Below are 56,433 nucleotides of genomic sequence, written 5' to 3' on the forward strand. Positions count from 1 at the left end.
AATTCTCGCTGCTTCAATTCTAAGTCTCCTGTCAGTCTTGTCTAACAGAAGCCCTCCATTTTTGAAGGGGAAGTCCAGTCACCAAAAAATTCAAGGTGAAGGCTGACGGCGATTTAACGATCTCGCTCACCGTAGAAAACCGGGACGGAGCGAAGTTTGGCAGCCCGCAGGAGCTACTCAACCGCTTCCTCGGCGACCTTACCTTCGACCCGCTCTCTTTCTCCCGTATGCGAGCTCAGGATCAGGTCAAGGCGCTCCGGTCTCTGGTCAAGGACTACGACTTCGATGCCGCTGACAAGGAATCCAAGGAGCTTTTCACCGAGCGCACGGACGTCAACCGTTCGATCCGCGACCTGAAGGCTCGTATCGAGTCCATCGTCATCCCTGAGTGCGGGGTCTCTGAAAAGGTCAGCGTTGAAGACCTCGTGCAGGATCTTCAGAAGGCCATGGACCACAACGCCGCCGTGACCGCCGCCGAAAGCAAGGCGCAGGCCATCAACGGCGACATCGAGCGCACCCGCAACTCCATCGCCAACAAGAAACAGGCGATCAACGACCTCCAGCATGCGCTTAATCAAGAAGAGCTGCGGATCGAGGAGCTTAACGACGAGCTTGATGGCATCGAGATCGCAGACCGCATCGATACCAATCCGATCCGCGAGAAGATTTCGGAAGCGGATGAGATCAATGGCGCTCTGACCCAAATCAAGGCCCGCGAAGAGCTCGTCGACCAGATGAAGGCTCTCCAGCAGAAGAGCGACGAGCTCACCAAGGGCATCGATGCTATCAACCAGGCATCCGCAAACGCCGTCGTCGCAGCGAACCTGCCCATTGCCGGCCTTCAGCTCACGGACGAGGCTGTCATCCTTAACGGCCAGCCGTTTGAGCAGGCAAGCGACGCCGAGCAGCTCCGCGCATCTATCGCGGTGGCGGCTGCGATGAATCCGACGCTCAGGGTTATCCGTGTACGTGACGGCTCACTGCTCGACGCGGACTCGATGGCCTTGCTGACCGAGTTTGCACAGGAAAACGACACGCAGGTGTGGATCGAGACGGTTTCGTCCGGCCGCGAGACGGCTGTGGTGATCGAAGACGGGCACGTCGCCTCTGGTTTGGAGGCTGCAGAATGAAGATCATCGCGCAAACAGACAGGGCGTATCTCGTTGAAATGACAGATGACGAGATCGTAAGGGCAGCCGGTTTCTCCTCCACATACAACGATGAGTGGGCCAAGCAGAACGGCGGTAGGCGAGATCCAGTCATAGGGTCGGAGCTCAATGTCAATGCAGCCTACATGTTTCATTCCCGGATCTCAGGGGCGCAAGAGAAGTGCGTCCAGTCCGCCGGGTTCCTTCGCGGCTTGGCTGACATGATCGAACGGTCACTGCCTGACGTCATCACCCAACCTGAAGTATCGAACAGAGAGGAGTCAGCGTCATGACCGACCTCAACTTCATCCCTAATGCCGACGGCACATACACCTTGCCTCCAGGCATTTACTTCGACCTGCCAGAAGACGTGTACCACGCTGATACTTCGCTCGGCTCGACGTCCATCAAGGATTTGGCATCCAAGCCATGCAAGTGGCAGTACGACCGGCTCCGTCCTCGTCGCGAAGTCGAGCAGGAATACCTGATCTGGGGCAGCGCATGGCACTGCCGCGTTCTGGAAGGCAAGGAAGAGTTCGATAAGCGGTATGCAAAGCCGCCGCGACCGCATGACTACCCGGAAGCGTTGAACACGACCGACCAGATCAAGGACTTCCTTCGCATGCACGGCCAAAAGCTCACCGGCACCAAGCCTGAGCTGACTGCAAGGGCGCGCGAGCTTGATGAATGCCCGCCATTCTTCGACGAGATCCTTGCACGCTGGCAGGCCGAGCATCCGAACCATGTCGAGCTGACTGACCGGCAGGTGGTCGAGATCGAGGACGCCGTTGCGAACATGGAGCGTGATCCGATCCTCACTTCCGTCATGACGGCTGGCTCTCTGGTCGATGGTGCCGCTGAAATGTCCATCTTCTGGGTGGATGAGCGAGGAATCCGCCGCAAGTGCCGCCTCGACTACTCGCTTGCCCCTGCTGGTGAGCGCGTCAAGTCTCTGATCGTCGACCTGAAATCGTTCAACTCGTTCAAGGGCGGCTCGGACGAAGAGGCGGCAGTGCTCAAGGTTCACGAGATGGCCTACGACGTGCAGGTCGCCGCGTATCTGGAAGGATATGTGGCCGCACGCAAGCTTCTCGAGCAGGGAATGATCTTCGGAACGCCTCCGCGAGGGGAATACCTGCATTCGTTCCTGCACTCGCAGGGGATCGATTGGGTATGGGTGATGATGCGCCGTGACAACGGCATGGTGCCGGTCACGCTGTCCGTCGACACCGAGGACAAGATGTTTGTCCACGCGAAGAACATCGTCGGGGACGCTCTCGATACCTACCGCTTCTATCTCGACCGCTACGGGCCGGACCAGCTGTGGACTCCGCCGCCGAAGGTTCCGCTGCGCCTGAACCACTCCGTCATGCCTACCTACAACCGAGGAATACAATATGAGCAACCTAATCACCGTTGATTCAGTCGGCGGATTTCTTGACCAGATCCGGGGGGACATCGAGCCCCTCGTTATCGACAGCGGCAAGAGCTTCGACCGCCTCAAGTCGGTGTTTCTGATTGCCGTGCAGCAGAACCAGGACATCCTGAAGTGTTCGACGACGAGCATTAAGCGGGAGATCCTGAAGTGCGCTGCAGACGGTCTTGTCCCGGACAACAAGGAAGCCGCGATGATCCCCTACAAGGGGGAGCTTCAGTACCAGCCCATGGTGATGGGCATCATCAAGCGGGTGAAAGAGCTCGGCGGCGTCTTCTCCATCGTCTGTAAGCTGGTCCACGAGAATGACGAGTTCGTGCTCAACGAGGCCGACCCTGACTCCTTGCTCCACAAGTCAAACCCATTCGCCACGGCTAAGGACCGCGGCGCTGTAACTGGCGGCTATGCCGTTTTTCGTGATGACCAGAAGCGGGTGATGCACCTTGAAACTATGTCCATCGAAGACTTCGTGAAAGTGCGCAATGCTTCGAAGGCGCCAGACTCTCCAGCGTGGAAGAACTGGACGAACGAGATGTACCGCAAGGCAGTGCTTCGTCGCGGCTCCAAGTATGTCCCGATCAACAACGACAAGATCCGTGCGCTCCTCGAACGCCAGGACGAAATGTTCGACCAGTTCAATACTGCGCGTCAGACCGAGCGGGTGAATCCATTCACTGGCGAAGTCATCGAGCACGATCAGACCAAGGCCGTCACTGACCAAAGCCAGACTGGCTTCAAGATGGACGCAGGGGCAGCTCAGGAGCGCGAGAAGGAACCGGCAAAGCAATCGCAGCCAAAGTCGGAGCAAAGCGCTGAGTGGGCCAGCCAGACCGGACAAGGCAGCAAGCCGAAGCAGGATGCCAAGAAGGAGGAACCGTCTGGCCCTCCGTCCGCACCTGACGACATCATGATCCAGCGTGAGGACCACGACATCATCCTCGAAGGTTGCGAAAAGCTGCTCGGTATCGCGCTCGACATGGGTATCGACGCCCGCGATCGCCGAGGTGTGCTGAAGCAGGCGGCTCAACATTGGGCATCTGCAACGCCGGACTACGCGAAGCCACTCATGAAGGCATGCATCGACATGACCGATTGGGCAATCAAGCGAGATGCCGACAAGCTGGCTTGGTCAGCCGAGCACGCGATGTTCGTCCACAAGGTGAAGAGTCTTCTCGGCGTCGAGAAGCTGAACGTCGGGAGTTACCCGTGATCGCATAAATCGTGGCGCCGACCTCTCGGCGTCACCCACCTTTCAAGCATGAAAAACGTAGTGAAATTGAGGAATATGCCATGAAGACTTTCGGCGATGAGGCTCGTGACCTCTCATATGAAATCTCCGAACGGGAGCTTGATCTCAGATTACTGACCGAGTTCCAGGCGAAGGGCGGAGGGTTCCGCCTCTCTGTCACCTGCGACCACCCTGATGATTACGTCAGGAACGTCATCCAGAGAATGGGACATGACGAGTTCCTGCTCAAGACGGTCATGAATTACATGGTCAAGCAAGCCACGCTGGACTTGAACAATGCCGTGCTGAAGCTTCGCGCTCACACCATCTCTCACAATTCGACGCAGGTAAGCGAGGCTCGGCCATGAAGATCCGCTGCATCGATTTTGAAACCACAGGGAAGGTTGAAGAGCGGGAGAGGGGGAAACCGGTTGGCGTTTGCGAGTTCGGATTCACCGACGTTGACGGCAGCACTGGCGCTGTAAGCAAGCCGGTCTCCTCTCTCATCAACTGCGGCATCGCCATGCCACCTGAAGCGCGCGCCATCCACCATATTTCAGACGAGGATGTTTCTGAATCACCAACGCCGGACTTCGCGTTCAAGTCTTTGATGGACGGCATGGAACCGGGCGACGTTTTCTGCGCACACAACGCAGCGTTTGAACAGGCGCTCTTCACCGGCAGCACGTTCCCCTGGATCTGCACCATGCAGTCAGCAAAGCATCTGTGGGAAGACGCGCCGGGCTACAGCAACCAGACGCTGCGCTACTGGCTAGGAGTGGATGCCGATTTCGAATGGCCTCATCTGGCAATGCCGCCACACCGGGCCGGGCCCGACGCCTACGTTACGGCTCACATCCTGTCACGGATGGTCAAGGACAAGCATCCATCGGTCCTCATCCAGCTCACCAACACGCCGGTTCTCCTGAAGACCGTGAGCTTTACCAAGGATCATTACGGCAAACTCTGGTCCGACATGGACCGAGGATTCCTCGAGTGGTGCGTCGACCCTCGCAGGGACAACCTCAGCCCCGAGATACGGCACACCGCACGTCACTGGCTCAACAAATTGACGATGTCCGGCACTCCATTCGCATAGGCACATTCCGATGACTTACCAAGTTCTCGCCGTCTACCTGCACGGCACACATGCTGAAACCCAATATTACGTGGCAAAGGATTCCGTCACGGTGCAACAGATCCTGCGGGGCGACGATAGTGGTGTCGTCTGCCTCGTCCTTCAGCCCGAGAAGGCAGGGTTGATTGCTCACTTGCTGAACACTTCCGATGAGCAGCCCAAAGGTTCGTAAGCGGATTCCAGACCGGGTGAAGCTCGAGGCCGCGCTGCGAAGGTTCGGCCTCACGATCAAAGAAGTCGAGTTCGATCACAGCCCGGCTCTGGCGCTCAGACCAATCAATCCTCTGACCGGCGACACGATCCCGCCGGCCAACGACCCGGACCACATCGACATGCTTCTCACCCAGGAGCACCGGGTCAAGACATTCGGGCGAGGGGGAGAGAAGCGGATTACCACCGCCGATGGAGACATCGGAAAGATCGCGAAGGTCCGCAGGCTCACCAAGCAGCAAGAGGCGTACCGCCAGCGCCTTATCGCGAAGGCCACCGGACAGGAACAGCCCCCACGCAAGAGCAAATGGCAAAGCCGTCCACTTGGGAAACGCAAAACAATTCAGAGGGATACATCCGAATGACGATGTTTCGCATTCACACCCGGTCATCTGGAACGTTCGACGTCGAAGCCAAAGACCCGAACCACGCCCGGAAGATCTTCCTGGCTGAGAACGAGAAGATGATCATCACCAAGATCAAAGTCGTGAAGGGATAATGAAATGAGACTGCCCGACTTTCTGCGCCGCTCCGACGATGCTTCCTTCGCAGAGGCAGAGCGCACTATAGCCAGCACACTCCTGACCGACCTCGACGTGCGGACACGCTTAGAACGAGAGCGTGACAATGCTGCGACCCGCCTGGACACGCTTCAGGCGGAGCGTCTGAGGATAGCCGAGCGGATTTCGTCCGCGACCACGGACCTCCGCGAGCTGGATCGCATCATCGCTGGCATGGAAGCGCACCTGCGCACCTTAGATGTACCTTCCATCGTTGAGTACGACCCTGATCAGATGGTCGCCGCGACCGCAATCTGTGCCGAGGAGGTGCGACAGTGATGTACGTTCTCGTCATTTGCGCTGGCATTTCAGCGATGGGCTGCGGGGTTTACGAGCGATCGGAACCGATGACTCAGACCGATTGTTACGGCGCTCTCGAAGCTCTGCGCTTTGATGTCGACGCCTCCGGGGATACCCGCCGCTCGGCTTACGCCCTTTGCAAGCCTGTCAATCCATCACCGGCACCGAAGGGAGAGGGCGAATGAGATCATTCACGACCTACGGCGTCACCCGCACTTTCGGCGGCACAACTTACCGCGTGGAGGGACTCTCGTCCCATGAGGAGGCCCTGATGCGCGTTCACAAGCGCGCTTTCGAGGATGGCAATTGGTCGCCTCCAAAGCTCCGGGAGAAGTGGTGGCAGTTCTGGCGACCGCGTGAGCACGACATAATCGAAGCGCACTTCGCTGCGCTGGAGGCATTGAACGGGGAGGGCGAATGATCATGAGAAGCCGTGTCCCACATTACGTGGCTCGCCGACTCCGCCAGCTCGTCAGTATCATTGAGGATGGCACCAGCCACAAAGCGGACGACCTCGCGGTCATCCTCGATACGTCACCTCGCACGATCTATCGGGACATTTCCCTTCTTCGTCGTCACGGCTGGAATATCCCCGGAGAAGCTGGCGTCGGTTACATCTTCAAAGGGAAGGGGTCTTTCGACGTCCTGTCCGCTGCGGGAGGCGTGTGACAATGGCCCAACTAGTCCCCGTCCCCACACGATAAATCTAAAGGAATCCAAGACATGAGCTCAAACAACGATGCCAGCCATACGGCCCTCGAGGTCTACGTCGTCGGAGACCGCACGATGGAGAAAGTGTTCAGACCTGCCGGGTTAACGAACGTCTCCGATCTGCAGGCAGTATTCGATGCGGTTGAGAAAGCTTTGACAGAGCCGGATCTACCGTTTCGCCACGACGATATCAAGCGCGGGCTGATCCTCTTCCGCACAAGCAACAACGCACACGGCTATACGAACTTCGTATCGTTGACGGCCAAGGTCGACGCTCTCCCGCAGATTGCAAAGGACGAACTGGCGGACCTGATGCGGAGTATTGCCAGTGGGTTGTCACCTGCGTCGGAGGGGGTGAAATGAGCAAGCTATTCAAGGTAAAAGACCCCGGACATTTTGGTGATTGTGTCGTCGGCAAATTCAAGACCATTGATGAAGCCATAAAGTGCGCCGAGGAAGTTCTCGCGGAGTACAGACAGGGTAGCCGCAACGATGGCGAATGGTCCACGGACACCGAAGAAATCAGAGTTGTCCAAGGTGAAACAGTCGTTGCTCGCGCCGTAGAATGCAATGTTATCGAGCGCCCAGACGATGTTGATGAAGACGGCTATTCGCCTTCCGAAGGCCTATGGTTCAACAGCGTAGATCGGTACTGCGATTATAAGATCGAGCGCGTTGCCACCCACCCATCAGGAGGCGACCGTCATGGCGAGTGAACTAGAGCGCAAGGAAGCCTTCCTCAAAGTTTGGTTTGATGCACCTGAAAACATTCATTGGGCGCATGGAATGTCGAATGGTGTGGAAAAGGACATAAGCGATACCTTTGACCGAGCTATTGCCGCTTGGAATACCCGCCCCGCGCCTGCCGCTACAGATACGGGACTGGTGACGGTGGCCGAGAACTTGGCGCGGACCATTTGGGGCTATTTCAAAGGTGGTCCCGAGGCAATCGCTTGGTTTGACAACAACAAATCTCTGGACGGTCCCACGTGGCTTATCGAGCAATGCCGCTCGCAGGCTGGGGATCTATTGGCGGCGGAACGGGCGAAAACGGAGCGATGGCACAAGAAAGCTATGGATGCTGGCGTCATTGTGCATTCTGACGGCACAACCTCTCATCCGATGCGTAAAGAGCTTGACAGCCTGAAAGCCGACAACGCGGCGCAGGCAGCGCGGATTAAGGAGTTGGAGGCAGCTCTTGACCATTCCGAAGGCGATTATTGGCGGTTCTTGCATAATCAGTGTCTGGAATTGGGCCAAGCGCATAAAGCCCTCGAAGCCAAGCTCGCGGCGGCTGAGCAAACGGCACGAGCAGCCCACGAGACGCTGATCGAGATCAATCCATCGAACTACAACCATGATGACGTTTGCCAACTGAATGACGCGAGCGTGGAAGCAATCTTCCTGCTGGCCGATATCCTTGGCGAAACGCATGGGAAAACAAAGGAATGGTGGGACGAACGCCGCGCCGTGCTGGGAGGGAAGCCATGACGGTCTGGTCACCTCAGCAGAATGAAGCACTGTCAACCGCCGGTGCTTGGCTGCGCATTCGGCATCAGCCAACGTTCTACCTTGCTGGTTTCGCCGGAGCCGGGAAGTCCACGCTCGCAATGCACCTCGCCAGTTATGCCAAGGGCGATGTTGCCTTTGCTGCTTTCACTGGCAAGGCGGCTCGGGTCATGCGCTCGAAAGGATGTCGTGGCGCCAAGACGATTCACGCATTGATCTATAACACAGAGGTCAACGAATCCACCGGCGAGGTTCGCGTCACCCTGAAAGATCCTGGCGCCCTCGATAAATACGGCCTCATCGTTATCGACGAGTGCTCGATGGTGAATGAGGAAATGGGCAAGGATCTTCTGTCGTTCGGCAGGCCGGTCCTCGTGCTAGGCGATCCTGCTCAGCTACCGCCTGTCTCGGGCGGCGGTTACTTCACCGCTCGCAAGCCGGACTACATGCTGACAGAGGTTCACCGACAGGCAGCTGAAAGCCCGATCCTCCGGCTTGCAACGGAAATCCGGGAAGGTCGGTACAAGGGAGACGAGATCAACGCCGACGGCTTGATTGTTACCAGCCGGAAGAACCTCGATGGTCAGCTCGTCACTGAAGCCGACGTAGTCATCGTCGGGCGCAATGATACCCGGCAGCAATACAACCGACGCCTGCGCGAGATTGCCGGGAAGACAGATCCGTTCCCGCTTACCGGCGAACCCCTGATCTGCCTGCGCAATGATCGGTTCGCCAAGATATTCAACGGCGACATCCTGACCGTCGGCAAAAAGAAGGTCGGCAAGAAGTCCGTCCAGCTCTGGATGGATGACCCTGAAGGCGAACGCCCAACCACGAAGGTTAGCGTGCGGAAGGAGTTCTTCGAGGACGACGTGGCTGCTGCCAAGCTTCCGTTCAAAGAGGTTCGAGGCACGCAGCAGTTCACCTTCGGCTATGCCATCACTTGTCACAAGAGCCAGGGCAGCCAGTGGGACAAGGTTTGCGTTTTCGACCAGAGCCATGCCTTCCGCGAGGATAGAGATCGCTGGTTATATACAGCCGCCACAAGGGCGTCAGTGCACCTGACGCTCGTTGTATGAAAGGATTTGGAAATGACAGTTTTATCAGCGCAATCAATTCGTAAGCGAAATATCTTCGAGCCGTTTCACGAGCGCACTGTGATGAACGGAATGACTTTCGGACTCGGCCCGGCAGGGTATGACGTCAGGATCGCTGAGGAGATCGTGCTTTACAATGGCAGGTCAGTTCTCGCCAGCACTGTCGAGCACTTCACCATGCCATTCGACTGCTTGGCTTACGTGAAGGACAAAAGCACATGGGCGCGGCGGTTCGTCCTCGTGCAGAACACAGTCATTGAGCCTGGCTGGCGTGGGTTTCTGACTCTTGAGATCACCTGCGACGGGGATCAGATGGTCACAATACCCGCCGGGTCACCCATCGCGCAGGTCGTTTTCCATAAACTGGATGAACCAACAGAAAGCCCATACGCAGGGAAATATCAGGACCAAGCAGCAGGGCCACAGCCGGCAAGACTTGAAGGGCTCTGACCCTTCGCTCCCCTCCAAGTATGGAACCCACGGAAATGAAAACATCAAATCCAGCAACAGCGAATGAAAATCATGGCGGCTCTTCGGGCCGCCGCATCCGTCCGAGTGAGCACGCTCTTCGCATTGCCCTGCGCACAGCCAAGGCTGAAGGCATGGTTGTGGATAAGCTGTGCGTGACGGGTGGGTATATCGAAATCCATTTCGGAGGCGTTGAGGTCGAGTCGTCCGTTGGAAATCATGGAGACCTCGATAAATGGTAGAGGCTGCTATGAAAGTAGAGTTCCCCGGTCTTCTGAAGGAAGCCATGGCGTCCGGGCATATCCGGTATCGCGTCCGCCCGAAAGGCGACAAGACAAAGCGCATACGAATATTCTGCGAGCCGGGTGACGACGACTTTCAACGGCAGTATCTGATCGCTCGCTCAGGGGACCAGCCCAAGCCACTGCAGAAAGCTTCCGAAGTCGCGAAGCCGAAGTCAATTGGATGGCTGGTCTCCAGCTATATGGAATATCTCGAAGCGAGGGTGGTCGCTGGAACTTCCAGCGGCAAGACCCTGAAAAAGAAACGCAATCTTCTCAACCGTCTGCTGACGAATCCTGATCGCGTGATGCTAATTCCGCAGGAAAAGTTATTCGAGATGCAGGACAAGATGGGATCGACGCCAGCCCAGGCCGACGCTTTCATTGAAGCCGTCGGTGTCATGTATGATTGGGCGAAGAAGCGGAAGCTCGTAAGCAGCAACCCGGCAAGGGGCATCGATAAGGTGTACGTCAAGGGAGACGGGGCTACTCCGTGGAAGGCGGCAGACGTGAAGGCATTCTTCGCCAAGCACAAGCCGGGCAGCAAGGCGCACGTTGCCATGTCGGTCCTACTGTGGACCGGTTGTCGCGTCGAGGATCTCACCGTTCTCGGCCGGAAGAACGAATGCGTCATCGAGGGCGTGGAGGCTGTGCGTTGGCAGCCGAGCAAGAAGGGATCTTCCGAAGTGACCGTCCCGCTTCTGCCTGCCCTGAAGACGGCCACCCGCGCGCCTACGGTTCAAGGCGGCACCTATGTTCTTGGTCGTGGCGGCAAGCCCTTTGCAAGCGGTGACAGTATGTCGGCGATGTTTAAGCGGTGGTGCAAGGATGCCGACCTGCCGACGCTGTCAGCTCACGGCGTTCGCAAGGGACTCGCTGAACTGTTGGCCGAGCAGGGCTGCAGCCAATATGAGATCATGGCTATCCTCGGCCATTCCGAAGCAAAAACATCCGAGGTTTATACCCGGAGAGTCGAGCGTTGGAAGCTGGCTCTTGGCGCCATGGAACGAGTAGATGTGTCCCACGCATGGTCTTGATGTGGGACACCTCAAAAACTAAGGTGTTGATTTCTTGGGAGAAAACCACTGCATAAGAGTGGTAAATGGTGCGGTCGAGAAGACTCGAACTTCCACGGGTTGCCCCACAGCGACCTCAACGCTGCGCGTCTACCAATTCCGCCACGACCGCCCGTGGTAGGAGCCGAACTGCGTCGGCGAGTGGGCATTTAGCAAATCACTTTGGGGTGCACAAGCCCCATCTGCCCCTTCCGGCAATCTTTTTGAAAAAGAATGTGAAAAAGCTGGTCCTCGATTATCGCTGATGTAGTTGAAACCCCGATTTTCCGGGCTTTTTCAAAGACTTCTACAAAACCAAAAAAATTCTGAAAAACGTCATTAAACGAGAGCCTTGCAGCGGAAGAAAGGGCCGCGACGGGCATTGAAGAACGAATCCGGCGAATCCAATTCATTCGGATTCGCCGGAATCGTAAAAAAAATCAGCCCGCAATGCCCTGAAGGCGTTTAATATCCTCAAGGCGCTTCAACGTTTCTGTGTATCCGGCATCGATTGCCTCGGATGCGCGATGGAAATCGGCGAGCCCGATCTGTCCCACAATCGGCATCAGCGTAACATCCGGCGGATCGCCAGCCATGCGGGCACGTGAGATACGATCCTGAATGATGTTGAACGCTTCCATCATCACGCCAGTAATGCCGAGACGGGCTTCCTTCTCTCCATGAATGGCGTCCGCAAGCCCTTCCTGGCGCGTTTGCGCATGTTTGATGACCGCGGCGCGACCGTATTGGTCGTAATGCAGATTAACTGCCAAAACGAGGCGTTGCTCATAAGCACGGCACACGGATACGGGCACGGGATTGACAAGTGCGCCGTCGACCAGAACACGTTCCTGCCAGCGCACAGGTTCGAAAACACCGGGCAGGGCATAGGAGGCGCGCATGGCATCGATAAGCGGGCCGGATGACAGCCAGATTTCATGACCGGTGCGCAGTTCCGTGCAGATGGCGACGAAGGGGCGATCCAGTTCCTCGATGCGCAGTCCGTCCAGATGCTCGCGCAAGCGGCCGTCGAGCTTCATGCCACCGAACAGTCCGCTGCCGCGAAACGTAATGTCGAGAAGGTTGAACATGCGTCGCCGGGTGAGACTGCGGGCGAACTCTTCCAGTTCATCGAGCTTTCCGGCCAGATAACAGCCGCCCACGAGCGCGCCGATAGATGTCCCGGCAATCATCTCGATATCGATATTGGCTTCGTCCAGTGCACGCAGAACGCCGATATGTGCCCAACCGCGCGCAGCTCCACCACCCAGTGCCAAAGCTATCCGGCGCGGCTCACGCTTGATTTCAGGCTTTTCGATGATTTCTTCTGTCGGCGGCGCGAGGTCGTTATTCGCAGCCTTCCGCCTCTGCCCCCATGCAAGCATCACGATGGAAACCTCTTCGTCTCGACTTGGAGCATTTCCTGCAAAAGGGCCCAGCAAAAGGCGAAGCGGTTTGCGTCAGGAAATGCGTAGAACAAATAGCTAAAGCGATTCCGACAGTTCCGTTTGACAGGAACCGCTTCAGATTAGCGAAACATAGTATCCAAAGAATAAATGCTGCAAATTGATGGCGCGACTCTTATTCGCGCCATCACATCCTTTTGACCGCAGTTAATGCTCGTGATCGCAGGCCGTTTCCATCGTTAATGATGTTTTTCCGTCGTCCGACAATACCTGCCGATAAAAACAGGAGCGGCGACCAGTATGACAAGTCGGCCCATCGCCTGCGACACGCACTTTCAGCCAAAGCGCATCCTGATCGCAATCCGTGCGCAACTCGACCACGCTTTGCAGATTGCCCGACGTCTCGCCCTTCTTCCAGAGCGTGGCCCGCGAACGGGACCAGTAATGCGCAATCCCTGTTTCCAGGGTGAGGCGCAGCGCTTCCTCGTTCATATGGGCGACCATCAGCAATTCGCCGTCACGCGCATCGGTTACGACGGCGGTGATGAGACCTGATGCATCGAAGCGCGGCAGGAATGCCGCGCCTTCTTCTACGGCCTTCTTGTCGGAAGGCTGGGCGGGAAAAAAGCTCATTGTCTTGATCGCTTGCCGCTTATCTGCGGGTCAGGGTCATGAAGCGAACCTGTTCCTCCGCATTCACCTGCATTTCGCCGGTAAAGGTGGTGGTGATGGTCGTCGAACCCTGCTTGCGGATACCGCGCATGGCCATGCACATATGTTCTGCCTCGATCATGACGGCAACGCCACGCGGCTTCAGAATGCGCTGGATGCTGTCGGCGATTTGCGCGGTGATGCTTTCCTGCGTCTGCAGGCGACGCGCAAAAATATCCACGACGCGCGCAATCTTGGAAAGGCCCACCACTTTGTGATCAGGCAGATAGGCAACATGCGCCTTACCAATGATCGGCACCATATGGTGCTCGCAATGCGAATGGAACGAAATGTCCTTTACGAGGACAAGATCGTTATAGCCGCCGACTTCCTCGAACACCGTGCCGAGAACCTCTTCCGGGCTTTCCGTATAGCCTGCGAACAGTTCCTTATAGGCCTTGGCAACGCGCTTCGGCGTTTCCAAAAGACCTTCACGCTCCGGGTCGTCTCCGGCCCAAAGCAAAAGCGTGCGTACAGCGGCTTCTGCATCGGCTTGCGTCGGCTTGCCATGCAAAAGGGCTACGTTTGCCTGCTTGTTGGTTGGCAGGCCGGATTCGTCATCTTCTTTGAGGATGCGAGCGTCCATCAGTATTCTCCAGTAGTCTCCTTCAAGGAGGAGACGAGTTAAACGGACAATACAACGATGCGCTTTGCGAGCGGGCGATGTATTGATCCGGCGCTTAAGGTCACCGGACAGGTTTTCGTGCGACTGCCCCCGGGTCTGTGCTAATGTTACCCATAGCGCAGACGCTACCTGCCTATTATATAGACATTAAATTGCAACTTCAAACCGCAGTCGGACGACAAATTTATGTTTTTCTCCGGCAGAGCGGAAGGTTCGCCGCCATGATTGATGATATTTATAACAAACGCATTCTGGAATTCGCCGGAAACATGGAGCGTCTGGGGCGACTTCCAGAGCCCGACGCAGTTGCCAAGGTGCACTCCAAGCTGTGCGGATCGACCGTTACCGTCTATCTGAAAATGACCGATGGCATTGTGACTGATTTCGCGCATGAGGTGAAAGCCTGCGCACTCGGACAGGCATCCTCCTCCGTGATGGCGCGCAATATCATCGGCGCTTCCGCAGAAGAGCTGAAAGCCGTTCGCGATGAAATGTACAAGATGCTGAAGGAAGAAGGCCCGGCACCGGAAGGGCGTTTCACCGACCTGAAATATTTCGAGCCCGTCCGCGAATACAGGGCCCGCCATGCCTCCACATTGCTTACTTTCGACGCGGTGGTCGATTGCATCCGGCAGATAGACGAAAAGGCCAAAGCTGCCTGATGTGTGCCTGTGGTGAGAACCATAAAGGCGACGGCGCACCGAAACGCTATAGCCGCAATTTCACCGATCCCTGGCGCAAGACACCGGGCAGGCTGATCGGTACGACATTCGTGCGATTCTATCAGGTGACATTGTCATCCCTTATCGGCAATTCCTGCCGCCATCTGCCGACCTGTTCCGAATATACTTATGAAGCGATTGCCCGCCACGGACTGTGGAGCGGTGGCTGGATGGGACTTTTTCGCGTCATGCGTTGCGGACCGTTCGGTACCCACGGTTTCGATCCGGTGCCTCGGACACTTTCCAGCGATCTCAAATGGTATCTGCCCTGGCGGTATTGGCGCTGCTCGGCATCTTAGAGCGCAATGCGCTTTATCGAAAACCGATTCCGGGTTTTCCGAGATATGCGCGGCTGTGAATTCTGACAGTTTTTTGTTAGCTGATTATAATTCATTAAGGATATCAACGTTTCATTGAGAATTGGAATTTAAGGCAGTGCTGTGGTCTTTTTCGGGCCGCAATTTGCCTGCATGTCCCCCCGGCGTCCTTATTCCTGTGAGCTGTTATGCTGAAATCATCGTCCCGCCTTTCTCGTCTCATTGCATCCTTAGCGCTCGGTGCGAGTGTGCTTTGTACGTCGGGGGCGATGGCGAACACGTCCTGGATTGTCTTCGATGCTGATAGCGGGCGAATCCTTGGACAGGACGATGCCAATGTGCAGCGTGCACCTGCTTCACTCGCCAAGATGATGACGCTTTATCTCGCTTTTGAAGCTCTCAAGACCGGCACGTTGCATTGGGACGATGCAATGCCTGTGTCGAAAAACGCGTCTGCGAAAGTTCGCATGAAGCTCTGGCTGAAGCCGGGTGAGACAATCACCGTCCGCGACGCCATCAACGGCATGATCATCGTGTCGGCCAATGATGCGGCGACGGTGATGGGCGAATATTTGGCCGGATCGGAAGCCGCTTTTGGCCGGTTGATGACGCAGCGCGCCCGCCAGATCGGCATGAAGAGCACGTTCTTCGTTAATCCATCGGGGCTGACGGCTAAGGCTACCCAGCTTACGACTGCGCGCGACATGGCTGTGCTTGGCATGTCATTGCGCCGTGATTTTCCGGATCAATATGCACTGTTCTCGCAACGCTCCTTCACCTTCCGTGACCGGGTTCGCAACGGCCACAACAATCTGATGTACCGCTATGGCGGCGTTGACGGCATCAAGACCGGCTATACGGATGTATCCGGCTATAACCTCGTTTCATCTGCCATCATCAACGACAAGCATCTCGTCGGCGTCGTATTGGGTGCCGGATCGGCGCGGCAGCGCGACGACCAGATGGCGAAGCTACTGACGCGCTTCGGTACTGAAAGTGCCGATGCCACGGGGCAGCTCGTTGCAATGGCAAAGCCGCAATCTGCCACAAAGCAGGTAGCTCCGGCTCAGCCAAAGGCTGATGCAGTTGCCGACCTGATCGACGATTCCCGCATCGAGCAGGGCGATGGCGGCTTCCTGATTGCTTCTGCCGCCGCCGGTGCATCGGCCTGGACTATCCAGCTTGGTGCTCCTCCGACACTTGCCGGCGCCAAGGAGCTGCTGGCCAAGTATCGTCCGGCGGTCGACAAGGTCGCGCCGGGCTTGAAAGCTGAAATTTCGCCTGCCGAAAAGCGCCGCAAGGTTTATCGCGCGCGTTTTTCCGGCTTCAAGGATTCGGCATCCGCCGAGAAGGCGTGTACGCAGTTGAAACAACAGAAGATCGACTGCCTTCCAATCCGGAACTGATTGTTTCCCTCCCGACAGGCGCACAACCTGACGCTGTCAGCTTGTCGCGCTTTACTGGTTGGACAAAAGGGATTAGAAGCCAATCTTCATTTTTCATACGCATGAACCCACCCGCAATCGTTGGCGGGACTGGATAAGGATGAATAGAATGTCGAATACCGTTTCCATGCAATTTCCCGATGGCTCTGTGCGTGAATACGATGCGTCGATGACCGGCGCGGGCCTCGCGGAATCGATTTCCAAATCTCTTGCCAAAAAAGCTGTTGCCTATGCCGTCGATGGCACCGTGCGCGATCTCTCCGATCCTCTCGGCGCTTCCGGCAAGATTGAGATTCTGACCCGCGAAGACCCGCGCGCGCTCGAACTCATCCGCCACGATACGGCGCACGTTCTGGCAGAAGCCGTGCAGGAGCTTTTTCCAGGGACGCAGGTTACCATCGGTCCTGTCATCGAAAACGGCTTCTACTACGACTTTGCGCGCAATGAACCGTTCACCCCGGACGATCTCCCTGTGATCGAAAAGAAGATGCGCGAGATTATCCAGCGCAACAAGCCTTTCACCAAGGAAATCTGGTCACGCGAAAAGGCCAAGCAGGTATTTGCCGACAAGGGCGAAGCCTACAAGGTCGAGCTGGTAGACGCCATTCCAGCCGGGCAGGACCTCAAGATTTACTCTCAGGGTGAATGGTTCGATCTCTGCCGCGGCCCGCACATGGCATCGACCGGTCAGATTGGCAATTCCTTCAAGCTGATGAAGGTTGCCGGAGCCTATTGGCGCGGTGATTCAAACAATCCTATGCTGACCCGCATTTACGGCACTGCCTTTGCCAACGACAACGATCTTCAGGCCTATCTCCATATGCTTGAAGAGGCTGAAAAGCGCGATCACCGTCGTCTCGGCCGTGAAATGGACCTCTTCCATTTCCAGGAAGAAGGACCGGGCGTCGTGTTCTGGCACGCCAAGGGCTGGAGAATGTTCCAGAATCTGGTGAGCTATATGCGTCGCCGCCTCGACAGCCATGGCTATCAGGAAGTCAACGCGCCACAGGTGCTCGACAAGTCGCTCTGGGAAACCTCGGGCCACTGGGGCTGGTATCGCGACAACATGTTCAAGGTGACTGTCGCTGGTGACGAAACCGACGATGATCGCGTGTTTGCGCTGAAGCCGATGAACTGCCCCGGCCATGTGATGATCTTCAAACATGGCCTCAAGTCCTATCGTGACCTGCCGATCAAGCTTGCTGAATTCGGCAATGTGCACCGCTATGAGCCTTCCGGCGCATTGCACGGACTGATGCGCGTACGCGGCTTTACGCAGGACGACGCGCACATCTTTTGCACGGAAGAGCAGATGGCTGCCGAATGCCTGCGCATCAATGACCTGATCCTGTCGGTCTATAAGGATTTCGGTTTTGAAGAGATCACCATCAAGCTGTCGACCCGTCCTGACAAGCGCGTCGGTTCGGATGATCTTTGGGATCGTGCCGAGAGCGTGATGATGTCGGTTCTGGAAAAGATCCAGCAGCAGTCGAACAACATCAAGACCGGTATTTTGCCGGGTGAGGGCGCATTCTACGGTCCGAAGTTCGAATATACGCTGAAGGATGCCATCGGCCGTGAATGGCAGTGCGGTACCACGCAGGTGGACTTCAATCTGCCGGAACGCTTTGGCGCCTTCTATATCGACAAGGATTCGGAAAAGCGCCAGCCGGTGATGATCCACCGCGCGATCTGCGGCTCGATGGAACGTTTCCTCGGTATCCTGATCGAGAACTTCGCCGGTCACATGCCGTTGTGGTTTGCTCCGGTGCAGGTTGTCGTTGCCACGATCACTTCGGACGCCGACGAATATGCGGCACAGGCGGCAGCCAAGTTGAAAGCGGCCGGGTTGCAGGTCACAACCGATCTGCGCAACGAGAAGATCAACTACAAGGTCCGTGAACATTCGTTGCAGAAAGTTCCGGTGATCCTCGTCTGCGGAAAGCGCGAAGCCGAAGAAAATACGGTCAATATGCGCCGTCTCGGTTCGCGGGATCAGGAATCCATGACGCTCGATGAAGCCATCGCGCGGCTGGTGGACGAGGCGACCCCGCCCGATCTGCTCCGGCTCAAGAATGGTGGCTGATATTGGAGCGCATCCCGAAAAGTGTGAAACGGTTTTCGGATAAGATGCGCGTCAAAACAAACAGTTAGGCCGCGCATTGCGCGGCCTTTTGCTTTTGCAGACAGCTTAAGTTCAATCCATGCTGTCTTGGACAGATTCGGATTCGCCATTGGCGACGACTTCGACTTCTTCATTCTTGCCGGAAGAAACCTTGAAATCCCGCTGGTAGATGCGGTCCTTGTTCTTGGCGACGGCGACATAATCGCCTTCGATAAGGACCATCGACGAATAAGCGCCAGCACTTTCACGCACCACGTCGCCGGAAGCGTTGAGGATAGACCACGATGTATCGGCAAGCGCTTCGCCGCCACGCTCACGCACAAGTTTCAATGTCACTTCTGCGGCGCGGTGCTGGACGGTCGCCTCGGTCAGCTTTCCGGCTTCCACGCGAATATCGGCACGAATGATGGCGTTGGCTGAACCGTAGTTGGAAACAACATGATAGGTGCCGCTATTGAGGCGAATGACCGTGTTCGGCTTGACGTCGGGCACGATCAGCGAACGATCATTATTGTCTTCGTCGGCATAGATAGAAAACCGCAGGAGATCGTCATTGATCTTGCCGCCATCGGGCAGAATCGCACTGAGCTTCATTCCACCTGCATCGAGCATCATTATTTCATGACGGGTCGCATTGCCGACGGTGATCCGCTTGGTAGCGCCCGCACGCCCGTAGGCGACATGCACCAGATAGCTACCCTCGGGCAGGTTGAAAATAGCACTACCACCCTGTGCGCTGGCGATGAGTGGCAACTGACCGTCAGGCCCGACATCAGGCGAGAATACACGCCAAACAAGCCCTCCAGGGATATCGCGGCCGTTTTCATTCAGTCGCGCCTTGAGATCAAGTTCACGTGTCTGAACGAGCGGGTTGTTCTCTGGGCTGGAGGGGGAGGCGTAAGTGTTCAGCGTAGGGAGATCAAGCGTCGGCTGCGGCAAGTCCGGCAAGCCTGTCGTGGTGCTTTGCAGCAGCGGAATGTTCGTCTGCGGATCAAGCCCCTGAGCTACCGATGGCATCGCACTGATGGAAAGCGCAATCGCCGTAAAAAGCGATCCGCCTTTCAAGGCAATTTTTCTCTTTGGGTAAAACAGGTTCAAGCGATCCGACATACTATATTTTTGAGCCTATGCGGGTGGCGAATTCAAGGCCAAATCGCTTCTGCACCTGCATTTTTCCAACTTCCTTCAATTAATCCAATCCGGATTTTTGACTTTACAGTTCAGGTGCAACGGGCGAGAAGAGGCGGCTCCCGAATAAGTGGAGCAATATACGCAGTATTTAGCGACGAGGTTTCCCGTGTCCCATCCGGTCTTCGATTTTCTGGCACAGCGCAGTTCCACCCCGATTTCGGCCATTTCGGAGCCTGCACCAGAAGGCGAAGAGCTTGCTTCGCTTTTGAAAGTTGCGGCCCGCGTGCCCGATCACGGACGCCTGACGCCCTGGCGCTTCATCCTGTATCGCGGCGCTGCGCGCCTCAAGGTGGGCGAGTATCTGGCCCAGCGTGCCGAAGAAATCGAAGGCCCTATGCCTGAAGGGCGCAAGGAAAAAGAGCTGACACGCTTTTCGCGCGCACCGCTGGTCATCGGCGTTGTGTCATCACCAGTCGCGCACGAACGCATCCCGGAATGGGAGCAATTTCTTTCCGCCGGAGCCGTAGCGATGAACCTTTGCACGGCTGCCAACGCGCTTGGATATGCCAGCAACTGGATTACCAACTGGTACTCCGACGATGCGACCGCCCGTGCCTTTCTGGGGCTGGCCCCCAATGAACGCGTAGCCGGGTTTGTCCATATCGGAACGGCGGAAAACAAGATGCCAGAACGCCCGAGAGCCAATATGGATAATATCGTGACGGAATATTCGGGGCCTTGGGTGCAAGCTTAGGGATGACTGCAACAACGTTTGCTAATTAACGGAAAAACATATGTTTTACGAACCGAGGGAAGGGCACCCGCTGCCCCATAATCCGTTCAAGGCAATCGTCGCGCCACGGCCCATTGGCTGGATCGGAACTCGATCGAAGGATGGCGCACTCAATCTCGCGCCTTATTCCTTCTTCAACGCGATCTGCGACACACCGCCCATGGTCATGTTTTCATCAAGCGGTGAAAAGGACAGCGTTTCATTCATCGAAGAAACCGGCGAGTTCACTGCAAATCTTGTGAGTGATCATTTGAAATCGCAGATGAATGCATCATCTGTCAACGCGCCTCGTGGGATCAGCGAGTTCGAATATGCCGGGCTTACTAAAGCACCGAGCAGGCTCATTGCGGCTCCGCGGGTCAAGGAGGCCTATGCCGCTCTTGAATGTGTTGCGGTAGAAGTCAAGCGGCTGCGGGACAAAGAGAGTAGACTGACCGACAATTATATGGTGATCGGCGAGGTCGTCGGTGTTCATATCGACGAGCAGGTGCTGACCGACGGTCTTGTCGACATCTCGAAAGCCAGGCCTGTCAGCCGGCTTGGTTATATGGATTTTGGCACAACGGAAAGCGTCTACCAGATGTTCCGGCCGAAATGGGAAGATGAGAAATAAAGGCTGATAAAGCATTTCCAGCAAAAGGGTGAAACGGATTTGCTGGAAATGCGTAGAAAACAAATAGGTCGAGCGGTTCTGACTATTCTATCAAAGCAGGAACCGTTCTAACTACAGCCCTTTTTTCTTGGCTTGGCCCCAGATTGCTTCCATCTCATCGAGGGTCGCGGCGTCCAGGTCGCTTCCGGTTTCACCGAGCGTCTTTTCTATGAAATGAAAACGCCGCTTGAACTTCTCATTGGCGGCGACGAGTGCGGTTTCCGCATCGATTTCGAGATGGCGACCCAGATTGACCATGGCAAACAGCAAGTCGCCGTATTCCTCTTCTATATCCGCTGGTTCCTGCGCGGCCATTGCTTCTTTCAGCTCTGCAGTTTCCTCCGCAATCTTGTCGAGGATCGGTGCAGCCTCAGACCAGTCAAAGCCGACTTTCGCAGCTTTCTGCTGGAGTTTCAGAGCTCGAAGCAGGGCAGGGAAGGCTTGCGGAATATCATCCAGAAACCCGTTCTTGTCAGTCGCGTCAAGCCCGAGCTTTGCACGCCGTTCAGCTCGCTCGGCCTTCTCTTCGGCCTTGATGCGGTTCCACGAGCCTTTGGCCATGCCAGCGCTTCTTGCTTCAACATCGCCGAAGACATGCGGATGGCGTCGTATCATCTTGTGCGTGATGGCTTCGACAACATCACCGAATGCAAAGCTGCCTTGTTCTTCAGCCATGCGCGCATGAAACACCACCTGCAACAAAAGATCGCCAAGCTCTTCGCGCAGATCGTCCATATCGTTACGCTCGATTGCGTCGAGCACTTCATATGTTTCCTCAAGCGTGTAGGGCATGATGGATTGGAAGTTTTGTTCCACATCCCATGGACAGCCGGCTTCAGGATCGCGGAGCGCTGCCATGATTTCCAGCAAGCAATCGATATTGCGGGACGGTTTCATCTTCGCTCCATCAAACTTGGCTAATCCGTGGCTGTCAATTCGAGAGAATCGCGCCGGATGGCTTGAAGTCTGTTACTGATTTTGCATAGTCAGCCGGGGATCGCACATCGGGGCGGTATGTTCAACAAGCGGATACATAAACGATGACAATTCTTGTGACTGGCGGCGCTGGCTATATTGGCTCGCACACCTGTGTTCAGCTCATCGAGGCAGGCCACGACGTTGTTGTGGTCGACAATTTTGACAACAGCCACCCGGAAGCCCTGCATCGCATCGAACAGATTACAGGGCGCGCGCCGCGCCGCGAATCCGGTGATATCCGTGATCGCGCTTTTCTTGAGCAAGTGATCAGGCATCACAAATGCACTGCCGTCATTCACTTTGCGGGTCTGAAGGCCGTTGGAGAATCGAGCGAAAAGCCGATGCTCTATTATGATTGCAATGTAGTGGGCACGCTGCGGCTGTTGCAAGCCATGGAAGCAACCGGCGTCAAGACACTGGTTTTCAGCTCCTCGGCCACGGTTTACGGCGATCCGCAGAAATTGCCGATCACCGAGGACCAGCCACTGTCGGCAACGAACCCCTATGGTCGCACCAAACTGGTCATCGAAGACATGCTTCGCGATCTCTACAATGGCGACAATAGCTGGAAGATCGCTATCCTGCGTTATTTCAATCCGGTTGGCGCACATGAGAGCGGCCTTATCGGCGAAGATCCAAAGGGTATTCCGAACAATCTAATGCCCATCATCGCTCAGGTCGCCACTGGCCGTCGCGAAAAACTGAATGTCTGGGGCAACGACTATCCGACGCCCGATGGCACCGGGATTCGCGACTATATCCATGTGGTGGATCTGGCTGCGGGCCATCTGAAGGCACTCAAGAAACTTGATGAGCCGCAATGCTTCTCGGTCAATCTTGGCACGGGGCAGGGCTATAGCGTTCTCGATGTGGTCAAGGCATTCGAGCATGTTTCGAACCGCGAGATCAAATACGAGATTGCGCCACGCCGTCCGGGCGACGTGGCGGAGTGCTATGCCGATCCTAGTTTTGCCCAGAATTTCCTCGGCTGGTCGGCGGAGAAGAATCTGCGCGAGATGTGCCAGGATATATGGCACTGGCAATCGAAGAATCCCAACGGCTATGAATGACCAGATATGGCCAAAATGGCCGACAGTTCCAAACTGTATCTCGAAACTTTGAGCCATTTCCCGACACCGGGAGGATTGAAACTCCTCCCGAGAGGTTTATGAACGAATACAAGCTTGGCTGCCTTATACCTGAAGTGAGTACCGCCCTTCGCGATGCCCACCAGATTGGACGATATGATGCGTTTCCTGCCTGACAAATTCACCAGCATGCTGATCGTGACCATTCTTGTTGCGTCCGTGCTTCCCGTGCGCGGTGACTTTGCAGACTGGTTTGCGCTCGCTACAAAATTCGCCGTCGGGCTGTTGTTCTTCCTGCATGGTGCCCGGCTCTCGCGCGAGGCCGTGGTTGCGGGCATAACGCACTGGAGACTGCATCTGGCAGTATTGTCTTCGACATTCATCCTTTTCCCGATTCTTGGCCTGATGGCAGGCTGGACGGTTCCTGGTTTGTCGCAGTCAGCCTTCTACACTGGTATCCTCTTTCTCTGTGTCCTGCCTTCGACGGTTCAGTCATCCATCGCCTTCACCTCAATTGCAGGCGGCAACGTTTCGGCGGCGATCGTATCGGCTTCCGCGTCGAATATCTTCGGCATGTTCCTCACTCCGCTGCTGGTCGGCCTATTGTTCGCAGTAAAAGGCGGCGGCGGAATATCGATCGACGCGCTGGAATCCATCCTGCTGCAATTGCTTGCTCCATTTGTGCTTGGGCAGATTCTGCAGCCATTGATCGGCAAGTTCATGCGGCGCCACAGCAAAGCGCTTGGCTTCGTTGACCGAGGCTCGATCCTGATGGTCGTTTATCTGGCTTTCAGTGAAGCGGTGGTTGAAGGTCTGTGGCACACAGTGTCGTGGAACGATCTCGGCATGATGGTCGGCGTAAACATCATTCTGCTCGTCGCCGTGCTGCTCGCCACCTGGTATGGTAGCAAATGGCTCGGTTTCAACCGTCCCGACCGCATCACAATCCTGTTCTGCGGATCAAAGAAGAGCCTTGCCAGCGGTGCGCCAATGGCGAGCGCTATTTTCGTCGGCGCGAATGTCGGCAGTATCGTTTTGCCCTTGATGCTCTTTCACCAGATCCAGCTTATGGCCTGTGCTGTGATTGCACGAAAACTGGCGGATCATAAGAGCCACGAAGAGCGTATCACCGCTGCTGCGGAGTAGGGCGCTGGGCAGGAATCGCATTGCCCTATTTTTCAGGAAACAGGAATGTCGTCACGAATCGGGCTCCCCATTTGGGACCGTCTGACGGTGCTTCGGCGTAATATCGCGCGGACGCACCAATGCTGACCCGTTGTTCTCCAAACCTGAAGACCTTCGATATGCCCGCATTGATTGGTACGGTCCATTGCTCTGAAGTCCAGTCATAGGAGGATTCCGATGATAAATTCAGTGCTGTCGTATCGGGAAACGTGTAGGTGAGAAATGGCTGGATAAAGCTCTGGCTGACAGCATCACGGTCGCTATGCCCGGCATAGGACCATATATGGTTGGCCAACGCGCCATAGGTCCAGCCGCCATGTTGTTTAAGGACGACACCGGTAGGGCCAGCGCCCCATTTCCCTGTGCCAAGCTCACTATTGGTAGCAGTTGGCCACAGGAATACCGGACCGAGGCCCCAGGTTATGCCGTCCACAGACTGGGCGGGTGAAAAGAAAAAACTCTGTTCAGTGTCGCTCAGTCCGAAACGGTTGTCGAAACCCGCCGCTGGAGCCTGCTGGTAAACGATTGGAACTATTGTGCGGACAATGAGGTTCCAATCCTCGTTCAGCGACAACGGAATAACAGGCTGAATGTTGAGTGTGTATCGGTAGGAGTCCTTGGGGCCAAAGCAACAGTCATAATTGCTCTGGAATGGGACGCTGATAAGGCTGGAGATCGGATTGGCGAGCTTTTTGGCCAGTTCCTGGTCTGCATCGGCACGCGCATTGCTAGCACCAGCCACAACAGCCACCAAAAAGACGAATGGTTTCAAAGTTAAACTCTGCATCTGAGCCTCATTACGACCAAATAATATATTAATATAAAGATCAGAAAATCATCATTACGCTATCATTCCGATGGTGATTTTCCATTGAATACTTCAATTGTTCACAACTATAACAAGAATATTAGCTTTATCTATTTAAGTATTGGAAGAAATAATCATCTCATGCAGCGCTTGCGAGAACACCTGGATCGGCGTAGGAGAGCGGGCAGGGGTCCTACTCCCGCGATTGCAGGTTTCTGGTCCTCAGATCGAAATATGTTCTAACGAGATTTGCGCAGTTGTTGCGCTGTCTTTGCTCGTTCATCTGTGCAAGACAGGAAAGGCAGAAATCAATGGCTGAAGATGATAGCCAGGCTTTTGATCAGGAAGCTCTTGCAGAAGCCTATAACCGTGCGCTCGCGCTGGAAAAGGCCGGTGATTTCGATGCCGCTGCCAAGGCCTATGAAGATGTTTTGCGGATCGATCCCGAGGATCATGGCGGCGCTACCGTGCGGCTCGCAAGCATGGGGCGCGGCGCTGTCCCGCTCAAGGCTCCGGATGCCTATGTGTCGACGCTTTTCGATCAGCATGCCGAAATGTTCGATACGATCCTTGTCGATCAGCTTGGCTATGACGTTCCGCTGCAACTGCGGGAAATGCTCATCGAGATCAATGACGAGTTTTTCGCAGAACGCATGTTGGATCTGGGCTGCGGCACCGGTCTGTCTGCTGACGCACTCGATGATATGGCCGGGCATAAAACCGGCGTCGATATTTCTGAGAACATGATCGAAGTCGCTTACGAGAAAGGTGACTATCAGGCGCTGTTTGTCGGAGAAGCCGTACGTTTTCTCGAAACCACCGGTGAACCGCAATGGGATCTGATCGTCGCCACCGATGTTCTGCCATATATGGGCGAACTGGACAAATTCTTCACCGGCGTTGCTGCGCATCTGTCATCGGGCGGCCATTTCGGGTTTTCCAGCGAGACGCTCGATGATGCGAGACTTGCGGGTCGTGCATTCATGGTCGGCGACTATCAGCGTTTTGCACACGCACAATCCTATGTGCGGGCAATGCTCGACAACCACGGAATGGATTGCGTACGTTGCGACGATATTGTCGTGCGTAGCGAACAAGGATCGCCAGTTCCAGGGCATCTCTATATCGCTCGGCGTAAATGATAATCCGAACTCCAATAGCGCGCGCAAGAAGCGTGGTTCTCGACGACAGTTTGACAACTATCGCAATGTTCTCCTGTCTGGCTGATACCAATGAGTTCCATAATCTATCTTATGCAACCCAAGCAGGCCCTTGAACCTTAGCTGCTCATGTTGTGCCCTTCATGCTGATCGGACATGCAGCAACTCGTCCCACGTCTTTGATTTCAATCATTTCGAAGAATCGCATGACGTGGGAAATACGATCCGCATCACAGCCAACTGTCTTGGCATCTAAGACCAAAGCATGCGTGTACTGGCGGTCCATATGCGCTATTACCCGGGCGGCGCTGTAATTCGCAAATGGTCGGCAGCGGCATCTTGCTTTTGAGACGGCGAGCGCCATCTCCGGCTCAACGCCCGATGGGAAGGCCCGGATGGGAAAGAAGGTAGATTTAAAGATGTTGGAAGCACGTATCAGAAACACTTCGCTTCGCGATAAAATCATAACCGCAGAACAGGCCGCAAGCCTTATCAAAGACGGTATGATTGTTGGTATGAGCGGATTCACCCGCGCCGGTGACGCCAAGGCTGTGCCAATCGCCATGGCCGCCCGTGCCACAACAGACCCCTTCAAGATCACGCTGATTACCGGCGCATCGCTCGGTCACGACGTCGACAAAATTCTCACCGAAGCACACGTATTGGCGCGGCGCATGCCATTTCAGGTTGACCGAACCCTGCGTTCCGCAATCAATCGCGGCGAGGTGATGTTCATCGACCAGCATCTTTCCGAAACTGTCGAACAATTGCGCTCGAACCAGATCGGCCCTATCGACTATGCAGTTGTCGAGGCCCTGGCGATTACCGAAAGCGGCGGGATCATTCCCACGACATCCATCGGCAATTCGGCAAGCTTTGCCATTCTGGCCGACAAGGTGATCGTTGAAGTGAACCTCAACCAGCCTATGGCACTTGAAGGCTTGCACGATATCTATATTCCAACGAAGCGCCCTTCCCGCGACCCCATACCGGTTACAGCATGCGACAGCCGCGTCGGCCTGCCCTATATTCCGATCCCGCCGGAAAAAATCGCAGGCATTGTCATCACCCAGGAGAACGACAGCGCATCGACCGTAGAGCCTGCCGACGGCGAAACGATTGCCATCGCGAGCCATCTGATCGAGTTTCTGATGCATGAAGTGGCAACCGGGCGTCTCGACCTGACGCTCAATCCTCTACAGGCTGGCATCGGAACCATTGCCAATGCCGTGTTGAATGGTTTTGCCGATAGCCCGTTCCACAATCTTCGCACGTATAGCGAAGTGCTGCAGGACAGCACCTTCGACCTCTTCGATGCCGGAAAACTCGACTTTGCATCGGGATCATCGATCACGCTCAGCCCCGCCTGCGGAGAACGGGTCTTCAACAATATCGACCGTTACCGCGATAAACTCATTCTGCGCCCGCAAGAAATCAGCAACCATCCCGAAGTCATCCGCCGTCTCGGCATTATCGGTATAAACACCGCCTTGGAATTCGATATTTATGGCAATGTGAACTCCACGCATGTCGACGGCACACATATGATGAACGGGATCGGCGGTTCCGGCGATTTTGCCCGCAACGCATTCATCTCGATCTTCGTCACCAAATCCGAAGCCAAAAGCGGCGCGATATCATCCGTCGTGCCCATGGTTACGCATGTCGATCACACCGAGCACGATGTGGATATTCTGGTAACCGAACAAGGTCTCGCCGACTTGCGCGGCCTTGCTCCGCGCGAGCGCGCGCGCGCCATCATTGATAATTGTGCACACCCCGATTATCGCGACCAGCTTAACGATTACTTCGATCGGGCGTGCGCACGTGGGGGGCATACGCCTCACCTGATCGAAGAAGTCTTTAGCTGGCATCAACGTCGTCGCGAGACGGGCAGCATGCGGAGCTGAATACCGGGAATATCCGGTGCCATTCGGTGCTCGTTTGGTTTAAGTTCTTGCTTATAAAGCGGAACCTTCTTTTCCTTGGAACGTTAACTGGCACATCGTTTTTGGATTGGAGACGATGTGCCGGTAGCAGGAGCCCTGCTCTTTCTTCCGGTTACAACGGCTCAATCGGACGACGTGGAGGAACGGTCGTCGGGTGTGAGCAATGCAACCCCAAGTTCCGGGAAGGATCAGACCGCCCATGTCCATCCTCATCAGCCTTCTGATAACAATCCTTGTTATCTTCCTCGTGCTTTATCTCATCAACATGCTGCCTCTGGACGCCAAGGTCAAACAGATCGCTCAAGTTATCGTGATCATCATTGGCATAATTTCACTTCTGAAATATCTGGCGGTCTTCTGATTTTAGCCAACAACAGCCATAATTCCGGAGCGACACAGCTTTGTGGCGTTCCGGAATTATTTACAGTTCTACGCTTACGGTATTTCCTGGCTTATATTAGCTACTTACGATTTATGTCTTATGGAGACGGTTCTTTTAAACATAGTTGTGCTTAATTACATTTCCTCGTAATATATAATCACTATGCTACCTATGATTGTGTCAATAATGGCACTCATAAACAAAAAATTGCAAAAGGCGCATGGTTATATCTTTCCCCTCTCAGGCGTTCCTTTTATAAGGCCCGCAAAATAAAGCCCGTTCATATAGGGTTCAGGCGGGGTCGTTGATCATCCTCACTCAGGGTTGGGAGTGCGAGGGAATGAAGAAGACTGCTCTTTTAAAAGCAGCATTGATAACGCTGTCTGTCGTATTGTTCTCGCTGGGAGCAACGTCAATAGTGGCGTATTCTGCTGGCGTAAGCCCCGGCGTGGTTGCGCTTAGCCTTAGCGCGGGTATTCCCGCAGCTACGGCCTTCCCTTCCCTTGCCTACATTTTTCATCAACACAGCAAGCTGAGGGATGCCTATCTCCAGCTCGAAAAAGCGCATGTCGAACTGCAGGCACGTTCGCGGATCGATCACATGACAGGCCTCCTCAACCGCGAGGCGCTGTTCGAAGCGATGAAGATCAGCCGGTCCCGTATCGAGACCGGCACTTTGCTCGTCGTTGACGCTGACCACTTCAAGGCAATCAACGATACGTTCGGCCACGGCGTCGGCGACCGCGCTTTGAAACTGATTGCTTTCGCGCTTCAGAATGTGACCCGAAAAGGTGATCTTGTCGGCCGCATCGGCGGAGAAGAGTTTTGCGTTTTTCTGCCAGGTGCAAGCGGAGAAACCGGCATGCGTGTTGCGCAGCGCATACGCGCGGAAGTGGAAAACACGCCTTTTCATACGACTGAGTATCAGGTCTATCCGTTGACCATCAGCATCGGCGTCGCCTCGGCGCCAAAGAACGAGACGAACTCACAGGTACTCAGTCGCGCTGATCGATGCCTCTATATGGCCAAGCAGCGTGGACGTAATTGCGTGGTGTTCGATGAGGAAAGCGGGCGACTTGCCAGTACGTCTGTCGTATCGATCGCGGTCGCACGCGAAGTCGCGCGGGGCTAGCGCCAAGCCTCATTCCCAGGGCTCGATAATCTCTTCCGACCATCCAACCGGCACGAATCCCATTTTCTGGTAGAGCTGCAATGCGCGCGGGCTGTCGAGCGTATTGGTATGGATCGTCACCTTTTGCGGTCCATGCGCCCAGGCAGCGGAAATCGCTTCACTCAAAAAAAACTTGCCGATTCCCCGTCCCTGAAAATCATCGATGAGACCGAAATAGACAATTTCCGCAGCTTCCGGCAAAGCCGACAGGTCCAGCTCGACAAATCCTGCCGGGCAGCCATCCGCGTAGAGGATGTTGATTTCTGTTGTGTCTGCATGAATTATTGCTGCGACTTCAGCATCTGTCTGAACCCGCCGCATCATCCAGTGATGCTTGCGCCCGATCTGTTCGTACAGATAGCGGTAATAATGAACCGGCATATCGCCCGCCCGCATGATTGCCAAGCGGATACCTGACGGCACCGGCATCGCAACGGCCTGACGGGTGGACATCTCCAGATGTGTGATGCGGGCAGTCAGCTTTTCAGACATGCTTATTCGGCTTCACCGGTGACAACCGGTGTGTCCTGCCTGCTACCCCATTCACTCCAGGAGCCGTCATAAAGACGGTTGTCTTTATGACCGAGTGACGTCAGAGCCAGCGTGATGACGGCGGCGGTTACGCCGGAGCCGCAGCTCGTAACGACCGGCTTGGAAAGATCGACACCAGCCTCATCAAAAATCTTGCGGAGATTCGCCAGATCCTTCAGCTCACCGTTTTCGGACAAGGTTCCGACGGGAACGTTACGTGCGCCGGGCATGTGGCCCGAGCGCATACCGGCCCGCGGCTCCGCATCGCGTCCGGTGAAGCGTCCGGCTGCACGCGCATCGGCAATCTGCAAGCGCCGTTCGTTCACGATATCACGCATCTGCGCAAAATCGACCACTGCTGCTTCGTTGAAGGATGGCGTGAACAGTGTCGGTGCAATCTTGGTGGCTTCATCGGTAACCGGATAACCAGCGTTTTTCCAGCCGTCGAAGCCGCCATCGAGCACATAGACATCCTTCACGCCCATGACGCGGAACATCCACCAGACGCGCGGCGCAGAAAACATTCCCGGTCCGTCATAGACCACAACAGTCTCGTCAGCGGTGATGCCCATGGCACCCACATGCTGCGCAAAAAGCTCAGGCGACGGCAGGGTGTGCGGCAGACCGGACTCCTTGTCGGCGATCTTGTCCTGATCGAAGAAAACAGCACCAGGAATATGCACGGCGTTGTATTCGCCCTCACCGTTGCGTCCAGCGGCGGGAAGATACCAGGACGCATCGACAATTGCGATGCCCGGTTTGCCGAGCCGTTCTTTCAACCAATCCCGCGAAACGACGAAAGCGCTTTTCTCAACCATGGGTCACTCCTGCGGCATGCCTCCCCAAAGGCAGGAACATGCGAAAAACGATAGAACTAGGCTTCTGGCAAACCGCCGAAGCGAATGCGGAACCGGCGATTTTCCTTGCCCTTCTTTTCGATCTTGCCGATGTGGATTTCACCGACTTCCTGCGTCTCGGAAACGTGCGTACCACCACAAGGTTGCGAATCCACCACACCATTTTCGCCGATAAGAACAAGGCGTATGCGACCAAGCCCCACAGGCGGGCGCACATTCTTCGACTTTACGATAGTAGGATTTGCAAGGAACTCTTCATCGCTGATCCAGCGAATGGCGACCGCATCATTGGCATTCACGCGTTCCATCAGCTTTTCAGTTACGAATTCCTTGGTGTAGGTGGGATCGGGGAGATCGAAGTCAACGCGACTTTCCTCCTCGCCGACCGCTGCGCCGGTAATCGGGAAAGGGCAGACAACGGAAAGCAGGTGGCAGGCCGTGTGCATGCGCATCAGCTTGTAGCGGCGCGGCCAGTCAACATGAAGGACCAGCTTCTCACCGATTGCGGGCAGAGCCTGCCCTTCTCCTGAAACGTGAATGATTTCGTTCTTGTTTTCGCCGGTAACGGTTGCCGTTATCTCGATGCGGGAACCATCTGCGCGCTCAAAAACACCGATATCGCCCGGCTGGCCACCTGATGTCGCATAGAAATTCGTCTGGTCGAGAATGATTCCACCGGTTTCGGTAATGGCAAGTACCGTGCCCTCCGCCGTTGAAAGATAGGAATCTTCGCGGAAAAGCGCTTCGGTCTCATATGCCATGATTATCCCTCGAACGGTATGTCTATCTCGGTCTTTTGCTCCAGCCATCCCGGCACAGGCAAGTTCTTGCCGCGCAGGAAAGCAGGATTGAACAGCTTGGACTGGTAACGATTACCATAGTCGCAAAGCACCGTCACAATTGTGTGGCCCGGCCCGAGATCTTTTGCAAGCCGGATTGCGCCTGCAATATTGATACCCGAAGAGCCCCCAAGGCAAAGTCCTTCATTTTCCACGAGATCGAACACGATATCGAGCGCTTCCGCGTCGGAAAGGCGGTAGGAGAAATCGGGGGTGAACCCTTCAAGATTGGCAGTGATACGTCCCTGCCCGATGCCTTCGGTAATCGAGTCGCCCTCGGCCTTCAGCTCACCGGTCGTATAGAAGGAATGGAGTGCGGCTCCATAGGGATCGGCAAGTGCTATCTTTATATCCGTATTGTGATCTTTCAGGCCGAATGCTGTACCGACAAGCGTTCCACCCGACCCGACAGCGGCGGCAAACCCATCGACCTTGCCGCTGGTATCGCGCCAGATTTCCTGTGCCGTAGTTTCGATATGGGCTTGCCGGTTGATCGGATTGTCGAACTGGTTGGCCCATATCGCGCCGTTCGGCTCACTTTTGGCGAGTTGTTCGGCCAAGCGTCCGGACAGGCGCACATAATTGTTCGGATTTCGATAAGGTGCTGCCGGAACTTCGATCAGTTCGGCGCCAAGCAGGCCCAACGCGTCCTTCTTTTCCTGGCTCTGCGTTTCGGGAATAACGATAACAGTGCGATAGCCAAGCGCTTTCGCAACCATCGTGAGGCCGATGCCGGTATTTCCAGCCGTACCCTCAACGATGACACCACCGGGTTTCAGAAGCCCACGCTTTTCAGCATCGCGAATAATATACAGCGCTGCCCGATCCTTCACCGACTGGCCGGGATTGAGGAATTCGGCCTTGCCGTAAATTGCACAGCCAGTCAGTTCGGAAGCCTTCTTCAAATGGATCAATGGCGTATTGCCGATTGCGTCTAGCACTGATTGGAACATGGCGTCCGTCCTTCCTGTTTCGCAGAGGACGTTATGAGGAAGCGCCCTGCCCTTCAAGCAAGCATGGAATATTTTTCCAGCATGTTGCGCAAATCAAAACCCAGACAATAGCTACAAATAGAAAAGCCGCCCGAAATGGGCGGCTTTTTGGAAAAATGTTTGAGATCAGCTTAAGCGGCGCGCTGCCCGCCGTTGCCATTGGCATTGCGACGCTTGCGCCGGAATGGGCGCTTCGCCTTCGGATCTGCTGCTTCGCCGGTTGTATGAGCGCCTGTACGATGTTCGCCTGACTTCGGCGCTGCACGGCGAGGCTTCTGCGGCATTCCACCTTTCCGATGTTGGGTCTTCTGTGGCCGTTCGCCCGGAGCGGCAGCCCGCGGAGCCGGTGCTGGTGCAAGCTCCACAGGTGCATCCTTGATCGGAAGCTTGCTGCGCGTCACACGCTCGACCGCCCGCAGCTTGGCTTCTTCTGCTGCTGGATCGTAGAGCGTGATCGATGCGCCGCTGGCGCCGTTGCGGCCGGTGCGGCCGATACGGTGCACATAGGTTTCCGGCTCATCCGGCAAATCATAGTTCACAACATGGCTGATACCCGGCACATCAATACCGCGCGCAGCAATGTCGGTTGCGATCAAAATCCGCAGCGATCCGTCACGAAATCCGTTCAGCGCGCGCTGACGTGCATTCTGCGACTTGTTGCCGTGAATGGCGGCGACTTCATATCCATCGCGTTCCAGATGACGGACCACCGCATCGGCACCATGCTTCGTACGAGTGAAGACGATGACCGAACGCATGACTTTGTCACCCAGCAGCGCAGACAGAAGACGGCGTTTCTCCTTGGTAGGCACCGGATGCACGACCTGCGTGATTTCAGCGGCCGTCGTTCCCTGCGGAGCAACTTCGACGCGCACCGGATCACGCAGCAGGCTTCCGGCCAGAGAGGCGATTTCCTTCGGCATTGTCGCCGAAAACAACGCGGTCTGACGCTCGGCGTGAGTCGCTTTCGCAATGCGCTTCACATCGTTGATGAAGCCCATGTCCAGCATACGGTCCGCCTCGTCGAGAACGAGCCAGCGCGTCTGCGAAAGGTCGACCAGACCGTCACGCATCAGATCGGTCAGGCGACCGGGCGTGGCAATCAGAACGTCGATGCCAGGAGCGATACGCTTGATCTGCGACAGCTTGGAAACACCGCCCAGAACAAGCGCGGTCGAGATATGGGCCTGTTTGGAAACATTGCGGATGGTCTGTTCAATCTGCACGGCGAGTTCACGAGTCGGTGCCAGGATCAGTGCGCGCGCGGTCTTCGGACGGCGCTTGTCACCGAGCCCCATGATCTTCTGCAGGATTGGCAAGCTGAAAGCAGCCGTCTTGCCAGAGCCAGTCTGCGCGATGCCCAGGATATCACGGCCTTCAAGCTGGTGCGGGATAGCCTGCAACTGGATCGGCTTCGGCTCGGTCATGCCAGCGGCTTCGACGCCCTTGAGCAAAACGCCGGTAACGCCAAGAGCAGCAAAGCCGCCCGTAATTTCTTTTGTCAATTCAATCTCTTTCGGCGGCACCATGATCTCATGGTCCGCATCCAAATGCCGGTCAAGCGCAACTTGCCGGACTCTATCTATTCAAGGATAACGACGGGACGCCGAAGCTTGTAAACTCCTGGCGACTTGCGCTGCCGTGCCCGAACATTTTCTCGGGTCTCCCCGCTTCCAGACCATTCCAGAAGACAGAGGCGAGACGCAACAAGTCCAATGCCGGGAAAGCCGACGAACACGTCGGCCCATGCGCCTGACGCGGCATATGGTATATTTTCGTCGAAAAAGCAACCTATTTCGCTTAAACCCGCGAAATCAGATGATGAAATCGGCGAGCACCTGATTGTCGGTAATGTCCTGATAAGCCCAGCCTGCTTCTGCAAATTTCTTTTCCAGAAGCTTGAAGTTCGACGCGTTCTTCGTTTCAATGCCGATCAGCACGGAGCCGAAATTGCGTGCCGATTTCTTGAGATACTCAAAACGCGCAATATCATCTTCCGGTCCCAGAAGATCGAGGAATGAGCGAAGCGCGCCCGGCCTCTGCGGGAAGCGGAAGATGAAATATTTCTTCAAGCCTTCAAAACGCAGCGCGCGTTCGCGAACATCCGGTAAACGTTCGAAATCGAAATTGCCGCCCGAAACAACAATGACAATGCGCTTGCCCTTGATGTCGCTCTTCTTGAAATCCTTCAGCGCATCAATGCCGAGTGCACCCGCAGGCTCAAGCACGACGCCTTCGATATTGAGCATTTCGATGATCGTCGCGCAGAGCCGGTTTTCCGGCACTGTTATAACAGTTTCAGGATCAAACGCTTTGAGAAGCTTGAAGTTTTCCTTGCCTATCTCAGCAACTGCCGCCCCGTCGACAAAAGTGTCGACATGCGAGAGCTTGATGCGCTTGCCTGCCTCAAGACTTCCCTTCAGGCTCGCCGCCCCTTGCGGTTCGATAAAGCGGAAACTCGTCTTCCAGCCCAGATCCGAAACATATTGCGTGACGCCGCCGGACAATCCACCGCCGCCGACAGGCAGCAGAATGAAATCAGGCTGCTTTCCTTCCGGCAATTCCCGCTCGATCTCAAGCGCTACCGTTGCCTGCCCCTCGACGATGCCGGGATGATCGAAGGGCGGTACCATCACACCCTTATTGCTTGCGGCAAACTCCTGGGAAGCAGCGTAACAAACGTCAAAAATATCGCCCACCAGCTTGATTTCGATGAACTCGGCGCCAAAAGCGCGTGTCTTGTCGATTTTCTGTTGCGGTGTCGTAACCGGCATGAAAACCACGCCCTTGCGGCCAAAATGGCGGCAGACAAATGCAAATCCCTGCGCGTGATTACCTGCAGAAGCGCAAACGAACACCACATTCTTGTCAGTCGTTTCGACCGCTTTGGAAATGAAATTGAAGGCACCGCGAATCTTGTAGGAGCGGACCGGAGTGAGGTCTTCGCGCTTGAGCCAAATTTCCGCACCGTACTTCCGCGACAGGTAATCGTTGAGCTGCAGCGGCGTTTCGGGAAACAGCGCGCGCATTGCCTTTTCGGCCTCGGATACGGATTTGACGAAGGCGGTCATTATTCGACTTTCTGCATTTCCTGCTGAATTTCGCCCATGGCTACATGGGTTTGACAATGCAGACAAGGTTGAAGCTTGCCAGACCGCTAAAACATCGATGTGGAGTAAGCATATATTCGGCAATGCTAACTGTTGATATTAACAGGCTTTGTGGCTTGAATTCATGATACAAATCATGACATAGACGATGGTAATCGCTGCGGTCGTGGCGAAATTGGTATACGCAACGGACTTAAAATCCGTCGTCTTTTAGACTTGCGGGTTCAAGTCCCGCCGACCGCACCACCCCCCCCTTTTGTCTTCCGTTTTTCCCTTATCCGTAACGGGCAACCTCGCCTTGGCGGTTTGCTGCCCTATCCTCCTTTGCTCCCCCTAATTGAAACAGGTTCAGACGGAACAATGGAAGAGCAAGCCACACAGATTATCGCAAATACAAACGCGTTCGTTCTCCAGATTTACGACCTTCTCATACGATATTCGGTTTCCACTCTCGGCGCGCTGATTATCCTTTGTGTCGGCTGGATATTGGCCGGACTCCTTCAGAAATGGACCACACAGTCGCTTTCAAAAATTCGCGGCTTCGACCAAACACTGGTCGGATTTTTCGGTGCTGTCGTCCGATACGGCATGCTCGTCATCATTCTGGTCATGGTTCTCGGGCAGTTTGGCATCCAGACGGCTTCCATTCTTGCGGCGCTGGGTGCAATCGGGTTGGCTATTGGTCTTGCCCTGCAAGGTACGCTGCAGAACATTGCAGCAGGTATTATGCTTCTGGTTCTCAGGCCGTTTCGCGTCGGTGAATACATCAGTGCAGGCACCATCGTCGGCACAGTACAAGACGTCGGATTGTTCGCGACGGAACTTAAAACCGGCGATGGTCTTTACATCCTGGCACCCAACTCCTCACTCTGGAATACGCCCGTTACCAATTACAGCCGCATGAAAACCCGTATGCACGATTTCAAGGTAGGAATCGGCTACGAAGACGATATCGATCAAGCTTTCGCTATTATGAAGAAAGTCATAGAAGACCAGCAGGGCGTCCTCTCGACACCGATCCCTGCCTATTTCGTATCGCAGTTGGGTGATAATGCGGTCGTTCTCAGCGCGAACTATTGGGTAAACAGCGCGAATTATGTGCTGGTATCACGCCATACGATCAAAGCGGTGAAGATTGAGTTCGACAAAGCCGGGATCAACATCCCCTATCCGCAAATGACTTATCACGTTGTTGAAAAAGATAATAAAATAGAAAGCACTAAATAAGTTATCTAGTAGATCACATGAAAAAACCGCAGGCTGAATCTGCGGCTTTTCTAACCTCATAAGCGCTTAGCCATACAGCTTGGCGGTGATTTCTGCAACGCGTTTACCCTGGAAACGAGCGCCGTCCAGTTCCTGTTCCGATGGCTGGCGTGAACCGTCACCATCGGCAGTGGTGGTCATGCCATACGGAGCACCGCCACGCACCACGTCATTACCCATCTGCCCCTGATAAGCATAGGAAAGTGGGACGATAATCATGCCGTGATGCTGCATCTGCCATTGTGTGGAAATCAGCGCCAGTTCAGCGCCACCATGCTGTGTGGCTGTAGAAACCATCACCGATCCCACCTTATTGATAAGAGCGCCCTTCGCCCAAAGTCCGCCGGTCTGGTCGAGGAAATTCTTCATCTGGGCCGCCATCATACCGTAACGAGTAGCGGTACCGATGATGATGGCGTCATAATCCGCAAGCTCGCCCGGCGTTGCAATGGGTGCGTCCTGGTCAACCTTATAATGCGAGGCTTTCGCGACATCAGGCGGAACCAGTTCCGGAACACGTTTAACCGTGACATCCGCACCACCTTCCCGCGCCCCTTCCGCAGCAGCCTTGGCCATTTTCTCCATGTGACCATAGGCCGAATAATACAGCACCAGCACTTTAACCATGTGACGTCTCCATATCCCGATTTGCGAGGCCCCGACCTCGACAGGTTCAATTAGGGGAGCAGTCTTCTTTGGAAAGGCGCAACTTCTCGCAAACGAATAAAATGCTCAAATAAAGCAGTTGCAGCCATGTCCTGCTGGCGCTTAACTGATGCCAGAAATGGAGTCTGGATATGACGAACAATCCGCAGCAAGCCGTCAAAGCCGCCATGCTGGCAATTGGCGACGAGCTTCTCTCAGGCCGCACCAAGGACAAGAATATCGGACATCTTGCTGATGTCCTGACATCGGCGGGCATTGATCTCAAGGAAGTACGGATTGTTCCGGACGAAGAAATCGCCATCGTAGCCGCTCTCAATGCGCTGCGACCGCATTATGATTATGTCTTCACGTCCGGTGGAATTGGCCCTACCCATGACGACATCACCGCCGATGCGGTTTCTGCAGCCTTTGGTGTTCCCTGCATCTATGACGAGAAAGCCATGAATCTGCTCGGCGACAATTATGCGAAACGCGGACTGGAATTCACCGACTCGCGCAAGCGTATGGCGCGCATGCCGCAAGGGTCGGAGCATATAGCGAACCCGATCTCCGCTGCTCCCGGTTTTCATATTGGCAATGTCTATGTGATGGCCGGTGTACCGTCTGTATTTCAGGCGATGCTCGACAATGTGCTGCCCACATTGAAGACCGGTCGCAAGCTTCTGTCCAGATCGGTACTTTGTCCATTCGGTGAAGGTGTGATCGGCGCTCCTCTGACTGAAATCCAGAAGGAAAACTCCGATACGATCATCGGTTCCTATCCGAAATTCGAGAATGGGCGCTTCAGTACGGAACTCGTCGTACGCGGGAGCGATCCCGAAAAAATCGATACGGCAATCCATGCAATCGAAAAAATGATCTCGTCGCTCGAAACAGAAGGTGCTGCTTAATCCACTGCAACCTTTTGCCCGCGCAACTCGTTGCACTATATGCTAAAATAGAAACACAGCCGGAAGGAGTTCGGTCATGTCCTACAAGACGGTGGTTGCCTATTCTCGCAGCGAATCCGAGTTGAAACGGGTTGTGTCCGCCGTTGGGCTTCTAAAGCAGAAGGTGCCCGATATTCACGTCATCGGGCTTTACTCCATCCCTTCACCCATCGTCTATGCCGACCCGAACGGCTTCATTGATCCGGGAATGTTCGAGTTGCATGACAAGCAGCATAAGGAGCTTTCCGAAAGACTGAAACATGTCTTCGAGGAAGAGATGCGTCGTCAGGGCACCAATTACGAGTATCGCATCACGCGTTCGGAAACAGGCACAGCCGCAGACGGCGTACTCACGGCATGTCTTGGAGCGGAATTGCTGGTCGCCGGGCAACCCGACCCGGACGATCCAGCCACCAACGACGAAACCGCCGATACGATCGTTTTCAACTCCAGTTGCCCTGTTTTGCTGGTTCCCTATGCGCCGGTGCTGCCGATGGTTTCGCTGGATCGTATTGTTGTTGCTTTTAACGGCAAACGGGAAGCGGCCCGGGCGGCTTTCGACGCCCTGCCTTTGATGAAGCATGCGGACAGAACGGAGATCGTATGGATCGATCCGCCGGAAATTGAAGGGGAAGATCAGGCTTTGGCGAGCCACGACATCGCCGAGGCATTATCACGGCATGGTGTTAATGTGGCCCCTGCAGCAATCGCGTCCAACGGACGCTATGCACAGGATGCGCTACGGGAACATATCGTTGCTGAACGTTCTGATCTTCTTGTGATGGGCGCTTACAGTCATTCGCGACTGCGGGAACTGGTCTTTGGCGGAGTGACCCGTTCGATGCTGAACGAGTTGCCTATTCTCACGCTTTTCTCGCGTTAGAAGCGATCGTTAAACCCGGTTTGATCCAACAACTGGCATATGATGACACGATAAGCTTGCAAGAACACCATTTTTGCGGTTATCAGCATCACCCGGCGCTGACTGTGCCGGGTGGAGAGCCTTTTCCTCTCCCGCCGCCCGCCTGAAATGGGCGCGGATGAAGAGAAGCTGCAGATCCTGACAGTTACAGCGCTTGGCAGACCGTCATAGCGCATTTTTGGTTTTTACAGGTCCGGAGAACGAGCTCCGGATCGTTCCACGGAGCGTTTCGATGTCCTTGCCAGATAAAGCCTTTCCCGTTTCCTGGGATCAGTTCCACCGCGATGCTCGCGCCCTCGCCTGGCGGATCGCCGGTATGAATCGCGAATGGCATGCAATTGTCGCCATTACGCGTGGCGGTCTGGTCCCCGCAGCCATCGTTTGCCGTGAACTCGGCATCCGCCTCATCGAAACCGTTTGTATCGCGTCCTATCATGATTACACGTCGCAGGGCGATATGCAGATCCTCAAGGGCGTAAGCGAAACGCTTCTGGAAAATGGCGGAGAAGGCGTCATCGTCGTTGACGATCTGACCGATACGGGCAAGACCGCAGCCATCGTACGCGAAATGATGCCGAAGGCCCATTTTGCAACGGTCTATGCAAAGCCGAAAGGCCGTCCGCTGATCGATACCTTTGTAACAGAGGTTTCTCAGGATACCTGGATCTACTTCCCCTGGGATATGGGCTTCACCTATCAGGAGCCGATCGCAGGCGACAAGCGCGGCTAAAACCCGTCCGAATTGGAGTGATCAATCCATCAGGATGCACCTCCGATAAAACTCGCGACTTTAATATCTGGTCAGATCAAAACGCTGCGAAACGAAAACATATGAACGCGATTGCGGTGATATTTCTGCCGCAATCGCATTTTATGGAAAGCAGATCGAAATAACGCCTATTGAGGGCGGGGCGCCTTTTCAAAGCTGCTATCCCATCCCGAGATTTTAGTAATACCTTTAAATAAAAGCTTTTTTCCGATATTTTCAAAGGTCTGCTGCACAACTAATCGGTTGTTATTTTGGCGAATCGGATCATGTTATAAAGAAAAAGGGGATTTCGCGGTGAAGGCGCAAGCAAAACAACCGATTGCAACCGAGAAGCGTATTTTGACGCCTTCCGGCCGTTTGCAACAGGTTGCGGCGCTTGTTTATCGGCGCGATATGGGTTCTCTCAAGGTTCTCGTCATCACGAGCCGCGGCACGGGCCGCTGGATCATTCCAAAGGGCTGGCCACAAGTTGGGCGCACGCTGGCGGAAACAGCACTTCGTGAAGCATATGAAGAAGCCGGCATTCGTGGTGAAGTCTCCCCAACGCCGATCGGCAGTTTCTGTTACTGCAAGACAGATCTTCCGCCTGAACGCATAAACCAGTTCACGGCAGCAGTCTTCGCCGTGCAGTTCAACGGCCAGGAAAAAGACTGGCCTGAGCGCGATCAGCGCATTTGCGAATGGGTATCGCCGCAGGAAGCGGCAAATCGCGTCGAAGAGACTGAGCTGAAGCAGATATTGAACCAGTTTGGTGATTCGGGAATCGCTGCGGCTGCGGAGTAAACAACTTGCACGCCGTCCGCTGCGTGGTATGCCCTGGATTATAATCTCTTCGCAGTGATTTCCTCTTTCCATAGTCCATGTGGCCGGACTTATTCCGCTAATTGCTAATAAATGCAGCCGCACGATCTCCGAAAATCATATAGTCGGCTTGCTTCACAAAAGTGTCGCTTCTCCCCGTTATCCACATTTGCCCCAAGCGGTTACGCACAATATCTAGATGCTGGAGCGTTGCAGCAAACCATCTCTTGACGCTTGCAGCCGAGTCGTTTTTTATAAGGCTATCGTTGCGTAAGTAGCGGGATCGGATGTTGTAATCTGCCGGTCTTTTTTCGGTCAAGTTGAGTATCGGATGGGCGTTGCGCTTTGAAAGTGCGGTTTTCGCTTGGCGCTTTCTTGCGCCCAGAATATGGGTGTGCACGCCACTGGAGAAGCAGATGCAGCATCGAGCAGAAACAGCGTTAACACTAGATTTAGTATTTGCGCTCATGCTTCGTACAAGATAAAGTATTTTTCGTTCTGCTGATTTTTGACTGCGACAGTGCCAACAAGGTTGCAATTGAGCTTCCTTGAGGCGTTTTTTCGTGGGCCTGGAAGAGGCAGAAATGGATTTCCGGGAGTTTTCTTCCCAACAACACGCTCCTCCCCGCAGAAGAGCTGTTTTGACAGAGACGCGATACAGACAGACCGTGGCTGAAAACCGTCACTAGAGCTACTATATATAGAACGTTTGGATGGGACAGATGAAGATCGAACGCCGTTTCACGAAAGAGAATCAGTCGGCCTATGCGGACATCGCGTTCCGTACTGCGACCAGCGAGATCAAGAATCCCGATGGATCCATCGTATTCCGTCTTGAGAACATCAATGTGCCCGCGCAGTTCAGCCAGGTTGCCGCAGACATTCTTGCGCAGAAATATTTCCGCAAGGCTGGCGTGCCCGCCCGCCTGAAGAAGGTTGAGGAGAACGACGTCCCCTCATGGCTCTGGCGCTCGGTTGCTGATGAGGATGCGTTGGCGTCACTGCCGCAGAACGAGCGTTATGGCTCCGAGATGGACGCCTGCCAGGTGTTCGATCGTCTTGCTGGCACCTGGACCTACTGGGGCTGGAAAGGCGGCTATTTTGCGTCTGAAGACGATGCCCTCACCTTCCGCGACGAGCTTGCCTACATGCTCGCCACCCAGCGTGTGGCGCCGAACAGCCCGCAATGGTTCAATACGGGTCTGCATTGGGCCTACGGCATTGACGGCCCCGGCCAGGGTCATTTCTACGTCGACTGGCAGACCGGCAAGCTGACTAAATCCAAGTCGTCCTACGAACATCCGCAGCCGCATGCCTGCTTCATCCAGTCCGTCGCCGACGATCTGGTCAACGAAGGCGGCATTATGGACCTGTGGGTTCGCGAAGCCCGCCTGTTCAAATACGGCTCCGGCACAGGTTCCAACTTCAGCCATTTGCGCGGCGAAGGCGAAAAGCTTTCCGGCGGCGGCAAGTCTTCCGGCCTGATGAGCTTTCTCAAGATCGGTGATCGTGCTGCTGGCGCTATCAAGTCAGGCGGCACGACACGTCGCGCCGCCAAGATGGTCGTGGTCGACATCGACCATCCGGATATTGAGGAATACATCGACTGGAAGGTCAAGGAAGAGCAGAAGGTCGCTTCGCTCGTAACCGGCTCCAAGATCGTCAAGCAGCATCTGACTGCCATCATGAAGGCTTGCGTCAATTGCGAAGCTGACAATGATGATTGCTTCGATCCTGCGAAGAACCCGGCCCTGAAGCGCGAAATCAAGGCTGCCAAAAAGAACCTGGTTCCGGAAAACTACGTCAAGCGCGTGATCCAGTTCGCACGTCAGGGTTATACCGATATTCAGTTCAAGACCTATGACACGGACTGGGATTCGGAAGCCTATCTGACTGTTTCGGGCCAGAACTCCAACAATTCCGTCTCACTCAAGGACGAATTCCTGCGCGCCGTCGAAAACGACAGCGACTGGAACCTGACCGCCCGCAAGGACGGCAAGGTCATGAAGACGCTAAAGGCGCGCGACCTTTGGGAAAAGATCGGTTACGCCGCATGGGCATCCGCCGATCCGGGCCTGCACTACAACACGACCATGAACGACTGGCACACCTGCCCGACCGCTGGTCCGATCCGCGCGTCCAATCCATGTTCGGAATATATGTTCCTTGACGATACGGCCTGTAATCTGGCGTCGATCAACCTGCTCACCTATCGCAACAAGGACGGTTCGTTCGACATCGCGGCTTACGAGCACACGGCACGCCTGTGGACCATCGTTCTCGAAATCTCGGTGATGATGGCGCAGTTCCCATCCAAGGAAATCGCCCGCCTCTCCTACGAATACCGCACGCTCGGTCTCGGCTATGCCAATATTGGCGGCCTGCTGATGACCTCCGGCATCCCTTATGACTCCGATGAAGGCCGCGCAATCTGCGGTGCGCTGACGGCGATCATGACTGGCGTGGCCTATGCGACTTCGGCTGAAATGGCCAAGGAGCTCGGTACCTTCCCGAGCTATGAGCCGAATGCCGAGCACATGCTGCGCGTCATCCGCAACCATCGTCTGGCTGCCCATGGCAAGACGGAAGGTTATGAAGGTCTCGCCGTCAATCCGGTTGCCCTGATTGCCGGAGATTGCCCGGATCAGGATCTGATCACCCATGCCCGCGCGGCTTGGGACAAGGCGCTGGAACTTGGTGAGAAGCACGGCTACCGCAATGCCCAGTCGACCGTCATCGCGCCAACCGGCACGATCGGCCTCGTCATGGACTGCGACACAACCGGTATCGAACCTGACTTCGCACTGGTGAAGTTCAAGAAGCTTGCCGGTGGCGGTTATTTCAAGATCATCAACCGTGCTGTGCCGGAAGCACTCCGCACACTCGGCTATTCGGAAAGCCAGATCGCTGAAATTGAAGCTTATGCTGTCGGTCACGGCAACATCAATCAGGCTCCCGGCGTCAATCCGTCTTCCCTAAAGTCCAAGGGCTTCACCGATGATAAAATCGAGGCCCTGAACGCCGCTCTCAAGAGCTCATTCGATATCAAGTTCGCTTTCAACAAGTGGACGCTGGGCGAAGACTTCTGCAAGGACGTGCTGAAGCTCACCGACGAACAGCTCAACGATTTCTCGTTCGAGATGCTCCCGGCGCTGGGCTTCGCCAAGAAGGACATCGAAGCGGCCAACATCCATGTTTGCGGCGCGATGACCCTCGAAGGCGCACCTTTCCTCAAAGAGGAGGATTACGCAGTCTTCGATTGCGCCAATCCGTGCGGCAAGATCGGCAAGCGTTATCTTTCGGTGGATAGCCACATCCGCATGATGGCTGCCGCGCAACCGTTTATCTCGGGTGCGATCTCCAAGACAATCAACATGCCGAACGATGCGACTGTCGAGGACTGCAAGAATGCCTACATGTTGTCCTGGAAGCTGGCTCTGAAGGCCAATGCGCTTTATCGCGACGGTTCCAAGCTTTCGCAGCCGCTAAACGCCGCGCTGATCGCCGACGATGAGGATGAAGACGATGCGATCGAAGCGCTGATCGAAGCACCGGCGGCAGCGCGCGCCGTTCAGGTAACCGAGCGGATCGTCGAGAAGGTTGTTGAAAAGATCGTGCGTGAGCGTGACAAGCTGCCGAACCGTCGTCAGGGCTATACACAGAAGGCAGTCGTCGGCGGACATAAGGTCTATCTGCGCACCGGCGAATTCGGTGACGGACGCCTCGGCGAAATCTTCATCGATATGCATAAGGAAGGCGCTGCTTTCCGCGCAATGATGAACAACTTCGCCATCGCAGTGTCGCTCGGCCTGCAATATGGTGTGCCGCTCGAAGAATATGTGGAAGCCTTCACTTTCACGAAATTCGAACCGGCTGGCATGGTCATCGGCAACGATGCCATCAAGACAGCAACGTCGATCATCGACTATGTCTTCCGTGAGCTGGCCGTGTCCTATCTCGGCCGCAACGACCTCGCACATGTCGACACAAGCGATTTCGGCAATACGGCGCTTGGCAAGGGCATCAAGGAAGGCAAGACCAATCTGCTTTCGACCGGATGGACGCGCGGTTACAAGCCTACTCTGGTAACGAACTCGAACCCGACTAACGAAGCCAAGGGATCGGCAGGTTCAGCACCCCAGGCATCCAACATCACAACCTTGAAGTCGTCGGCACCGGCGGGCAATCGTCCGGCAACCATTGGTCTGGTGACGGATGGTGCAACGGCCTTCAAGCGGGAGTTCGAGGAGCAGCCTGCCCCGGCGCAGCAGCAGGAAAGCACATCGGCAACCGAACTTTTCTCGGATAAAGCTGCTGCTGATGCTGCCTCCGCCCGTGCGGAAAGCGTAAATGCTGCGAAGAAGCTGGAAGCCGATCGCCGCATTAAATCGATGATGCAGGGTTATACGGGCGATAGCTGCACCGAGTGCCAGAACTTCACTATGGTTCGCAACGGCACCTGTCTCAAGTGCGACACTTGCGGTGCGACGAGCGGCTGTAGCTAAGATTAAATTTCGTTTTGTGCGCGGACTCAAAGTTCCGTACTTAGGAACCAATGTTCCGTAATGCTGTGAGAAATAACAGTCACTTAGTTAATGTGATTTTTCTCGCAGCTCCCGCCTCAGAGGCGGACCAAAATTATTTTTCGGGCGCATTGCGTCCGAAAAATAGCAAAAAGAACAAAACATGAAACAATTTTAGAGAGTGCTAATAAGAATATCGCAACCCAAGCGCCGAGTTGGCTAAGTTTGATTATCTGGAGAGTTTCGATGCCTGCGTACCTGACATTCTTCCCACTGGGCAATGCCGATACCACGCTAATTCGATTAGCGAACGACGATCTCGTCTTGATGGATTATGCGAATATGCGATCCACGACAGACCCGGCCGACAAGCGGATCGACCTACCGGAAGCTCTGCGTGACGAGCTGTATGATGCCCAAAGAGCAAGCTTTCGCGTAGTCGCATTTACTCATCTCGATGACGATCATATTTGCGGAGCACGAGACTTTTTCTGGTTCGATTATGCAACGAGTTTGCAAAGCGAGGATCGGGTAAAAATTGATGAGCTCTGGGTCCCAGCCGCAGCGGTCACCGAGCCTGGACTTGATGGCGATGCGTTTGCAATACGAGCAGAAGCTCGTCATCGTTTGAAGAATGGATATGGAATTAAGGTTTTCTCTCGCCCAGGAAACCTTGCTGATATCTTGGCCGATTGGGGTCTGACCATTGAAGATCGTCGCGATTGTATCGTTGACGCGGGGGAATACGTTCCAGGCTTTTCAAAATTTGATGATGGGCATGCCGAATTCTTCGTTCACAGCCCATTCGCATGGCGCACTGACGATGGATTAGAAGATAGAAATGAGTGTTCTATCGTCGTTCAAATGACAGTATTGGAAGGCGGCAACGAAAGTTACGCTTTGCTTGGTGCCGACATAGATCATGAGTCTTTGTCGCTTATCGTCAAGACGTCCGTTGCTCACGGCAACACAGACCGATTGAAATGGGATGTTTTAAAACTCTTCCATCATTGTTCGTACAAATCGTTGTCGCCCGAGAAGGGCGAGGATATCACCGAGCCGGTGCCAGAAGTACGTTGGTTGTTCGAAACACTCGCACGCCAGAAAGAAATTATCATATCTCCGAGTTGGCCAATTCCAGAAAAGGGAACGGCCGAAGATGAGGATAAGCAGCCTCCGCATCGGCAGGCCGCAAATTACTACAAGGGCATTATCCGTGATTCGGATGGCCAGTTTAAGGTCACGATGGAAACTCCTTCGGAGCGCAACCCTAAGCCGATCAAACTTAGAGTGTCGGCAACAGGTGTAGGAGTTGTAATAGCGGTGGCGGCTACTGCCACTTCAATGGCTGCCGCGACTCCGACCAGAGCGGGCTAACCTATGTGGCCACCGGAAAGAAGTGTTACCTGTGCACCAGCGGAATTGGTAATTCCGCTGGCAAAGGCCTTCGTCACGCACATCGAAATAACGTGGACGGATTTTGCCCGTCTTGTAGAAGTTAAGAGCCTTGATGACGGAAAAGTCGAATTTATCACATTTGATCTCCAAATAGGTGTTCCTCAACGGCCCGTCTATGAAATCTTATCGTCGGAACGCATTACGGTTGGCTTCTGGGAGGGTGACGACTATCCGCCCGTTATCTCCGTTAACAGGCCAGATTTTCCAGATACTCCTCATCAAAATCTTGTGCCAGATGGCTACCCAAGCGTCCTTTGTGTTGACGACAGGCCTTGGCAAGATGTTCGGCACGATTTCACCACAACCGAACTGATGTTTCGAATTCAGACTTGGTTTGAAAAGGCATGCGAAGGTGCATTGCATGGGGTAGAACAACCGTTCGACCCGGTTTTCTACAGAGACGGGCCACATGAACTAATATTGACCCTCAGTGGCAAGAACGCTCTCAATAAAGACGAGGGTCTGACAGTTTGGGCAACAGATGAACGTCGACGTTACGTCCTCGTAACCGACAAGAAGACCCCCAGAGGAGCAAAGAACGATCATCTAAACGTTCACGTCGTGAGCGTAGACGTGCTACCGCAGCCTATGAAGCGGTTGCGTAGAACGCCGCGAAATCTGCGCCAATTGGTCGAGTTTTTATCTGGGTTGCAAGTTGATCTTCTAACAGTCCTAAAGGATTCCGTTGAAAAATGGATGACTGAAGAGAAAGTTGACCACGCCGAAAATTGGATATCGTGCATACTCGTTTCGCTTCCGCAGGTTAACCCGCTCAATGGTGAAATTGGTGGATCTAAGCCGTTTGCTTTCGTTTGTAGTGATGGCCCCGGTCAAATCGGCGTTGCTATGGGTCTACTCGGGCTCAACGAACATGACGAAGGAAAAGGCATTAAGTATGTAAAAATGCTTATGCCAACTATCACGCCAGAAAAACTCGAATCTATTAGCTTGACGTTATCCCCTGTACATCATGAACTGGATGCGGAAAGTGCAAGCAATCTAGCTGCGCGAAAAGAAAATAATCTCAAGGCGGTGTTAGTCGGTGCTGGTGCCCTTGGTTCGCACATTGCTGAATATCTCATTCGAGAAGGGCAATATCGTTGGACGATAGTTGATAGCGACGATTTCCTTCCTCACAACATCGCTCGTCATACTTTGACTAGTTCCGCTTTCGGCGAACGTAAAGTCGTTTCTCTTGCTCAAAGAATGACCGAGATTCGAACTGACGCTCAGGTTATACCCCTCTGTATAAATGCACTTTCGCCCGCATCCAGTCCGGAACTCGCCAAGACGTACGCCGAGGCCGATATTATAATTGACGCGGCGGCATCCGTTCCAGTTTCACGTTATCTGTCCGATTACCCGTGTCGAGCGAGAAAATTAAGTGCGTTTTTCACACCAGATGGAAAAGCTGCTGTTTTAATGGTCGAATCTTCCGATCAATCGGAAAACCTCCGATCCATTGAAGCGTCATATTTGCGAGAGATTTTAAAGTCGCCTCACCTCGAAACTCATTTGGAGAGTTCGCAAAAGCTACTGCGGTATTCCGGAGCCTGTCGATCTTTAACCAGTCAAATTCCAGAAACACGTGTAGCAATATTATCAGGCTTGCTAACCGCCGGTATGTTTACGAGCCTCTCGCAAGACGGAGCCTCGTTAAGCGTTTGGACGCTTGAAGAAAGCGGCGGAGTTACGTGCTTTTCTCGGGAGGTCCATACCCATCGGATAGCCAAATCGGACTGGACCATCAGTTTGCCTTCTTCGCTACTCAAGCACCTAGCGGAACTTCGTGCAAACGCATTGCCTAACGAAACTGGTGGCCCTTTAGTCGGCACAATTGATAAACATGCCAAAGAAATATCAGTGGTTTATGCGCTCCCTGCCCCGACTGACAGTATTGGGACGCCATCGACCTTTTTCAGGGGCAAAAGATGCCTCACGGCCGACATTTCCGCAGCCGTTAAACGTACCGGGGGTCAAGTTCGTTATGTTGGCGAGTGGCACTCACATCCGCGCGGAGCTTCTACTCGTCCGAGTCCAACCGACATCGCTCAGATAGGTCAGCTTGCCCAGATTCAGAGCATGGATGGACTTCCTGCCGTTTCAATTATCGTTGGTGACACGGACAACAATTACATTCTTGGTGAAATTATATGACGTCGTTGTTGGATATGTACAATTTTCGTGCTCGATTTATTCCAGCTGTAATTGGGATCGCCCCCGCAATTGCATTAGCTGCGATTGCTGTCTCCTGGACGACCTTCTCGTTGCCACAAGTAATCGCCACAGTAGCGATTGGTGTTCTTTTCATTGTTGCTTCTGACGTAGCCAGACAAATGGGAAAAAAAACCGAACGTAAGCTGTTTTCAGCCACGGGCGGAAGACCAGTAATTCTTCAACTGAGATATAATGACAGAACGTTTGATAATATCACAAAAGACCGCTATCGGAATTTTCTAGCCTTAAAACTGGGCGAAACACCCCCAACAGAAGCAGAGGAATTTAACTCTCCAGAAAAATCAGTGGGGTTCTATGACCGTTGCGGAACATGGCTAAGAGAAAGAACACGAGATAAAACCAAGTTTAACGTACTCTTTGAAGAAAATATTACGTATGGATTTAGAAGAAATTTATATGGTCTAAAAATGCCTGGACTATTTTTGAACCTTATTGTTGTCATTGTTTGCTTTTCTCTTTTGTCGCCATATGGGGCTACAGTTATAGAAACTACGCGCGCTGAAATTTCAGCTGTTTTTGTAATTGCGTCGATCCATGCGATTTACCTTCTATTCTTTGTTACAAAAAAAAGCGTCATGGAGGCAGCTGATCAGTATTCCAGGCAGTTGATTAGAACCTGCGAGGCATTTTTAGGCCCTTAATAAGAGCTTACTCGTTACCGAGATAATCTTTATCCCTGGTGCCTAGATATACTCATCCCAGAAATCCCGGTCGTCCGATTCAGTAGCCGTTCCTATTGGCCGAGATTTGATGAAATTCTGACCTTCTTCGCTCCGAAGAAAATTATCTAAGGCTAGTAATGCCTCCCGCAGTTGAGTTAGCTTCTGCTTACCCCACGCGACGGAATGAGCTTCATCGTTGTTAATAACATTCCTTTGGATCGCGTCCTCGAATTCTGACCGCTCGTTAAACCAGTCAATCCTAGATGCCTTATCGTAATGGTCCATGATAATATGCATCTTAACAAGACGCGAGACCGCTGGAAGGGCTGATTTTACGGCGGAGATATGCTCATCGAAGACTTTCTCCGGATCGGCCTGTCCGGACGCGGCTTTCATAATTTCATCGACACTAGCTTTGTCTTTGGCTGCCTTTAACTTCTCTATTAACGCATCCTTATCATCGACCAACTTCTCCAAACCGATAATCTCTTCTTTCAAATCTTCGATCTCGTCCAATACGGTTTGGTGATCTGCAGCATGAACCGTTTTTGCGCCTGGCAGCTTTTTGATCGCCTTTTTTGCCGCCTTGATCCACTCTGCCTTCTTATTTTCCCATACGTGATCGTTGCGCTTTTCAAGATCGATATTCGTGGATTTTACGGCCGTCCTCAGGTCTATAACCGAGGAGGGTTTATTGATATCCAGCGCTTGAATCAGGCCGAGGGTTCTAGTGACCTCGCTAAAAGAAACTGGTGGCACAACAATTGGTAATGTTGTGTGGGACTTGGCCCATGCCGCACCGAGTTCCATCAGGCAAAATGCACTCTCCATGTATGACGGAGTCATAAGTAGTAATACTAGCTTAGGCTGCTGAATTTGTTCCCTCATGTATTTGTTGAAATCTTCTGTCATCGGCACTCCATGCCCTTCAACGCTAGAGCAAAATATTTCAGCATGAGGTACACCGATGCCCTCCTTTAAAAAGTCCGTCAGGAGTTTAGCTAGTTTGGTATCGGCGACAGCGTGACTGAGAAAAATAGCAGCCATAGGAAATCTCATTAGACAGTGTTTTGTTTCCGGTACATATCGCGCGCGCCAATGTCACTCAGAGACAATAGAGTTAAAGTTCGCTAACGACTGGCAAATGTTTGACTAGATACCCACCTTTTACAGATGTGTATCGCCAGCGAATTATCCAGTCGCGCTCCTCTCAGAAATTACTCCAGATCCGAGAATCGACGTTAGTCCCACGAAAACGAATTAGATTGACCTATACGTCAAATCCAAAAGCAAGATGATCGTACATACAGGCAAGTTTTCTGAAATACGAACGATATGAACCCTCTTTTAGCTTATCGGAATTGTCTTTCAAAAACTTTTCGAGTGCAGCCAAGTCGATCTCATTTTTAGGCTGGAATGGAAGCATCAGGGACGCCTTCTCCGGCGTTGTCCGATCAATTATCTCTTGAGTTGAAAGCCCCTGAAAATCCCTCTCAAACTGCGCGCGATAAGCATTTGTTGTAAAACCGCGCCTAAACGTCCGGGTTGCGACTAATCTCGCGTCGGCATAAACACACTCATCGAGAGCATCTCTATCCGAAATCCCCGCCTCCCGGAAGTATCTAAAGGATGGAATATTAGCCTTAGAAAGTTTCTTGAATAAAGGGTATGTTGACTTCAGTATTTCGTCAGCTTTATATGATGTACTGTCTTTCAATATATCAACGAATACATCATCAACCGTAATACCAGTGTACCCGCGTGCAGTCATAACCTCTTTTTGTTTCTCGGTGACGGATTCTTCGCGCTTTCTAAACGCCTCAGCCACACCTACACCTACCACAAACTCGATATCATCCTTCTCGCCGATGTCATCTAGATCCCGCACCGCAAGCTTAACCTCCGGGTCGGTGGATTTCACCAACTCGTACATCTGCTCCTTGCAGTATCGCAAAACACGAGCAGGAATTTTTCTCTTAGTAGCCTCTACTGCTGCATAGATTTTTGAAAAGTCGTGCGTGCGGATTAGTGTCACGCGCACTTTGCTTGCTCCAATAGTGATTGTTGCTCCTTCGAACGCGTCTTGCTCGTCGCCGTGCGCGCGCTCAACAAAGATGAGGTTTTCTTCTAATTGCTTAAGCTTATCGGCACCAACGCATCGCGCAATTGACCCAATAATGTCTTGGATATGAGGATCGTTGATGGAATAACCGAGGAAAATAACAGGATGTTCAACGAAGATTGTGATGAGCTTTGCAGCGAGGTAAGGATTTTTATCTTGGAAATCCAGATAGTCGTCTTCGGTTAAAATGAGCGATGAAGGACGCGACGAGCAACCATGAATCTTGTAAATTTCAGCAATGGATTGAGGATTGGAGAATATCAACTCTTCCTGTCCAATGAAGACCTTATAATCAGGGAAAAGATCTTCAAGCAGTAGATCCCAGTTCGTTGTTATTATGCCATCGACGTTCATTCGCGACAGAACGTTGATCTCGTCGGCAAGCCCCTTGTCTTTGTATTCAAGGGACAGCCCGCGCAGGTATTGTGCAATTTCGAATTTTAACGACGCCGACTGTTCGGTGGCTTCGTTTCCATATTCCTGCTTGCTTTTTTCATAGTCAACATGCTCCCACCACATAGGATTGAAGTCTTTTGCCATAAGGGTTGCAGTGCGCGGCAAGTCACCGTTAGCATTGGAAAGGTAAAAGCCATAATCTTTGATATTCTTACAGAACCTAGCAAGAAGATCGGACCAGGTTTCGAGCCCGATATAGCGCCTTGAAAAACCTGAACCCACGAAAAGAAATGGGGCAGAGCCGCTGTTTTGAAGAGCATTGGTAAGGCTATCGGTGATATTGACCACTGTATAACTCGCGGTAGAAAGCAGGAAGCCTTAGCTAACACAAATCGCTGATTCGCCTCCAGAAATTTGCCTGAGCGTACGAATTGAGAGTCGGCTACGAAGTCTGTCTACGCAACCGAAGATCGGGTGACGTTCGAGGTGAATAGGCTATATTATTGAAAATAATATAGAAGATAAGCGGGATTTCCCGTAGAGGAAGCCGAGCAATCGCTGATTTACAAATTCAAAGTAGAAAGACCCGGTAACAGTGGCTTTAGAACGGGTGCATTATACAATATACGTGGATTCGGCATCGAAGAAGCGCCTTACGAAAGCCACCGGGAGTTTCCCAAACGCATCCGATGGGCGGCAAAGAGCGGCGATATCAGAAAACCAGTGATAGACACGGGTTTCCAATTTTGACCCAGCCCAGTGGTGCCGGTCTATATTTAATAAGGATCGCCAATTGGCTACCCCCCGCGTCACATACGCAATTGGCGACATCCATGGTTGTTCGGAATTATTGAAAATTCTCTTAGAGAAAATTCACGAAGACGCCCATGAGCGTGGGAATGATTATCGTCTGATATTTCTTGGCGATATAATCGACCGAGGCCCAGATAGTCGTGGCGCTATGGAACTTGTTTATCAGGCTCTTCGAGAGGCTCCCGAAAATCGGTTATTATTGGGCAACCACGACGAATTTCTCCTCCGTATTTTGGCGTGTACCAATGAGAGCGAGGCCGTCTTATCTCACTGGCATAAGAAAGTGGGCGGTGAACAGACAATCATATCTTATGGATTACTGGGCAACCAACATCCCGTCTTCCTGGCAGAAGAATTTGAAAATCATCACTGTCACCACGTTCAAATGCTTAAATCAGCGGACAATATGATCATCGAGAACGACTACGTTTTCGTACACGCGGGCATCCGACCAAATGTTCCGCTCGTCGATCAGAAAGAAAAAGATTTGCGCTGGATCAGGCAGGAATTTCTGGATCACACAGAACATCACGAAAAATCGTTGTGCACGGGCATACGATTACAGACAATTTCTATCCAGAAATTCGGAATAATCGAATTGCTATAGATACCGGAGCTTATAGAAGCGGTGTTCTCACAGCCGTAGCTATCGAAAAAGAGTGCCCACGATTTTTAATGGCTCATCAATAAGATTAAAACTGTTTCCTTAATCACCTAATCAGGATCACAGGGACTTATCCCAATATCCCAATGCTTACGAAGAAGGCGTAAATGTAATTCTTGACGCAGATATGCCGGTTGCGCAGGGACAGGCTTATTAAAGCCTTCATAATGAACGGGCTATCATTGATGCTTAGCGATTGCCCCGCAGACACGCGTGGCTCCCACTTCCAAAACTGAGATGAAGTCTATTCGCTTGGTGCTATGGTAGGCATGAGTAGTTTTCCAGCTATTTGCGGAAGCTGATCCAAATTCACTCGTTCTTTTAAAGTGACAGCTGTCATTAACTGCCAATCCAGATATTGATCGAATTTAGCGATGTTTGGATGAGATACTCCCTTCATCATTGCACCATTGCTTGGCGTATCGCCGACCGCTAGCCTATCAAGCAAGCTCTGAACGCCTTCAATGGAACAGTCTCCAATCTCTATCGCGTGAGAAAATACTGCTGACTTGTAATCCTGGGATAAGAAGGCCAGCGACAGGGTGTTAAGGTTTTTAGTACCCACCCAGGGAAACAAGATCACTCCTTCACCGAAGGAGATTATCGCGTTGTCTGTCAGCCCCATTTCAATATAGGCTGAACGAGCACTTTGAAGCATTTCTAGTGCAGTTGTGTCCAGGTAAGGGTAGACACCAGTACTCTCTAAGACCTCACGCATCCGGGCGACGATTATATCGTGAATGTCACCACCCTTGCCGTCAAACTGAGGCAACTGCGCTCCTTTTGATGGCTTCACCTGGACGATGCGTGCACCATCGTCCACGGCTATAACCGACCAACGTCTTCCAGAGAAAATTAGCGTCTCCCCAGGCTTCAAGACAGAGGTTAGAGGATAACTACCCAGAACGCGGCTATCATGAAGAATGCGATACTCGCGCTCTGTTGCGAATACCGGGTAGAATTCATACGATTCAGTGATTTTTTCTCCCTCTTCACCCACCATAAGCAAACCATCGGGAGACTGCTCAATCAGGCGGTTGTCCGGCGACCCCATACAGCGCAACAATTGGCTGAAAAGCGCCTTATCAACTGTTTTGAAGGGCCCCTTTTCACAAAGTATATGCCAAGCCGAACGTGCACTAATTCCTCCGTACTGCAACGCAAGTGCTAACACCTGATGCAACAACGTAGATAGATGTAAGCCAGATTCGTTTGGCGGCTCGCACACATCTTCGCGCATTAACTCGACGGTCGCGATAGACTGAACAAGCTCCAGATTCAGCCTGTCTAATGGGTGTTGCCCGCGCTGAGGCTTTCTTTCGATCACGAAAATTCTCAAAATTGCTGGCTTATTGAGCCTCCGACCGGACCGCCCAACTCTTTGTTTTAGTGACGAGACCGAAAAACCAGGGCCAATTTGTGCGACTGTTTCAACACTTCCAATATCGATCCCCAGTTCGAGCGTCGTGGTCGCGACTGCAGTCGTAGGACGAGGATCGTCTTTCAAGCGCGTTTCTAGATCCTCGCGCTCGGGTTTGGATAGGCTTCCATGGTGAGGAAAGAACTCGTTCGGAACGTGATTTTCATCGCACATTTGACGCAGGAGATCTGCATATAGCTCTACCTTTTGCCTGGAACCTGCAAAAAGAAGATGTTTTTCACCTCTCAAGAAACGATAAAGATCGTCGGCCAATCGTTGAGGAACGGCTGAACGCTGGTCTGCGACTATTGATTTCTTTTCTTTCTGATCATCTGGATAGTAGCCTCGGATTTGTAGCCGAACACCGTTACCTTCATCATCACCTTCGATTATACGTACTTGATGGCCGCCAGAAGGCCTGAGAGACTCCGCCGCCAACGACATATTGCCGAGAGTGGCAGATAGACCTATTCGATCAATGCTTTCCCGATCACAAGCTACTTCGATACGGTTCAGAATTGACTGAAGCTGCATTCCTCGTTCTGAGCCAATAAATGCATGCAGTTCATCAATCACCACGGCGTCAAGTGACGAGAACAGACGTCTAACGTCCCCGCCCCTACGAACCAGAAGAGCTTCCAAAGATTCCGGTGTGATTAATACAATA

59 protein-coding genes and 2 tRNA genes (1 of these 61 only partly in view) are annotated in these 56,433 nt (G+C 53.7%); 43 read left to right on the forward strand and 18 right to left on the reverse strand.

Annotated features, from left to right (window positions below; all coding sequences use genetic code 11):
- Positions 1–95: 95 nt before the first annotated feature.
- From FIB18_RS13660 to FIB18_RS13750, 20 genes are all read left to right on the forward strand, one after another.
- Positions 96–1,130, forward strand: coding sequence for a coiled-coil domain-containing protein (locus FIB18_RS13660; RefSeq protein ID WP_140021250.1), 1,035 nt, complete (start codon positions 96–98; stop codon positions 1,128–1,130).
- Positions 1,127–1,441: a hypothetical protein gene (locus FIB18_RS13665; protein ID WP_140021251.1), complete on the forward strand. Its 315-nt coding sequence runs from the start codon at positions 1,127–1,129 to the stop codon at positions 1,439–1,441. The genes FIB18_RS13660 and FIB18_RS13665 overlap by 4 nt, the downstream gene beginning before the upstream one ends.
- Positions 1,438–2,568, forward strand: a complete 1,131-nt coding sequence (locus tag FIB18_RS13670) for a PD-(D/E)XK nuclease-like domain-containing protein (RefSeq protein ID WP_140021252.1) — start codon at positions 1,438–1,440, stop codon at positions 2,566–2,568. The genes FIB18_RS13665 and FIB18_RS13670 overlap by 4 nt, the downstream gene beginning before the upstream one ends.
- Entirely contained in the window at positions 2,546–3,793 is a 1,248-nt protein-coding gene (locus tag FIB18_RS13675; protein WP_140021253.1) for a RecT family recombinase, read from the forward strand. The genes FIB18_RS13670 and FIB18_RS13675 overlap by 23 nt, the downstream gene beginning before the upstream one ends.
- An 80-nt stretch (positions 3,794–3,873) precedes the next feature.
- The gene (locus FIB18_RS13680; RefSeq protein ID WP_140021254.1) at positions 3,874–4,179 is read left to right on the forward strand and encodes a hypothetical protein; all 306 of its coding nucleotides are present in this window, start codon (positions 3,874–3,876) and stop codon (positions 4,177–4,179) included.
- Positions 4,176–4,910, forward strand: a complete 735-nt coding sequence (locus tag FIB18_RS13685) for an exonuclease domain-containing protein (protein WP_140021255.1) — start codon at positions 4,176–4,178, stop codon at positions 4,908–4,910. The genes FIB18_RS13680 and FIB18_RS13685 overlap by 4 nt, the downstream gene beginning before the upstream one ends.
- A gap of 10 nt (positions 4,911–4,920) precedes the next feature.
- Positions 4,921–5,121, forward strand: coding sequence for a hypothetical protein (locus FIB18_RS13690; protein ID WP_109369066.1), 201 nt, complete (start codon positions 4,921–4,923; stop codon positions 5,119–5,121).
- The gene (locus FIB18_RS13695; protein WP_210296126.1) at positions 5,099–5,524 is read left to right on the forward strand and encodes a hypothetical protein; all 426 of its coding nucleotides are present in this window, start codon (positions 5,099–5,101) and stop codon (positions 5,522–5,524) included. Before FIB18_RS13690 ends, FIB18_RS13695 begins: the two co-directional genes overlap by 23 nt.
- Positions 5,521–5,658 (forward strand): hypothetical protein, encoded by a 138-nt coding sequence (locus FIB18_RS24830; RefSeq protein ID WP_158295707.1) that lies wholly within the window; start codon positions 5,521–5,523, stop codon positions 5,656–5,658. The genes FIB18_RS13695 and FIB18_RS24830 overlap by 4 nt, the downstream gene beginning before the upstream one ends.
- Positions 5,659–5,662: 4 nt before the next feature.
- The gene (locus FIB18_RS13700) at positions 5,663–5,998 is read left to right on the forward strand and encodes a hypothetical protein (RefSeq protein WP_109369067.1); all 336 of its coding nucleotides are present in this window, start codon (positions 5,663–5,665) and stop codon (positions 5,996–5,998) included.
- Positions 5,998–6,204, forward strand: a complete 207-nt coding sequence (locus FIB18_RS13705; protein WP_109369068.1) for a hypothetical protein — start codon at positions 5,998–6,000, stop codon at positions 6,202–6,204. The genes FIB18_RS13700 and FIB18_RS13705 overlap by 1 nt, the downstream gene beginning before the upstream one ends.
- Positions 6,201–6,440 carry a hypothetical protein gene (locus tag FIB18_RS13710; RefSeq protein WP_109369069.1) on the forward strand — a complete coding sequence of 80 codons (240 nt, stop codon included), beginning with the start codon at positions 6,201–6,203 and terminating at the stop codon, positions 6,438–6,440. Before FIB18_RS13705 ends, FIB18_RS13710 begins: the two co-directional genes overlap by 4 nt.
- Before the next feature lie 2 nt (positions 6,441–6,442).
- Positions 6,443–6,688 (forward strand): HTH domain-containing protein, encoded by a 246-nt coding sequence (locus FIB18_RS25355; protein ID WP_158295708.1) that lies wholly within the window; start codon positions 6,443–6,445, stop codon positions 6,686–6,688.
- Between the two features lie 54 nt (positions 6,689–6,742).
- Positions 6,743–7,093 (forward strand): hypothetical protein, encoded by a 351-nt coding sequence (locus tag FIB18_RS13720; protein WP_140021256.1) that lies wholly within the window; start codon positions 6,743–6,745, stop codon positions 7,091–7,093.
- Positions 7,090–7,446, forward strand: coding sequence for a hypothetical protein (locus FIB18_RS13725; protein ID WP_140021257.1), 357 nt, complete (start codon positions 7,090–7,092; stop codon positions 7,444–7,446). Before FIB18_RS13720 ends, FIB18_RS13725 begins: the two co-directional genes overlap by 4 nt.
- Positions 7,436–8,221, forward strand: coding sequence for a hypothetical protein (locus FIB18_RS13730; protein ID WP_140021258.1), 786 nt, complete (start codon positions 7,436–7,438; stop codon positions 8,219–8,221). The genes FIB18_RS13725 and FIB18_RS13730 overlap by 11 nt, the downstream gene beginning before the upstream one ends.
- Positions 8,218–9,318, forward strand: coding sequence for an ATP-dependent DNA helicase (locus tag FIB18_RS13735; protein ID WP_140021259.1), 1,101 nt, complete (start codon positions 8,218–8,220; stop codon positions 9,316–9,318). The genes FIB18_RS13730 and FIB18_RS13735 overlap by 4 nt, the downstream gene beginning before the upstream one ends.
- 12 nt (positions 9,319–9,330) lie before the next feature.
- Positions 9,331–9,786, forward strand: a complete 456-nt coding sequence (locus FIB18_RS13740) for a dCTP deaminase (RefSeq protein WP_109369075.1) — start codon at positions 9,331–9,333, stop codon at positions 9,784–9,786.
- 35 nt (positions 9,787–9,821) lie between these two features.
- Positions 9,822–10,046: a hypothetical protein gene (locus FIB18_RS13745; RefSeq protein ID WP_140021260.1), complete on the forward strand. Its 225-nt coding sequence runs from the start codon at positions 9,822–9,824 to the stop codon at positions 10,044–10,046.
- A complete protein-coding gene (locus FIB18_RS13750; protein WP_167522196.1) occupies positions 10,040–11,122 on the forward strand; it encodes a tyrosine-type recombinase/integrase in 1,083 nt (360 codons plus the stop codon). The genes FIB18_RS13745 and FIB18_RS13750 overlap by 7 nt, the downstream gene beginning before the upstream one ends.
- Positions 11,123–11,188: 66 nt before the next feature.
- Here the strand turns inward: FIB18_RS13750 and FIB18_RS13755 are convergent.
- From FIB18_RS13755 to folE, 5 genes are all read right to left on the reverse strand, one after another.
- Positions 11,189–11,273 (reverse strand) — tRNA-Leu (locus FIB18_RS13755).
- A gap of 37 nt (positions 11,274–11,310) precedes the next feature.
- Positions 11,311–11,553 carry a hypothetical protein gene (locus tag FIB18_RS13760; RefSeq protein ID WP_140021261.1) on the reverse strand — a complete coding sequence of 81 codons (243 nt, stop codon included), beginning with the start codon at positions 11,551–11,553 and terminating at the stop codon, positions 11,311–11,313.
- A 27-nt stretch (positions 11,554–11,580) separates the two neighbouring features.
- The gene (locus FIB18_RS13765) at positions 11,581–12,528 is read right to left on the reverse strand and encodes a patatin family protein (RefSeq protein ID WP_140021262.1); all 948 of its coding nucleotides are present in this window, start codon (positions 12,526–12,528) and stop codon (positions 11,581–11,583) included.
- Positions 12,529–12,753: 225 nt separating this feature from the next.
- Positions 12,754–13,179 carry a phosphoribosyl-AMP cyclohydrolase gene (gene hisI, locus FIB18_RS13770; protein WP_140021263.1) on the reverse strand — a complete coding sequence of 142 codons (426 nt, stop codon included), beginning with the start codon at positions 13,177–13,179 and terminating at the stop codon, positions 12,754–12,756.
- A 19-nt stretch (positions 13,180–13,198) separates the two neighbouring features.
- Positions 13,199–13,843, reverse strand: coding sequence for a GTP cyclohydrolase I FolE (gene folE / locus FIB18_RS13775; protein WP_140021264.1), 645 nt, complete (start codon positions 13,841–13,843; stop codon positions 13,199–13,201).
- A 260-nt stretch (positions 13,844–14,103) separates the two neighbouring features.
- Between folE and FIB18_RS13780 the strand changes: the two genes are divergently transcribed.
- The 4 genes from FIB18_RS13780 (at position 14,104) to thrS (ending at position 18,452) form a co-directional block, all read left to right on the forward strand.
- On the forward strand, positions 14,104–14,544 hold the full coding sequence (locus FIB18_RS13780) for an iron-sulfur cluster assembly scaffold protein (protein ID WP_140021265.1): 441 nt from the start codon (positions 14,104–14,106) through the stop codon (positions 14,542–14,544).
- Positions 14,544–14,903 (forward strand): membrane protein insertion efficiency factor YidD, encoded by a 360-nt coding sequence (yidD, locus tag FIB18_RS13785; protein ID WP_140021266.1) that lies wholly within the window; start codon positions 14,544–14,546, stop codon positions 14,901–14,903. The genes FIB18_RS13780 and yidD overlap by 1 nt, the downstream gene beginning before the upstream one ends.
- A gap of 206 nt (positions 14,904–15,109) precedes the next feature.
- A complete protein-coding gene (locus FIB18_RS13790; RefSeq protein ID WP_140021267.1) occupies positions 15,110–16,327 on the forward strand; it encodes a D-alanyl-D-alanine carboxypeptidase in 1,218 nt (405 codons plus the stop codon).
- A 148-nt stretch (positions 16,328–16,475) separates the two neighbouring features.
- Entirely contained in the window at positions 16,476–18,452 is a 1,977-nt protein-coding gene (gene thrS, locus FIB18_RS13795) for a threonine--tRNA ligase (RefSeq protein ID WP_140021268.1), read from the forward strand.
- Positions 18,453–18,563: 111 nt separating this feature from the next.
- Here thrS and FIB18_RS13800 read toward each other — a convergent pair whose 3' ends face one another.
- The gene (locus FIB18_RS13800) at positions 18,564–19,508 is read right to left on the reverse strand and encodes a hypothetical protein (protein WP_407921860.1); all 945 of its coding nucleotides are present in this window, start codon (positions 19,506–19,508) and stop codon (positions 18,564–18,566) included.
- A 280-nt stretch (positions 19,509–19,788) separates the two neighbouring features.
- Between FIB18_RS13800 and FIB18_RS13805 the strand changes: the two genes are divergently transcribed.
- Together FIB18_RS13805 and FIB18_RS13810 are read left to right on the forward strand one after the other, a co-directional pair.
- Positions 19,789–20,376 carry a nitroreductase family protein gene (locus FIB18_RS13805; protein WP_140021270.1) on the forward strand — a complete coding sequence of 196 codons (588 nt, stop codon included), beginning with the start codon at positions 19,789–19,791 and terminating at the stop codon, positions 20,374–20,376.
- A gap of 40 nt (positions 20,377–20,416) precedes the next feature.
- Entirely contained in the window at positions 20,417–21,028 is a 612-nt protein-coding gene (locus tag FIB18_RS13810; protein ID WP_140021271.1) for a flavin reductase family protein, read from the forward strand.
- 111 nt (positions 21,029–21,139) lie between these two features.
- Here the strand turns inward: FIB18_RS13810 and mazG are convergent, their stop codons facing one another.
- Positions 21,140–21,964 carry a nucleoside triphosphate pyrophosphohydrolase gene (gene mazG, locus FIB18_RS13815; RefSeq protein WP_140021272.1) on the reverse strand — a complete coding sequence of 275 codons (825 nt, stop codon included), beginning with the start codon at positions 21,962–21,964 and terminating at the stop codon, positions 21,140–21,142.
- Between the two features lie 143 nt (positions 21,965–22,107).
- Here mazG and galE point away from each other — a divergent pair, with 143 nt between their 5' ends.
- A complete protein-coding gene (galE, locus tag FIB18_RS13820; RefSeq protein WP_140021273.1) occupies positions 22,108–23,115 on the forward strand; it encodes a UDP-glucose 4-epimerase GalE in 1,008 nt (335 codons plus the stop codon).
- Between the two features lie 177 nt (positions 23,116–23,292).
- Entirely contained in the window at positions 23,293–24,279 is a 987-nt protein-coding gene (locus FIB18_RS13825; protein WP_140021456.1) for a bile acid:sodium symporter family protein, read from the forward strand.
- A gap of 25 nt (positions 24,280–24,304) precedes the next feature.
- Here FIB18_RS13825 and FIB18_RS13830 read toward each other — a convergent pair whose 3' ends face one another.
- Positions 24,305–25,105: a hypothetical protein gene (locus FIB18_RS13830; protein WP_140021274.1), complete on the reverse strand. Its 801-nt coding sequence runs from the start codon at positions 25,103–25,105 to the stop codon at positions 24,305–24,307.
- A gap of 332 nt (positions 25,106–25,437) precedes the next feature.
- On the opposite strand from FIB18_RS13830, the gene FIB18_RS13835 reads away from it, so the two are divergent.
- The 4 genes from FIB18_RS13835 (at position 25,438) to FIB18_RS13850 (ending at position 29,749) form a co-directional block, all read left to right on the forward strand.
- Positions 25,438–26,268 (forward strand): class I SAM-dependent DNA methyltransferase, encoded by an 831-nt coding sequence (locus FIB18_RS13835; RefSeq protein WP_140021275.1) that lies wholly within the window; start codon positions 25,438–25,440, stop codon positions 26,266–26,268.
- A 437-nt stretch (positions 26,269–26,705) separates the two neighbouring features.
- A complete protein-coding gene (locus FIB18_RS13840; protein WP_140021457.1) occupies positions 26,706–28,196 on the forward strand; it encodes an acetyl-CoA hydrolase/transferase family protein in 1,491 nt (496 codons plus the stop codon).
- Positions 28,197–28,434: 238 nt separating this feature from the next.
- On the forward strand, positions 28,435–28,596 hold the full coding sequence (locus FIB18_RS13845) for a Thivi_2564 family membrane protein (RefSeq protein ID WP_010660091.1): 162 nt from the start codon (positions 28,435–28,437) through the stop codon (positions 28,594–28,596).
- A 361-nt stretch (positions 28,597–28,957) separates the two neighbouring features.
- Positions 28,958–29,749: a GGDEF domain-containing protein gene (locus FIB18_RS13850; RefSeq protein ID WP_140021276.1), complete on the forward strand. Its 792-nt coding sequence runs from the start codon at positions 28,958–28,960 to the stop codon at positions 29,747–29,749.
- Between the two features lie 9 nt (positions 29,750–29,758).
- Here the strand turns inward: FIB18_RS13850 and FIB18_RS13855 are convergent, their stop codons facing one another.
- The 6 genes from FIB18_RS13855 to ilvA form a co-directional block, all read right to left on the reverse strand.
- Entirely contained in the window at positions 29,759–30,280 is a 522-nt protein-coding gene (locus FIB18_RS13855) for a GNAT family N-acetyltransferase (RefSeq protein ID WP_140021277.1), read from the reverse strand.
- 2 nt (positions 30,281–30,282) lie between these two features.
- Positions 30,283–31,137: a 3-mercaptopyruvate sulfurtransferase gene (gene sseA, locus FIB18_RS13860; protein WP_140021278.1), complete on the reverse strand. Its 855-nt coding sequence runs from the start codon at positions 31,135–31,137 to the stop codon at positions 30,283–30,285.
- 56 nt (positions 31,138–31,193) lie between these two features.
- Positions 31,194–31,937 carry an alanyl-tRNA editing protein gene (locus FIB18_RS13865; RefSeq protein WP_140021279.1) on the reverse strand — a complete coding sequence of 248 codons (744 nt, stop codon included), beginning with the start codon at positions 31,935–31,937 and terminating at the stop codon, positions 31,194–31,196.
- Positions 31,938–31,939: 2 nt separating this feature from the next.
- Positions 31,940–32,968 carry a cysteine synthase A gene (locus FIB18_RS13870; RefSeq protein ID WP_140021280.1) on the reverse strand — a complete coding sequence of 343 codons (1,029 nt, stop codon included), beginning with the start codon at positions 32,966–32,968 and terminating at the stop codon, positions 31,940–31,942.
- Between the two features lie 170 nt (positions 32,969–33,138).
- Positions 33,139–34,536 (reverse strand): DEAD/DEAH box helicase, encoded by a 1,398-nt coding sequence (locus tag FIB18_RS13875; RefSeq protein ID WP_174977432.1) that lies wholly within the window; start codon positions 34,534–34,536, stop codon positions 33,139–33,141.
- A 285-nt stretch (positions 34,537–34,821) separates the two neighbouring features.
- On the reverse strand, positions 34,822–36,081 hold the full coding sequence (ilvA, locus tag FIB18_RS13880) for a threonine ammonia-lyase IlvA (RefSeq protein ID WP_168436602.1): 1,260 nt from the start codon (positions 36,079–36,081) through the stop codon (positions 34,822–34,824).
- 196 nt (positions 36,082–36,277) lie between these two features.
- On the opposite strand from ilvA, the gene FIB18_RS13885 reads away from it, so the two are divergent.
- Positions 36,278–36,363 (forward strand) — tRNA-Leu (locus FIB18_RS13885).
- A 114-nt stretch (positions 36,364–36,477) separates the two neighbouring features.
- Positions 36,478–37,344, forward strand: a complete 867-nt coding sequence (locus FIB18_RS13890) for a mechanosensitive ion channel family protein (RefSeq protein ID WP_140021459.1) — start codon at positions 36,478–36,480, stop codon at positions 37,342–37,344.
- Between the two features lie 66 nt (positions 37,345–37,410).
- Here the strand turns inward: FIB18_RS13890 and wrbA are convergent, their stop codons facing one another.
- Positions 37,411–38,010: an NAD(P)H:quinone oxidoreductase type IV gene (wrbA, locus tag FIB18_RS13895; RefSeq protein WP_140021282.1), complete on the reverse strand. Its 600-nt coding sequence runs from the start codon at positions 38,008–38,010 to the stop codon at positions 37,411–37,413.
- Between the two features lie 170 nt (positions 38,011–38,180).
- Here wrbA and FIB18_RS13900 point away from each other — a divergent pair, with 170 nt between their 5' ends.
- The 8 genes from FIB18_RS13900 to FIB18_RS13945 all read left to right on the forward strand — a co-directional run bounded on the left by FIB18_RS13900 (position 38,181) and on the right by FIB18_RS13945 (position 50,330).
- Complete coding sequence (locus FIB18_RS13900) at positions 38,181–38,939, forward strand: competence/damage-inducible protein A (RefSeq protein ID WP_140021283.1); 759 nt, start codon at positions 38,181–38,183, stop codon at positions 38,937–38,939.
- Positions 38,940–39,015: 76 nt separating this feature from the next.
- A complete protein-coding gene (locus FIB18_RS13905; RefSeq protein ID WP_140021284.1) occupies positions 39,016–39,861 on the forward strand; it encodes a universal stress protein in 846 nt (281 codons plus the stop codon).
- Positions 39,862–40,132: 271 nt separating this feature from the next.
- On the forward strand, positions 40,133–40,630 hold the full coding sequence (gene gpt / locus FIB18_RS13915; RefSeq protein WP_140021285.1) for a xanthine phosphoribosyltransferase: 498 nt from the start codon (positions 40,133–40,135) through the stop codon (positions 40,628–40,630).
- A 333-nt stretch (positions 40,631–40,963) separates the two neighbouring features.
- Positions 40,964–41,452 carry an NUDIX hydrolase gene (locus FIB18_RS13920; protein ID WP_140021286.1) on the forward strand — a complete coding sequence of 163 codons (489 nt, stop codon included), beginning with the start codon at positions 40,964–40,966 and terminating at the stop codon, positions 41,450–41,452.
- A 740-nt stretch (positions 41,453–42,192) separates the two neighbouring features.
- A complete protein-coding gene (locus FIB18_RS13930; RefSeq protein WP_140021288.1) occupies positions 42,193–45,975 on the forward strand; it encodes a vitamin B12-dependent ribonucleotide reductase in 3,783 nt (1,260 codons plus the stop codon).
- Positions 45,976–46,239: 264 nt separating this feature from the next.
- On the forward strand, positions 46,240–47,370 hold the full coding sequence (locus tag FIB18_RS13935) for a ComEC/Rec2 family competence protein (protein ID WP_140021289.1): 1,131 nt from the start codon (positions 46,240–46,242) through the stop codon (positions 47,368–47,370).
- A 3-nt stretch (positions 47,371–47,373) separates the two neighbouring features.
- Positions 47,374–49,608, forward strand: coding sequence for a ThiF family adenylyltransferase (locus FIB18_RS13940; RefSeq protein ID WP_140021290.1), 2,235 nt, complete (start codon positions 47,374–47,376; stop codon positions 49,606–49,608).
- The gene (locus FIB18_RS13945) at positions 49,605–50,330 is read left to right on the forward strand and encodes a hypothetical protein (protein ID WP_140021291.1); all 726 of its coding nucleotides are present in this window, start codon (positions 49,605–49,607) and stop codon (positions 50,328–50,330) included. The genes FIB18_RS13940 and FIB18_RS13945 overlap by 4 nt, the downstream gene beginning before the upstream one ends.
- A gap of 42 nt (positions 50,331–50,372) precedes the next feature.
- Here the strand turns inward: FIB18_RS13945 and FIB18_RS13950 are convergent, their stop codons facing one another.
- Both FIB18_RS13950 and FIB18_RS13955 read right to left on the reverse strand, forming a co-directional pair.
- Positions 50,373–51,398 (reverse strand): toll/interleukin-1 receptor domain-containing protein, encoded by a 1,026-nt coding sequence (locus FIB18_RS13950; protein ID WP_140021292.1) that lies wholly within the window; start codon positions 51,396–51,398, stop codon positions 50,373–50,375.
- A 223-nt stretch (positions 51,399–51,621) separates the two neighbouring features.
- A complete protein-coding gene (locus tag FIB18_RS13955; RefSeq protein WP_140021293.1) occupies positions 51,622–53,217 on the reverse strand; it encodes an SIR2 family protein in 1,596 nt (531 codons plus the stop codon).
- Between the two features lie 445 nt (positions 53,218–53,662).
- On the opposite strand from FIB18_RS13955, the gene FIB18_RS13960 reads away from it, so the two are divergent.
- Positions 53,663–54,289, forward strand: a complete 627-nt coding sequence (locus FIB18_RS13960; RefSeq protein ID WP_158295709.1) for a metallophosphoesterase — start codon at positions 53,663–53,665, stop codon at positions 54,287–54,289.
- Between the two features lie 301 nt (positions 54,290–54,590).
- On the opposite strand, the gene FIB18_RS13965 is transcribed toward FIB18_RS13960, so the two are convergent.
- A protein-coding gene (locus FIB18_RS13965; RefSeq protein WP_140021460.1) for a DEAD/DEAH box helicase crosses the window boundary here: on the reverse strand, positions 54,591–56,433 show its 3' portion. Its footprint extends 380 nt past the window's final position; the window shows 1,843 of its 2,223 coding nt (coding positions 381–2,223); its start codon lies off the right edge, out of view; the stop codon is at positions 54,591–54,593.

Origin of the sequence: Brucella pecoris, from assembly GCF_006376675.1 — a bacterium.
GTDB classification, from domain to species: Bacteria; Pseudomonadota; Alphaproteobacteria; order Rhizobiales; family Rhizobiaceae; genus Brucella; species Brucella pecoris.

What these genes read in the sequence shown, in the direction of transcription:
- FIB18_RS13665 (WP_140021251.1), top strand. Translation starts at nt 1,127, where the DNA reads ATGAAGATCATCGCGCAAACAGACAGGGCGTATCTCGTTGAAATGACA.
- FIB18_RS13670 (WP_140021252.1), top strand. Translation starts at nt 1,438, where the DNA reads ATGACCGACCTCAACTTCATCCCTAATGCCGACGGCACATACACCTTG.
- FIB18_RS13675 (WP_140021253.1), top strand. Translation starts at nt 2,546, where the DNA reads ATGAGCAACCTAATCACCGTTGATTCAGTCGGCGGATTTCTTGACCAG.
- FIB18_RS13680 (WP_140021254.1), top strand. Translation starts at nt 3,874, where the DNA reads ATGAAGACTTTCGGCGATGAGGCTCGTGACCTCTCATATGAAATCTCC.
- FIB18_RS13685 (WP_140021255.1), top strand. Translation starts at nt 4,176, where the DNA reads ATGAAGATCCGCTGCATCGATTTTGAAACCACAGGGAAGGTTGAAGAG.
- FIB18_RS13690 (WP_109369066.1), top strand. Translation starts at nt 4,921, where the DNA reads ATGACTTACCAAGTTCTCGCCGTCTACCTGCACGGCACACATGCTGAA.
- FIB18_RS13695 (WP_210296126.1), top strand. Translation starts at nt 5,099, where the DNA reads ATGAGCAGCCCAAAGGTTCGTAAGCGGATTCCAGACCGGGTGAAGCTC.
- FIB18_RS24830 (WP_158295707.1), top strand. Translation starts at nt 5,521, where the DNA reads ATGACGATGTTTCGCATTCACACCCGGTCATCTGGAACGTTCGACGTC.
- FIB18_RS13700 (WP_109369067.1), top strand. Translation starts at nt 5,663, where the DNA reads ATGAGACTGCCCGACTTTCTGCGCCGCTCCGACGATGCTTCCTTCGCA.
- FIB18_RS13705 (WP_109369068.1), top strand. Translation starts at nt 5,998, where the DNA reads ATGTACGTTCTCGTCATTTGCGCTGGCATTTCAGCGATGGGCTGCGGG.
- FIB18_RS13710 (WP_109369069.1), top strand. Translation starts at nt 6,201, where the DNA reads ATGAGATCATTCACGACCTACGGCGTCACCCGCACTTTCGGCGGCACA.
- FIB18_RS25355 (WP_158295708.1), top strand. Translation starts at nt 6,443, where the DNA reads ATGAGAAGCCGTGTCCCACATTACGTGGCTCGCCGACTCCGCCAGCTC.
- FIB18_RS13720 (WP_140021256.1), top strand. Translation starts at nt 6,743, where the DNA reads ATGAGCTCAAACAACGATGCCAGCCATACGGCCCTCGAGGTCTACGTC.
- FIB18_RS13725 (WP_140021257.1), top strand. Translation starts at nt 7,090, where the DNA reads ATGAGCAAGCTATTCAAGGTAAAAGACCCCGGACATTTTGGTGATTGT.
- FIB18_RS13730 (WP_140021258.1), top strand. Translation starts at nt 7,436, where the DNA reads ATGGCGAGTGAACTAGAGCGCAAGGAAGCCTTCCTCAAAGTTTGGTTT.
- FIB18_RS13735 (WP_140021259.1), top strand. Translation starts at nt 8,218, where the DNA reads ATGACGGTCTGGTCACCTCAGCAGAATGAAGCACTGTCAACCGCCGGT.
- FIB18_RS13740 (WP_109369075.1), top strand. Translation starts at nt 9,331, where the DNA reads ATGACAGTTTTATCAGCGCAATCAATTCGTAAGCGAAATATCTTCGAG.
- FIB18_RS13745 (WP_140021260.1), top strand. Translation starts at nt 9,822, where the DNA reads ATGAAAACATCAAATCCAGCAACAGCGAATGAAAATCATGGCGGCTCT.
- FIB18_RS13750 (WP_167522196.1), top strand. Translation starts at nt 10,040, where the DNA reads ATGGTAGAGGCTGCTATGAAAGTAGAGTTCCCCGGTCTTCTGAAGGAA.
- FIB18_RS13760 (WP_140021261.1), bottom strand. Translation starts at nt 11,553, where the DNA reads ATGAATTGGATTCGCCGGATTCGTTCTTCAATGCCCGTCGCGGCCCTT.
- hisI (WP_140021263.1), bottom strand. Translation starts at nt 13,179, where the DNA reads ATGAGCTTTTTTCCCGCCCAGCCTTCCGACAAGAAGGCCGTAGAAGAA.
- folE (WP_140021264.1), bottom strand. Translation starts at nt 13,843, where the DNA reads ATGGACGCTCGCATCCTCAAAGAAGATGACGAATCCGGCCTGCCAACC.
- FIB18_RS13780 (WP_140021265.1), top strand. Translation starts at nt 14,104, where the DNA reads ATGATTGATGATATTTATAACAAACGCATTCTGGAATTCGCCGGAAAC.
- yidD (WP_140021266.1), top strand. Translation starts at nt 14,544, where the DNA reads ATGTGTGCCTGTGGTGAGAACCATAAAGGCGACGGCGCACCGAAACGC.
- FIB18_RS13790 (WP_140021267.1), top strand. Translation starts at nt 15,110, where the DNA reads ATGCTGAAATCATCGTCCCGCCTTTCTCGTCTCATTGCATCCTTAGCG.
- thrS (WP_140021268.1), top strand. Translation starts at nt 16,476, where the DNA reads ATGTCGAATACCGTTTCCATGCAATTTCCCGATGGCTCTGTGCGTGAA.
- FIB18_RS13800 (WP_407921860.1), bottom strand. Translation starts at nt 19,508, where the DNA reads ATGCCATCGGTAGCTCAGGGGCTTGATCCGCAGACGAACATTCCGCTG.
- FIB18_RS13810 (WP_140021271.1), top strand. Translation starts at nt 20,417, where the DNA reads ATGTTTTACGAACCGAGGGAAGGGCACCCGCTGCCCCATAATCCGTTC.
- mazG (WP_140021272.1), bottom strand. Translation starts at nt 21,964, where the DNA reads ATGAAACCGTCCCGCAATATCGATTGCTTGCTGGAAATCATGGCAGCG.
- galE (WP_140021273.1), top strand. Translation starts at nt 22,108, where the DNA reads ATGACAATTCTTGTGACTGGCGGCGCTGGCTATATTGGCTCGCACACC.
- FIB18_RS13825 (WP_140021456.1), top strand. Translation starts at nt 23,293, where the DNA reads ATGCGTTTCCTGCCTGACAAATTCACCAGCATGCTGATCGTGACCATT.
- FIB18_RS13830 (WP_140021274.1), bottom strand. Translation starts at nt 25,105, where the DNA reads ATGCAGAGTTTAACTTTGAAACCATTCGTCTTTTTGGTGGCTGTTGTG.
- FIB18_RS13835 (WP_140021275.1), top strand. Translation starts at nt 25,438, where the DNA reads ATGGCTGAAGATGATAGCCAGGCTTTTGATCAGGAAGCTCTTGCAGAA.
- FIB18_RS13840 (WP_140021457.1), top strand. Translation starts at nt 26,706, where the DNA reads ATGTTGGAAGCACGTATCAGAAACACTTCGCTTCGCGATAAAATCATA.
- FIB18_RS13845 (WP_010660091.1), top strand. Translation starts at nt 28,435, where the DNA reads ATGTCCATCCTCATCAGCCTTCTGATAACAATCCTTGTTATCTTCCTC.
- FIB18_RS13850 (WP_140021276.1), top strand. Translation starts at nt 28,958, where the DNA reads ATGAAGAAGACTGCTCTTTTAAAAGCAGCATTGATAACGCTGTCTGTC.
- FIB18_RS13855 (WP_140021277.1), bottom strand. Translation starts at nt 30,280, where the DNA reads ATGTCTGAAAAGCTGACTGCCCGCATCACACATCTGGAGATGTCCACC.
- sseA (WP_140021278.1), bottom strand. Translation starts at nt 31,137, where the DNA reads ATGGTTGAGAAAAGCGCTTTCGTCGTTTCGCGGGATTGGTTGAAAGAA.
- FIB18_RS13865 (WP_140021279.1), bottom strand. Translation starts at nt 31,937, where the DNA reads ATGGCATATGAGACCGAAGCGCTTTTCCGCGAAGATTCCTATCTTTCA.
- FIB18_RS13870 (WP_140021280.1), bottom strand. Translation starts at nt 32,968, where the DNA reads ATGTTCCAATCAGTGCTAGACGCAATCGGCAATACGCCATTGATCCAT.
- FIB18_RS13875 (WP_174977432.1), bottom strand. Translation starts at nt 34,536, where the DNA reads ATGGTGCCGCCGAAAGAGATTGAATTGACAAAAGAAATTACGGGCGGC.
- FIB18_RS13890 (WP_140021459.1), top strand. Translation starts at nt 36,478, where the DNA reads ATGGAAGAGCAAGCCACACAGATTATCGCAAATACAAACGCGTTCGTT.
- wrbA (WP_140021282.1), bottom strand. Translation starts at nt 38,010, where the DNA reads ATGGTTAAAGTGCTGGTGCTGTATTATTCGGCCTATGGTCACATGGAG.
- FIB18_RS13900 (WP_140021283.1), top strand. Translation starts at nt 38,181, where the DNA reads ATGACGAACAATCCGCAGCAAGCCGTCAAAGCCGCCATGCTGGCAATT.
- FIB18_RS13905 (WP_140021284.1), top strand. Translation starts at nt 39,016, where the DNA reads ATGTCCTACAAGACGGTGGTTGCCTATTCTCGCAGCGAATCCGAGTTG.
- gpt (WP_140021285.1), top strand. Translation starts at nt 40,133, where the DNA reads ATGTCCTTGCCAGATAAAGCCTTTCCCGTTTCCTGGGATCAGTTCCAC.
- FIB18_RS13930 (WP_140021288.1), top strand. Translation starts at nt 42,193, where the DNA reads ATGAAGATCGAACGCCGTTTCACGAAAGAGAATCAGTCGGCCTATGCG.
- FIB18_RS13935 (WP_140021289.1), top strand. Translation starts at nt 46,240, where the DNA reads ATGCCTGCGTACCTGACATTCTTCCCACTGGGCAATGCCGATACCACG.
- FIB18_RS13940 (WP_140021290.1), top strand. Translation starts at nt 47,374, where the DNA reads ATGTGGCCACCGGAAAGAAGTGTTACCTGTGCACCAGCGGAATTGGTA.
- FIB18_RS13945 (WP_140021291.1), top strand. Translation starts at nt 49,605, where the DNA reads ATGACGTCGTTGTTGGATATGTACAATTTTCGTGCTCGATTTATTCCA.
- FIB18_RS13950 (WP_140021292.1), bottom strand. Translation starts at nt 51,398, where the DNA reads ATGGCTGCTATTTTTCTCAGTCACGCTGTCGCCGATACCAAACTAGCT.